A 57,671-nucleotide genomic window follows, 5' to 3' on the forward strand; every position below is an offset into this window, starting at 1 on the left:
GAAAGGAAGTTGCATTCATTTCGCGGAAAATAATTACCATGAGCCGAGGTTTTGTAAAAGAAGATGATCAGGAAGAAGTTCCTTTAGTTCCTCCCAGAGCGGATTTGCCCGCCGGAACCGAAAATTTCGTCACCGAGAACGGAATGAGGGAGCTTTTAGCAGAAAAGGAAAATCTGCTCGCCGAGCAGGAAAAATTAGACGCGTCGCAGGAGAAAGAATACCGAATTGCCGTCAATCATATCAATGCGAAACTACAGCTGCTGAACGAAAGAATCGCATCAGCGAAAATCATCGATCCAAAAAAATTACCGCAGGACGAGGTGCATTTTGGCGCGGTGGTCACTTTTAAAAATTCCGCGAACTATTCCAAACAGACTTTTCAGATCGTTGGTGTTGATGAAGCCAATGTTTCCAAAGGTAAAATATCATCCATTACGCCTTTAGCAAAAGCGTTAATGCACAAAAAAGTTGGCGAAAAAGCAACATTAAAATTAAAGGACAAAGAAAATATTTTCGATATTTTAGAGATAAAATACATTTAGGCGCTGAAATTGCGTTTAGAATTTCGCTTTTTTATTTTTGAAGTAAAGTCTTTTTCAAAACGAAAAAAAACACTCATTTTGAGGCAAATTTTTGAAATCAAAAGCACGGTCACTTTAAAAAAAACATCGTTATATTTGACGCACTTTTGAAAATGAAAAGATATTTCTTTGCTTCTTTTTTCCTGATTTTTTTTACTGAAGTCTTCGCGCAGCAGGACAGCATTTCTATTTCTGCCACAGTTTCCGCAGATCAAAAAGAAATGTACGTGGAGCAAACTTTGGTGTATTATAATACCACTGATGTTCCGCAGGATAAAATAAAACTCCTGAACTGGAGCGCCGCTTATAAAAACCGCGACACGCCGCTGCTGAAACGCACGATGGAAGACCGAAAAAATGACCTTTATTTTGCCCAAAAATCTGAACTGGCGTCTGTAGAAAACCTGAAAATTAACCTGGACGGCAATTCGCTGGAACCGAATTCGCGACAGGAAAATATTTTCATTGCTTTAGACCAAACTTTACAGCCCGGCGAAAGCAAAAAACTGACTTTAAATTATAAAATAAACCTGCCGAATCCGCAGTTTACAGGTTATGGCACACTGTACGACGACACGCATTTCAAATATTTTTTCGTGGTTCCGGACGGTTTCGAAGATGAAAACCAAACGCCGAAATATTACCGCGGCATCGAAGAAAACCAAAGTCCCGGAAATTACTGGAAAGTTCAGTTTAATTTGCCCGCGGAGGTGAATGTAAAAAGCAATCTAACGCAGGAAAACGCCACCACTTTTAGCGGAAACCTGCCTGTAGACCCGGAATTTTTTCTGTCTAAAAGTGCCACAGATTTGCTGATGACCGAAATTGACGGACAGCATATTACGGTTCAGCTGGGTTATACTTTGCCGGAAGATAAAAAAAAGGCGTTGGAATTTTTCCTGCCTTTGCACCTAAAATTCATTAAAAATAAAATCGGTTTTTTGCCGGATAAGCTTTTCATCAGTGAAAAATTTCGCCAGGAGGAAAATTTTGTCGGCATAGATGATATTAATTTTTGGAAATTTAATTTTCAGCTATTCACCGATTACGAGAAAACCGACCTCGCCTATTTCAGTGTAATTTCTAAAGCCGTAATGCTGAATGCAGCAAAATTTGAAAAAAATGATGATCACTGGTTAAGCAACGGTTTGAAAACTTACCTCGAAATCCAGTATTTACACCAATATTATAAGGATAGAAAACTGCTTGGCGACTTGCCGGAAAATGCAAAAATATTGGGCATTAAGCCGTTAAAATTTTTCCACGCTTCGGAACTGAAACTTACTGAAAGATACGGACTTGCGTACCAATATATGGTGACGCAAAATCTGGATCAGAAAATTGGTGAAGAATTTGCGAACCTCAGCAACTTCAATGCGACAGCGATCAGCCATTTCGAAACCGGAAGTCTATTTTCTTTTCTGGCGGAAAAAATGGGTCACGAACACTTTGCTCAGTTTTTACAGAACTATTTGGCAGAAAACAGAGGAAAACACGTGGACAAGCAGGTTTTTCTGGATAAACTTACTTTAGCTTCTGGATATTCTGCGGACTATCTGGATGAATTCATCAAGCATAAAAACCGTGTAAATTTCCGCTTAAAAAGGTACCGTAAAATTGGTGAAGATTTTCAGGTTAAAATTTCGAAAAACACGGTAATGACCATTCCGTTTAAAATAGAAACCGAAGAAAAATCGGGCACCAGCAAGACTTTTTGGTTTGATACTGACGATACAAGGAAAACCGTTCAGTACAATATTCCGCAGTCTAATGCCGAAAAAATCATTATTAACGACGATTATATTTTCCCTGAAAAAAACTTCCGCGACAATTATCTGTACACCAAAGGCGTTTTCGCAAACACCAAGAAAATTAAATTAAAGCTGCTGAAAGACATTCCGAATCCGGAATTCAATGAAATATATATTACTCCGCGCTTGAATTTCAATGCTTATGACAAAGTTTTGTTTGGTTTAAATATAAAAAATACCTCGTTATTTCCGCGAAAATTTGCGTATTCCTTTACACCATATTTCAGCTCCGGCACCGGACAGTTAGCGGGTTCCAGCAGCGTTGGTTATTCCTTTCAGCCCGCGGAATCTTTTTACCGAAGTCTGGATTTGGGAGTTTATGCCTCGCATTTTCACTATGATTACGATTTAACTTACCGGAAATTAGGGGCCTTTGCAAACCTGAATTTTGCGAGAGATCCGCGCGCGGAAATCCGAAGAGATGCCGCGTTTTCTTACACGTATCTCGAAAAAGATTTAGATCCGAATAAATCGAATGACACCGAATATTCTAAATATAATTTATGGAACGTTGGATACGCTTTTTCGGACCGTAGTCTTATTAATGAAAAGTATTTCAGCACCGGTGTGCAGTGGATGGAAGATTTTCAGAAAATCACCACCGAAGTTTCCTACCGGTACGAATATGCAAAAGACAAAAAGATAAGTTTGCGCTTTTTCGGTGGAGTTTTCCTGTCGAACAATACCAAAAACAGCCTTTTTGACTACGGAATTTCGCGTGTTTCCAACTACGCCTTTTCTTACGGTTTGCTCGGGCAAAGTGCTACGACGGGCGTTCTGGCGCAACAACTCATCATCGCGGAAGGCGGTTTTAAATCTTATATCGGCACAACAGCAAACCAGTGGATTACCACGGTAAATTCCGATACACACGTGTGGCGCTGGTTTAATGTTTATGCGGACGCGGGCGTTTATAAAAACAAGTTTGAAAGCGCGAAATTCATTTGGGATTCGGGAATAAAATTAAAGGTTATTCCGGATTTTCTTGAGGTTTATTTCCCAATCCAAAGTTCGCTGGGTTTTGAACCGGCTTTTAAAGATTACGGCAAAAGAATCCGTTTTACGCTCAGCCTGAATATTTCAGCAATCACGAGTTATCTGCGTCGCGGCTGGTTTTAAACAAAAAAAGCGGCTCCGAAGAACCGCATTATTGATTAAAAAATAGTGTTTAGTTTTTAATTGCTTTTCGGCTTACTTTAGCAGTACCGTTATCCACAGTTACAATATACATCCCCTTCTTTAAAGAAGATGTATTGATGGAATCACCGCTGTTTACCCTGTTTGAACTCATCAATCTTCCTTCAACACTATAAATATTTACGGTTGCTTTTTCAGGAAGAATCACAGTTAAAGCGCTACCAAGATTGGTGTTCATTTTAATTTGCTTGTCAAAAGCAGAAATATCAGCAACAGCTAAATCTTTTTTGTTCATTACAGAAAAATCATCAAATAGCGCTAAGGTTGCACCATTGTATGCCCTCACCGCAACATCTAAGCTGGTGGCGTTTGGTCCTGCTACCATTTCGGCTGTATATTTTGTCCATACTGACGCGTTAGCAAGAAAGCCGTTATTGGTTCTAAAAGCGTCGGTATCAGCGTTAGTAGTAGTATAAACAGGTGCCCCACTTGCATCTTTATAAACGCTCCATAATCTGGTATCAGTCCCATCACCTGCCGATTTATACCAAAAAGAAATTACATAGGTTTCACCCGCCGTTACAGGCACATTTTGGAAAAAGCCAGTTGTAGCTGTTGCTCCATTGTAACTTGCAGAATTAGTGCCGCTATGCGCATCTGTTGTATTGATTGCAGGTGCCGTATAGGAAGATGTAGTTCCGGCAGCCCAAGGTGATAAACCAGTTTCAAAACCGGGATTGGACAGAAGTTCCTGAGAAAACACAGTTGCTGTGATAGCAACCACACTTAAAAGAGTAAAGATTTTTTTCATAATAAAAAATTTAAGGTTAAAATTTACAAACCGAATTTAAGAAATTTTCCGGAATTATATTTTCTTTGAACAAAATTTAACGTTCACAGCATCAATAATTTTAATTTTCATAAAACATGCAGAATATTTACAGAATTAGCAAAGCATTATCTTTTTAGTGAGTGCTGAACCGTTTACAATTTTAGCCGCAGTTTTTCGTTATTTTTACACTTTGTTTGCGCACTTTGATTAAAAAATTACTTGCTTTTTCCGCCTTTTTTTTCGCTTTTTACCTGCTGAATGCGCAAATTTTTTCGTGGACCAATCCCAATATTCCGGAGGATTCTTTAAAAAAAGACTCCATTTTGGCGGCAAAAATTAACAAAGATATTTTCTCAAAAGATACTTTAGACTTCATCCGTTTGCCGAGTAAAACCATTGTTGATGAAGGCGTAATCGTAAAAAACGCCAAATCACAAACGCTGGGCGACCTCAATTCGAAAGGATCAATAATCCGAGGAATTACTTTCGGAAATAATCAGGGACAAAGCGTGCAAAGTTCCATGGATCTTCAGATTTCCGGCAGACTTTCACCGGACGTCACAATTTTAGCATCGATTTCTGATCATAATTTGCCGGTTCAGGCAGATGGTTACACGCAAACTTTGGAAGAATTCGACAAAGTTTATATGCAGCTGAACATCAAAGAAAATTCAATTTTACGCGCCGGACATTTAGATTTGGTCGATGATCAGACTTTTTTTGGTCGCTACCAAAGGCGGAGCATGGGTTTGCAGTTCGAAACGTCATTTGGAAAGGAAAATAAAACCTTTGTGGAATCTTCTGCGGGCGTGGCGCGAAGCGAATTTCATCGCGTACGTTTTGAAGGAATTGAAGGAAACCAGGGTCCGTATCGCTTGAACGGCAAAAACGGCGAGCAGTTCATCACCATTATTTCCGGCTCGGAGCAGGTTTTTATTGACGGAATTTCGATGAAGCGAGGTGAAAGTCTGGATTATGTCATCAATTACAACACCGGCGAAATTACGTTTACCAGTTTTCGGCCGATCTTGCGCCAGAATTTTATCACGATTTCCTATAATTACACGAACCGGAATTATACACGTTTTCTGGTTACCGGCGGCGTTCAGCATCAGCGTGAAAAATTGAAAATTGGCTTAAACTGGTTTCTGGAAAATGATAATAAAAATGCGCCCTTAGCTTTAAATTTATCCAAAGAAGATGAAAAAATCCTAGCAAATGCCGGCAATAATCCGGAACTTATGTATGCGCCTTCCGGAACGGTTTCCGAATACGATGTTAATAAAATCCTGTATGCTTTAAGACAGAATTCTACCGGCAATTATTATGAATTTTCTACAGATGAAGCGCAGACTTTATATCAGGTTTCGTTCACCAGTTTTGGCGATAATAACGGTGATTACCGCATAAAGCAAACCACGAATAACGGACGCGTATTTGAATATGTGGGACCGCAAAACGGTAATTACCGCGCGGTTCGGAAGTTGCCGGCGCCACAAAAATCTCAGGTTTTTTCTACCAATGCAGAATTTCTTCTGAACGACGGGAAAGTTGGCGCAGATTTTTCGCTGAGCAATTTTGACGTTAATCTTTTCTCCAGCAAAAATTCGGAAAAAAACCTCGGTTTTGCCGGCAGAATTTTTGGTTTTAAAACTTTCACAAAAAATACATGGAAAGGAACGCCGAGTTTTGAATATCAACACATCAGCTCGCAGTTTCATATTCTGGACCGCATCAATGATGTGGAATTCTCGCGCGATTTCAACTTAGCGCAGGAATTCAACCAGATCACACAAAACAGACTAATTTTCAGTTTTTTAAACCAATGGAAAAACAACTCTTTTCTAAATTACCAACTAAATTATCTAAAGGAAAAAAATTCTTACCAAGGCGTAAAAAATGATTTGGATTTCGGTTTTTTGAAAAAAAACATTAAAACAACAGGTAAAATTTCTTACCTCGACACGAAATCTGTATTTCAGGACACCCAATTTCTACGCGGCGGCGCCGAAACAGAATATCTCGGTAAGAAAGGGAGCTGGACTTTAGGCGCCGGAATGGAGCACAATTTGAAAAAATTTAATCAAACTGAGTTGCTGGATGTTACGAGTTTTCGCTGGAAGGAAATTTTTCTACAAAAGAAAATTGGCGATTCCGCGCGACTGAAACTTTTAAGCAAAATTTACCTTCGCGATAATGATTCGGTGCGTGATAACCGTTTGGAAAACAGCAACCGAATTTTAGGTTTTCTTGCAGAAAGTCAGCTCATTAAAAATGAAAATTCCACACTGACGGCGCTTGTTCATTATCGGAAATTTTTCAATCAGCAAAAAAATTACAATAGCCAAAATAACCAAGATTTTGTGCTTGGAAACCTCACTTATCAGCAGCAATTATTCAATAATGGCATGCGTTTTCAGGCTTTTTACGAACTGGGAAATGGCCAGGAAGCGCAGCGAGAATTTCAGTATATTAAAGTGACCGACGCGCAGGGAATTTACAAATGGACAGATTATAATGGCGATGGAATTCAGCAACTTGATGAGTTTGAAATCGCGGAATATGCTGATTTGGCGCAGTATATCCGCGTTTACACGAACACTGTAAAATATGTTCCATCGAATAAAAATAAATTACAGCTCGCGCTTTTTGTGAATCCGGCGGTGGTTTTTAATTCTGAAAATCAGTTTCTGAAACGCTGGAATTTCAACATTTCATTAAACTCGCAAAACTCTTATCTGAAAAGAGAAAAAGTTGTGGTTTTCAATCCGTTTGAAAATAATGAAAATCAAATTTTGAAAAATCAAAATATTCTGGCGTCGGTGCAGTTTAATCAAACCGAAAAATCGGGCTGGAACGGAAATTACCGTTTTATCGACAATACCAATTTAATCAACGCAAATTTCAGCAATGAAGAGCGCAGCCAGACTTCGCATTTCGCAAATATTGGGCATTTCTTCGGCAAAAATTTGCGGTTAGAATGGGAAAATTCTTTACATCAAATCCAGAATTCGTCCGAACTTTTTTCGACCAGAAATTACCAGCTTCGAAATTTAGAAAGCAGACCGAAAGCAATTTATAAATTTACTGATGCAATTCAGGCTGAAATATCTTCCGCTTTTCGTCAGAAAAAACGGCTTGACGGTCCGGAATTTTTAAAAACTTTAGATTTAACCGGCGGTTTGCAGTGGGAAAGACGAAAAACTTCTGTGCGCGGAAATTTTTCTTTTATCGATAACGAATTCACCGGAAATAATTTTTCAATCGTTGGAAATCAAATGCTCGACGGTTTAAAACCCGGAAAAAACCAGGTTTGGTCGCTATTTTTACAACAGGCAGTGAATTCATTTATTCAGCTGAATGTAAATTATGAAGGACGAAATTCGGGTGAGCGCACCATTCACATCGGTTCCATGCAGGTGAAAGCCAGCTTTTAGATTTGTGAAAAATTCGCCGCTTAATCAGCATAAATTACATATTTAGCCCTGATTTTCTGAAAAGCATCAAGGTCGCTTTTCCAGCTTTCTTTAATTTCCGCCGAGGTTTTTCCGGCGATAATTTGCTTTCTAAGCTGATCTGTTCCGGCAAGTTTATCGAAAAAAAGATTTTTCAGAAAGAAGTCCTGCTGCGGATTTTTGTAGTTTTTATAAGATTCGAGAAGCCAATCCAAATTGATCATCCGCAAATTTGTATTAGTTTCCGAAAGATTTCTGCCGTAGCATAATTTACCGTTCAGAAAAGGATCTTTTGCGCCAGCGGAAGGTTTGGGAGTAAATGTAAAAGGGAAATTTTTGGTCCATGGAGAGCCGAAAATCTGAAAAGGCAAATTGGTGCCGCGACCTACGGAAACTTGCGTGCCTTCGAAAAAGCATAAACTTGGATAAAGATTTATTGCGCGGGAATTCGGCAAATTTGGTGAAGGTTGTGCGGAAATTTCATAGCGCTGCGTTTTATGGTAACGCTGCATCGGGATCAGCGTGTATTTCGCCTGAATGCCTTTTGTTAACCACTTTTCACCGTTTACCATTTTACCATATTCACCAATTGTTAAACCGTAGACCACGGGAATTGGATGCATGCCGACAAAACTTAGCCATTGTGGCTTTAAAACCGGCCCGTCAACATAACCGTCATGCGGATTTGGTCGATCCAGAACCAAAACTTCAACATTATTTTCCGCGGCGGCTTCCATCACCAAAGTTAAAGTTGAAATGTAGGTGTAAAAGCGAACGCCTACGTCCTGAATGTCAAAAATAATGATGTCAAGTCCTTTCACCTGCGCCGCAGTTGGTTTTTTATTGCTCCCGTACAGTGAAATTATCGGAATTCCGGTTTTAACGTCAACGCCATTTTTTACATGTTCTCCAGCATCAGCATCTCCTCGGAAACCGTGTTCGGGCGCAAAAATTGACTGTATTTTGACCGAATTTTTTACCAAAAAATCTACGAGAAAAGTGCCGTCGCTTAAAAGTCCGGTTTGATTGGTGACCAACGCCACGGTTTTATTTTTAAGCAAAGGAAAGTATAATTCGGGCCGGTCGGCGCCGGTTTTAAAGCAGTTTTTATCAATGTTTTGCGCAAAACCCATCTGGCAAAAACCAAAATAAATTAGCATAGTCAGAAGTAAATCTTTAATTTTGGTCTTTAAAATCATTTGCTTGAAATTTCCGTTATATTTCTCTAAAAAAATTGCTTTTTCCAAAGATAACAAAAATAATCTCTCACGGGTTATTGTCTTTATTGGTCGCCTTTCTGTAGCACTTGGCGTGATTGTTTCGCTCATTACCGTGTCAACAGGACTGGGTTCAAAAAAAGCGATTAAAGAAAGGATGGCAGATTTTTCCGGGCATATTTCCATAAAATCCAAGCAGTCTAATAATTCTTATAATTCCTCGGTTTTAAGCACCGAAGGTTTACAGGTCCCGAAAATCAAAGGTTTACCAGATGTCGCCGCAACGCAAAAATATGTAGCAGCGAGTGGAATTTTCCGCAACGAACACAATTTTGCCGGAATTATTTTTAAAGGTGTCGGTAAAGATTTTGACAGTGCGCGGTTTCGTAAATTTCTGGTTGCCGGACATACGCCAAAAATCACCGAAAAAGGTTTTAATAACGGAATTTGTATTTCTGCAAAAATTGCAAACGACCTGCATCTGAATGTAAAAGACAGCATTGTCGCTATTTTTTCAAAAGAAAACCAAAGTCCACTTTACCGGAAATTTGAAGTGGTCGGAATTTATAAAACGGATATCAAGCAAATCGATGATATTTTCGTGATTGGCGGCATTAACCATGCGCGGAAAATTCAAGGAATGACACAGAAGGAAGTTGGTGGAATTGATGTTTTTCTGAAGGACATCAACGACATCGACCAGGACGCACCAAAAATTGACAAACTTGTCGGTTATAAAAACTACACGGTAAAAGCCACTGAAGAATATCCGCAAATCATGGATTTCATTGCGATTTTTGATATGAACATTGCTTTAATCATCATCATTATGCTGATTGTAGTCATCATCAACATCATTATGGTGCTTCTCATTTTAATTATCGAACGCACGAACTCCATCGGAATGCTGAAAACTTTGGGCGCAACGAACGGACAAATACGCACCATTTTCATTAATTACACTTTGCTTATAATGGTTCCTGGACTTTTGATCGGAAATATTATTGGAATTGGCTTTTTGCTGATTCAGAAATATTTCGGCGTAATCACCTTAAATCCGGAAAATTACTATTTAAGCGTGGTTCCGGTGGAACTCAACATTTTTTACATCCTCATGATTTCCGCCGGTATTCTTGTAGTTTCCGGTATTTCACTGGTTTTACCGAGTTATCTCATCAGCAAAATCTCGCCGGTAAAAGCCATTAAATACAATTAAAATTTTAAGTTATATCTTTGCAAACCCTTAATTATAGCTGTTATAATTGCGGAATTAATACGCAAAAAACCATATGAAATACGCAGAAAATATATTAGAAACGATAGGAAATACGCCGCTTGTAAAACTGAATAAAGTGCTTGGTGACGACTTTCCAGCACTTGTTTTAGCAAAAGTGGAAACCTTCAATCCCGGAAATTCTGTTAAAGACAGAATGGCGCTGAAAATGATTGAAGACGCGGAAAAAGACGGCCGCCTAAAACCAGGTGGAACGATCATCGAAGGAACTTCCGGAAATACTGGAATGGGCCTTGCGCTCGCAGCAATCGTAAAAGGTTACAAATGTATTTTTGTAACCAATTCCAAACAGTCCAAAGAAAAAAATGACATTTTAAAAGCCGTTGGTGCCGAAGTTATCGTGTGTCCAACCGATGTTACACCTGAAGATCCACGATCCTATTACAGCGTTTCAAAACGCCTTGGCGAAGAAACTGAAAATGGCTGGTACGTCAACCAATATGATAATTTATCAAACCGCGTGGCGCATTACGAAACTACAGCGCCGGAAATTTGGGAACAAACAGAAGGAAAACTCACGCATTTCGTTGCGGGTGCCGGAACTGGCGGTACGGTAACAGGTTGTGGACAGTTTTTCAAAGAGAAAAATCCGGACATCAAAATCATTGGAATTGATACTTACGGTTCCATTTTGAAAGAATATCACGAAACCGGCGAATTTCACCCGGAAAAAGCGCATTCTTACGTTACAGAGGGAATTGGCGAAGATATTATTCCGCTTAATTATGACATGTCGGTTATCGATCATTTTGAAAAAGTAACCGATAAAGACGGTGCGGTTTTCGCAAGAAAACTGGCCAAAGAAGAAGGTATTTTCTGCGGATATTCCGCGGGTAGCGCAATTGCGGCTTTGTTGCAGATGAAAGACCAGTTTACTAAAGACGATGTAGTGGTGGTTTTACTGCACGATCACGGTTCGCGTTACGTCGGGAAAATCTACAACGACGAATGGATGAAAGGAATGGGTTGGTTATAATATTTGGCGTGCCCTACACAAAAAAAGAGCAAAATTTCATTTTGCTCTTTTTTTTGTTCCGGTCGGTCTTCGGCTCCCAATCTTTGTTCCTTGGCGCGGCGGCTTCGCCGCCGCGCCAAGGAACAAAGGATTTCCGCCTACGCCCTCACGCGTTAATTGCTAAAATTTCGCTCAGTTGTTTCGTTAAATTTTTCCGGGCAAATTGACCAATATTTTGTGTTTTAGCCACAGCATTTCCACTTTGCCACCCGTTAAATTTTTCAAGCAGAAAACTTTTCAAGCGCGCAGTTTCGTCGTAAGTGAAATGTTCACCGGCATTCGTTTCCAGCAGAATTTTTTTCACATCGCTGTCTTTCGGACCGAAGGACAGAATCTGGTTTCCCGTCGCCAGATATTCGAAAATTTTTCCCGGAATTATGCCTTTCGACTGCTCGTCAGGGAAATTGGTAATCAGCAGTAAATCTGAATTCTGCATTTCCTCATTCGCGACGCCGTGCGAGAGATAACCCAAATTTTTAACCAAATTTTTGAGGTTAGAAGACTCAATTTTTTCTAAAATTTTCGCATCAATTCTGCCGACAAAACGCAGCTCAAAATTCTGCTTGAATTCTTCATTTTCGTTTCTCAATTCCTCCAAAACTTTCCACAAGATTTCGGGATTTCGAAGCTGTTCCAAAACTCCAATATAGCTTAAAGTAAATTTGGAATTTTTTGCCTTTTTAACCGATAATTTTTCCTCTAAATCTCGGTCAAAACCATTGGTAATGCAGAAGGCATTCGCACCATTTTTCCGGAAATTTTCCACATCAGAAAAGCTGGTGGCTAAGGTAATATCTGCATTTTGAAAAACCTGTCTTTCCAGATCGCGGTGCTTTTCGTCCGCGCTTTTGCTTAATTTCAAATGTTTGTAATAAGAAATTTCGGTCCAGGGATCGCGAAAATCAGCAAGCCATTTTAAAGCCGGAAATTCTTTCTTCAGTTCCAAACCAATTAAGTGCATGGAATGCGGCGGACCGGTGGTTACAAATGCATCAAAATGATTATCCTGAAGATATTTTTTTAGAAATTTTGCCGACGGTTTCACCCAGAATTTCCGCGCATCCGGAATGAAAAAATTACCGCGAACCCAGATGGAAAGTTTGGATTTCCAAGATTGGTTATTGCCAACATCAAATTGGCCGGCTTTAAACTTTTTGTTGTCTTTCCCGAAAAATTCAGCAATTTGGTACGGCTCCCAGATTTTGATTTTGATGATTTCAAGATCTTTTGAAACTTCGTTTTCCAAAGATTCATCAACAATTGGGTAACTTGGATTTTCCGGAATAAAAACCGTGGGTTTCCAACCGAAATCTGGTAAATATTTCACGAATTTCAACCAACGCTGCACGCCCGGTCCGCCTGCGGGCGGCCAGTAGTAAGTGATGATTAATATTTTTCTTGGTGAATCCATTTATTAAAACGAAAAAAATTGCCGTTAAAACGGCAAATAATTTTAAACTGAAATTTCTTGCTCTTCTACCACAGAATTTTTTGCGGCAGCTTTTTTACGAAACAGCCAATATAAACCGAGTCCGCTTAAAAGCAAAAATATACCAAACGCGATCAGCGACACGATTTTTCCGGCCTCGATAACATCCGGTGCAAAAACCATTTTCACGGTGTGATTTCCCGCCGGAACGTGCACTGCGCGCAGTAAATAATTCGCTTTGATGTACGGAACTTCTTTACCATCAATGCTTATTTTCCAGCCTTTCGGGTAATAAATTTCCGAGAAAACAGCTAATTGAGGTGTTTTTGATTGTGTTTTAAATTCCAGCTCATCCGCCTGATAATTGGTTAATTTTAAAAACGCGGTAGAATCTGCCTGAAGCGGTTTTCCGTTAAAATAAGCTTTGTCAGCACTTGAAACGACAGCAATTTTTTTTGTGTCGATTTCACCAATTTGTGCAATTTCTTCGTTAGGTGAATTCACGAATTTAATATCAGAAACAAACCAAGCATTTCCGTTTGCATCCGGATTCGTAACGACTTCAGGTTTTTCTGTATTGCCGAAAATGAGATATTTCGTGTTCAGCATATTCAGAATTCGCGGAACTTTTACCGTATCCATTTTTCCGAAATATTCATTAATTAAATCGTCGTATCGTCTCAGTTTCACCGCGTGATAACCGCCGACCGAAGATTTGAAGTACGAAGTATTCGTTTCACCAAACGCACCTAAAGTCTGGTTGTAAATGCGGTAATGCGACTGGTCTTTTTCCGCAATTGTTTCCAGCGTTTTGTTGACATTTACATTGTTTAAAAGCGAGACCAAATTAGCATTTTCACCAACTTTCTGCATTAAAATATCGGAGCTTTCAGTTTGGAAAGGATTTTCGGTAAAGGCTTTGTCGATGAAATTATCGTTGTTCAGGTATCTCTTGTTGACGCTCCACAGATCAAAAAAGCTCACCAAACCAATCACGATCAGCGCGACGTTTTGAGAAATTTTGTGCTTTAAGCTCAGAAAAAGTACGGTTGCTGTAATGGCGACAAAAATTAGCGCTTTAATTGCATCTGCAGCGAACATTTTAAAGCGTTCATCAACCAGAAATTCTAAAAGATATGGCGGTAAATAGGTTTTTTCCGTATCGGTATAAAAACCCAAAATTGGTTTTCCGAAAACGAGTAATAGCAAAGTAATTCCTAAAAAAATGCCGCTTACAACAAGCAAAATTTTCTTTTTGTATTCAAAGGTCAGCGAACTTTCGTTTGCAATTTCTGCAGTTTCTTTGGAATTGAAAAAGCGGTATAAACCTACAATTGCAATCAGCGGAAACAGCAGTTCTACTACTACCAAAATTGAACTTGGTGCGCGGAATTTATTATAAAACGGAACGAAATCAATGAAGAAATCTGAAACCGGCATAAAATTGCTGCCCCACGCCAAAAGCACGGTCAAAACCGAGGCGCCCAAAATCCAGTATCGGTATTTTTTCCAGCCGAAGAAAAAACCAAGAACCGCAAGAAAACACACGACGGCGCCTTGATACGCCGGACCGGAAGTTCCAGGCTGTTCGCCCCAATAGGTCAGCGAGCCAAAACCTTTCCCGATCTGATCCATTTCCTGCTGCGAGGTCACATTTTCCTGAATAAGCTGCTGTACTTTTGCCATCATTTCATCAGAACCGGCTTCGTTGCTCGCGCCGCCCATTAATCTTGGGATAAAGAGATTCAGCGTTTCCAGTTTTCCGTAGCTCCACATCAGCATACTTTCCTTGTCCATGCCGGTTTTGTCGTCGGAATGTCGTTCGTTGTTTAAAATTTGTTTTCCGCGCACCGTTTCGGTAATGTATTCGGAATTCGCCATAATTCGCTGCGAATTCATGCCGACACCTAAGACAAAAGCAAGCGCTAAAATCCCGGTTGAAATTCCAAAATGTTTCCAGTCGGTTTTTCCCTGAAAAGCACGGATTAGTTCAGAAATAAACAAAAATGCGAGCGCGATAAAAAGGTAAAAAGTCATTTGCGGGTGATTGGCCGCAATCTGCAAGCCCATAAAAAGCGCGGTCACGATAAATCCGACCACATATTTTTTCCGGATATAAACCAGTAAAATTCCGGCTAAAAGCGGCGCAAAATACGCAACAGTATGGATTTTTCCGTTATGTCCGGCAGCAAGTGCGATATAAAAATAAGTGGATAAACCGAAAAAAGTGGCGCCTAAAAGGGCATATTTCCAGTTTCGTACGGCAACCATTCCCAAAAGAAAAAAGCCAGAAAAAAGAAGGAAAATATAGTTGGCTGGCTTTGGTAAAAAATTCAGAAAATTATCGATATTTTTAATGATATCACCCCGGAACTGCGAGCCCATTTGGTAAGTCGGCATTCCGCCAAACATCGAGTCGCTCCAGTAGGTTTCTTTGCTATTTTGCGCGCGGTAATCCAGCAGTTCTTTCGCGCCGCCTTTGTACTGCACGATGTCGTGCTGAAAAAGCTGCTTGCCTGTAAGCACCGGATTTGCGTAAATCACCGCTAGAAGCACGAACAGCACCAGAGAGCCGAGGATGAAAATTAAATTTCTGTTTTTTACCATTTTAAACTTTATTATTCTGAAAAACCCTTTGACATTTGTCAAAGGATTATTTTGGTTTTTTCTCTTCTACTTCTTCGTAATCTACAGTTTCTGCGTCCCAGGTAATCTTGGAATCCAGCTTTTTCTTTGACTTTTCCTGCCTTTTTTCCTGCGGATTTTGCGGTTTTGGGAATTTAAAAACTGCAGTGAAGAATATCCGTTTTAAAATATTCCAAACAAAAAAAATGACAACCGTAGTCAGAATTAATTCTAAAATAAATTTCATTTAGTCTATACTATTGAATGTGAAAAACGAAAAAATTTGCTGTTTTAGCGGCTTATTTTCCCGGATTAACCACCACTGTTGAGTTTGATACTGATTTCATCGTTTGCGACTGTTTACCATCGGAAAGCGTTTCGGACTGCGAAGTTTTCACGCTGATGTTTTGGTTTTTTACCCAGCCCGTATTTTGGTCAAGCGTAATGGTACCGTTTTGCGAAAGTTCCGATGACATGCTGCGCGTAATTCCCTGCTGCGTCTGTTTATCGGATTTTTTTGGAATTCCGCCAGAAACACCGATTTGCGCGACACCGTTCGCGACATTTTTCAAAACGTAAGTCGTTACCAGCTTAATTTTTCCGTCCGGCGTTGCGTTTTCACTTTCCGTCCATTTTTCACCGATCTTTACGCCTTTTTCCGGGATTAAAACCAGGTTTTTCGCTATTTGATCTTTCAGGCTTTTTTCATTGAAACTTTGTTTAAAGCTGCTCAGGAACGCAGTTTTTGCTTTTGCGTCTTTAATGGTGCTTCCGACCGCTGCAGAAATTTTGTTGTAAATAGCATCAAAACCTGTGATAGAAACCACTTTTCCGGTTTCAGTCATCTTCAGATTCAGCTTGTTGCCAACCAAAGCTTTATTCACTTTCCACATCATTTTCAGCTGCTCATCTTTCGGTTCAGCCTGCTTGGTATCCACGGAAACCGATTTCCCATTTGCGGACTGGGAATTTCGTTTACCAACAAGGTTGATGGAAATATCATAAACTCCGTCTTTAAAATCATTTACGGTGAAAGACATTTCATCTGTCATTTCGCTTGTTCCGCTTTGCGATTTTCCGTCCGGCGCCGTCATGGTCTGCACATCTTTTTGGTAGGTTTTCAGCGGATAAGTCTCGCCTTTTTCCAGTTTAAAAGTTTGCTTGTAGACACCTGCGGTTTCAAAAATTGCCGGAGCAGAATTTGCTGTATTTGATTGCGCAACGGCGGTAGAATCGTTTGCGTTTCCTACCGGAACTTCAACAGTCACGCTTTTTCCGGTTTCAGGATCGATTTTCGTAACTGTTTTGGTTTCTTTTTTACAGGAAAGCAGCGCTATAGAAAGTAGGGCAAGAGCCGTAAATTTTTTCATTAAATAAATTTTCTGTTTTAAATTTTATTCCAAATGCTTTGTTTTTTGCGGAATAAGGCACAAATTTAAGGTAATTATTTCTGATGCTTTCAAAGATTATCAATATTTTAACAGTGTTTGGAATTATTAAAAAAAAGTGCCGGAAAGCACCGAAAAAAATGTTAGTGATTTTCATTTTACAAAAATGCATTTACCAAATTGAAAAAAAAGCCGGTTTTAGCACCGAATTTTTTCAGCGCTTTCATCCAAAAAAAATGTTTTGGTCAGAATTCCGTAAATTTAGCCTTCAAATTTTTACAATAAAATGACAAATCCACTTTTACAACCGTTCGACACTAAATATAATGCTGCACCTTTTGATGAAATTAAGGAAGAACATTTTCTACCGGCTTTTCGAGAATTAATTAAAATTTCTGAAGAGGAAATTAATGAAATAGTTGACAATTCCGACGAAGCAACTTTTGAAAACGTCATTGAAGCTTTGGCTTTTTCCGGACAAAAATTGGATGTTGTTTCGGCCATTTTTTTCAATTTAAATTCTGCGGAAACCAACGATGAAATCCAGAAAATCGCTCAGGAAGTTTCGCCACTTTTAACCGAATTTTCGACTAAAATTTCGCAAAACGAAAAGCTTTTCGAAAAAATAAAAAAGGTTTTCGAAGAAAAAGAAAAATACAATCTGAACGAAGAGCAGCAAATGCTTTTGAACGAAACGTACAAAGGTTTCGTGAGAAGCGGGGCTTTGTTGAACGATGAAGAAAAGGAGAAATTTAAAAATATCAGCATCGAACTTTCGAAAAAATCGCTGCAATTTGGGCAAAATGTTTTGGCGGAAACCAATAATTATTTTAAGCACATCACCGATGAAAAAATGCTTGCCGGTATTCCGGAGCCGATTTTAGCGCAATACCGTGAAGATGCGAAAGAGCGAAATCTCGACGGATTTGTGGTGACTTTGCAATATCCGAGCTTTTTACCGCTGATGACTTACGCCGAAAACCGCGATTTGCGCAGAGAATTGGCGCTGGCAAACGGAAAAAAAAGTTTCCAGAAAAATGAATTCGATAATCAGGATCTGATTAAAGATTTGATTTCTTTAAAACAGGAAAAGGCGAAACTTTTGGGTTACGCAAATTATGCAGATTTTGTTTTGGAAGAACGCATGGCGAAATCGCCGACGCAGGTTCGCTCTTTTCTGAACGAACTTTTAGAAAAAGCAAAACCGTTTGCCGTTAAAGAAATCGAAGAACTTAAAAAACTTGCAAAAGCTGATGGAGTTGAGGAAATGCAAAGTTACGATCACGCTTTTTATGCGGAAAAGCTGAGAAAACAAAAATTCGACATCGATGATGAAGAACTGAAACCATATTTTCAGCTGGAAAAAGTTCAGGACTCAGTTTTCAGTTTGGCGAAGAAACTTTTCGGCTTGGAATTTAAAGAAACCACCGAAATTCAGAAATATCATCCTGAGGTAAAAACTTATGAAATCTTCGAAGGCGAAAATTTCAAAGCACTACTCTACGCCGACTATTTCCCGCGGAAAGGCAAGCGCGCAGGCGCCTGGATGACGAGTTTTAAAAACCAGTTCATTAAAAATGGTGAAAATCACCGTCCGCATATTTCTGTGGTTTGTAATTTTTCAAAACCGAATTCTGAAACGCCGAGTCTGTTAACTTTTCAGGAAGTCACGACACTTTTTCATGAATTCGGACACGCTATGCATGGCGTTTTAGCGAACACCGCTTATCCAAATCTTTCTGGAACTTCGGTAAAATGGGATTTTGTGGAATTGCCTTCGCAGTTTCTGGAAAATTACTGCTATGAGCCGGAATTTTTACAAACTTTTGCAAAACATTATGAAACCGGGGAAGTTTTACCCAACGAAAAAATTCAGAAAATATCAGAATCGAAGAATTTTATGGAAGGTTACCAGACCTTGAGACAGATCGGTTTCGGAATTTTGGATATGAGTTATCACTCCAATCTGGAGAAAATTGGAGACATCAAAACTTTCGAAGTTGAAGAAACAAAAGCGACAAATCTTTACCCAAGTAACCCGGAAACTGCAATGAGCACGAGTTTTTCACATATATTTCAAGGCGGATATTCGGCCGGATACTATTCCTACAAATGGGCAGAGGTTTTGGATGCGGACGCTTTTCAATATTTTAAAGAAAACGGCATTTTTAACCCGGAAATTTCTGCGAAATATAAAATTCTGCTGTCGTCGGGCGGCACAAAAGATCCGATGGAATTGTATAGAGATTTCCGTGGAAGCGAACCGAAGGTCGAAAGTTTACTAAAAAGAGCCTTCGGAGCTTGAAATTTTTAGCAGTTTATTAGTTTAAAAATCAAAATTATGGAAACCAATTTTTATATGCGCAACCTTCAAAAAGTTTTATTTGTTGCGCGCGAATTGCATAAACGAGGATTTGAGAATTTGAGAATTGTTCCGTCTTTGTCTCCTTCCGGACTTTCCTGGCGGTGTTCTTTCATCACCATTGTTAACCGCGAAGAAATGAATGTTTTTGCTTCGTTGTGGTTACAATCGAATTATGAGTACCAAAACAAGGAAATAGAATTAAACATCGAAGAATTAACGGACGATTTCATGAAAAAAGAAAGAAATTTTCTGGAAAATTGTCGCGGTAAAAATGAAGAGTACGTGAAATGGTTCGCAAACATTCTTCAAAAACTGGAACCTGAAGAACTGCCGTATGCTTTTGCTGATTATTTTTCACCAACCAGCTATTGGAAAACTTCTCTGGGAAACCAAATTGACACTATTCCTGGTGAGGAAAAATATTATTTCGGGTATTAAAATTTAAAAATTTTGGTTTTTTACCGCCTTATTTCTTGCTTTTGCCAGGATCGGAATGGAAACCGCGCCTAAAACCAACATCAGCACGAGTTGCATAGTGTGCGAAATAAAAGCGTAAGAAAGCCCGATTTCACCGCCTTCTTCAGGGTTTTTTCCCATCGAAAGAAACAGCGCCATTATACCGAATTTTAAAGCTAAATGAAAAGCGCCAATTCCGCCAGAAGCCGGGACCATCATTCCCAAAGTGCCGACAACGATGATGAAAAAGCCGTCAGCGAAAGTGAAATTCGAAGTTTCTGGCAAAGCGAAGCAAACCAAATAAGCTGCGAGATAATAGCAAACCCAAATTCCGACGGTATATGCTAAAAATTTAGCTTTTTGCTTCATTTTAAATATCGAAGTCAGGCCATGGAAAATTCCTGTGATGAAATCAACAATTTTTTGGTAGATCGCGAATTGTGCTAATTTTTTTCGAAGAAAAATCGCTAAAATTATTAAAACTAAAATTGCAGCACCAAAAACAATTAAAGAAAAATTCCCCTTTGTTTCGGCATTTTTTCCCTTTTCTGCTGTGACGTAGGAGTAGAACGCTAAAATTGCTTTGTATTTAAAAATAAGTGTAAGCCCAAGAAAAACCAGCATGCACATCAAATCGATGACGCGCTCCAAAATGATGGTTCCGAAAGATTTGTCGACTGGCACTTTTTCAACCCCGAAAAGCGCCGTGGAACGCGCTACTTCACCACTTCGAGGAATGGTAAGGTTCATTAAATAACCGAAAGAAATCGTCCAGAATGAATTGGAAGTGGAAATGTTATAACCCATCGGTTCTAATAGCAAATTCCAGCGCACGGCGCGGAACCAGTAAGCTAAAACGCCAAAAATCGCGGCAACGAAAACCCAGAAATAGTTTGCTTTGGCGAAATAACCGGCTATTTTTTCGAATTCCATTCCTTTTAGCGCCCACCACATAAAAAGCGCTGCGATTGCAAGCGAAATGGCAATTGTTAAAAAAGTCTTTAAAAAGGGCGTTTTTTTTGAATTTTCCAAAAGAAAATAATCAGGAATTAAGTAAGGAGATTTGTTTTTTCGTCCGGGAAAATAATTTTCGGCTGAAAAGTTTTGGCTTCTTCGGGCGTCATCTGCGCGTAAGACATGATGATAATAATGTCATCTTTCTGCACGCGGCGCGCTGCCGGGCCATTTAAACAAATTTCACCGGATTTTCTTTTGCCTTTAATCGCATACGTGTCGAAACGTTCACCGTTGTTAACGTTTACAATATAAACGCGCTCTCCGACGATGATTCCGGAAGCATCCATCAAATCCTCATCGATGGTTACGCTGCCGATATAATTAAGGTCGGATTCGGTTACGCGGACGCGGTGAATCTTTGATTTAAAAATTTCAATTAACATGGCGCAAATTTAATTATTTTAAACAAAATAAAGTATATAATAATTTTTAGTTTTAAGTTTTTAGAGAATTTAATAAAATCGCTAATCAGTTTAATTATTTGTTTTTCAATTATTTAGCTTAAGTATTTAAAGACAGAAATTAAAAGCTGATTTTTGATAATTCATAATTATAATCAAAAAGCACCCAATTTCAATTAAATGGCGCCAGCAGTAGCTTTGGCATAATTATAGCACTCGGTAAGGCTCATTAATCAGGGAAAGTGGGTTTTTTAAGTTTATGTTAAAAATCCACTTTTGTTGAATTTTGATTAATTATTTCCAAAAAATTTGCGCAATATGAAAAAAGTTTTATATTTGCTATACAATCAAATTAACCCTAACTAATTTATTATTATGAACAAGTCTGAATTAATCGACGCTATTGCAAAGGACGCAAACATCACGAAAGTTGCAGCTAAAGCAGCTTTGGAATCATTTATCTCTAACGTTTCCAACACTTTAAAGCAAAAAGACGGTAAAGTTTCTTTAGTAGGCTTCGGAACTTTCTCAGTTGCAGAAAGAGCTGCAAGACAAGGTATTAACCCGGCTACTAAAAAACCAATCCAGATTGATGCAAAAAAAGTTGCAAAATTCAAAGCTGGTGCTGATTTAGCTGGTGCAGTTATGGAAGGAATGACTAGCGGAAAAAAGAAAAAATAATCGAAAAGATTAGCAAAAAAAATTTAAGTCCCGATTGCTCGGGACTTTTTTTATGGTGCTAAACGGCTGATTTTCCAGTCGAAATCATCGGTCAAATTATAAATCAACCTGTCGTGCAGGCGGTTTGGGCGTCCTTGCCAAAATTCAATTTCGTACGGTTTCGCGAGATATCCACCCCAGTTTTCGGGACGCGAGACCTCTCTATTTTCAAATTCGGTTTCCAGCGCTTTCAGTTTTGTTTCCAAAAATTCCCGGTTTGGGATCACCTGGCTTTGCGGTGAAACTACAGCGCCAAGTTGGCTGCCTTTCGGACGTGAATGGAAATATCCGTCGCTGAGATTTGGCGGCAATCTTTCTAAATTTGCTTTTATGATAATTTGTCTTTCCAGCGAAGGCCAGAAAAAATGCAGACACGCTTTATGCGTACTTTCAATCGCGTGACCTTTGCGGCTTTCGTAATTGGTATAAAAAATAAAACCTTCCCACGTATAAGCTTTTAACAGAACCATTCTGGTGCGTGGACAACCGTCTGTTTCTACGGTAGAAATCGCCATAGCATTCACTTCAGAAACCTGTGCATCTGCTTCTGCTTCGAGGAACCACGAGCGAAACTGCTCAATCGGACTCTCTTTTATCTGATCTTCCAAAAGTTCCGAACGGTCATAAATTTTTCTTTTATCGTGTAAGTTTTCCATTAAATTTTTATTACTTTTGATCAAAGGTTTTTTATTTGACCTAAAATTTCAGATGAATTATTCTTACAAAGGTAAAATTTTAATTTCCACTCCGGATATTTCGGGCGACATATTTTCCCGTTCTGTGGTCCTGATTATCGAGCACAACGAGCAAGGTGCATTCGGTTTAATTCTCAATAAAAAGAACGAAAATATGACCTCCAGGCTGCTGGATATTTTCGGTTTTCAGGTTTCGGTTTACGATGGCGGTCCGGTAGAAAACGATAAGATCTTTTTCATCTGCAAAGGTGAAAAAGTGACTGATACTTATTCGGAAATCACTGAAGAATTTTATCTCACCGAAGATATTGAGAACGTTGTTGCCGCGATGATTGATCTTCGTCTGCCGATCAACGATGTAAAAGTATTTTCCGGCTACACGGGCTGGGGAATGCAGCAGTTGGATGGTGAAATCCTGAGAAAAGTATGGACTCCAGTGGACGTTTATAACCTCGATTACACCTCACCGAACGACCAGAATCTCTGGAAAAACATCATGCAGAATTTGGGTGGCGAATATCTTTTGTGGGCAAACGCGCCGCAGGATGTTTCTATGAATTAAATTTCCGCCACATTTAACATAATTTTAATATTCGGTACATAGGAATATAAAAAGTTTTTGATTATCTTCGTGTCATTAAAGTCTTAAAGCCCGGTTACTGACCTTCTGAAGGTTGCTGACCGGGTTTGCCAATTTTAAGCGAAGCTTGCCGACCACGCCGAAACCATTTCGCTTAACCTGGTTTTTTCGAAAGTTTTATTACGGATTTTCATTACCGGAAAAATGCCTTTTTCGTCAGAAATAATGATGATCTCTTCCGCTTTCTGCGATTCAAAAGCAATCAGTTCCGCTTCTTCAATTACCGCAAGCTTATTTTGGTGAAGGAAAGTCACAAAACTTTCCATCAAAGGCGAAACAAAAGCACCTTCGCTCTGCTTCGGAATTTTAATGGTATTTCCTGTTAAAAAGAGTAGATTTCCAATCGTGGTGCGCGCAATTCTCTTGTTCGGATTCAGGAAAATAACGTCATCGAGCTCATTATCTGCCGCATAAACTTCAGCATAAATGTTTTCTGGCGAATGCACATGAATTCCGCTTAAAACATTCGTATTTACGCTGATTTCTTTAATCAAATCGATTTCAAAAGCGCGTTGCATTTCCAGAATATTTCGCGGCGAATCCACTTCAAAATAAAAAGAAATTTCGCGCTTAGAGAGCAAACTTTCCTGAGAATTACGGTACACGTGAAAATTAATAACGCCGTCAGAAATTCCTGCTTCAATTACCTTTTCTGCAAACAGATTCTGAAAAAATTCCAAAGTGTAGGAAAGCGGAATCGCCATACGCATTTTCCGCATCGAAGCCATCAGAAAAAAATAGCATTCTTCAGCCAGAACAATTTTCGAACGATGCACAAAAAACGAAACCCGCACCGAATCACCGTACAAAAATGCGCGGTTATTAATTTCCGCCGAATCAGAGTAAAAATATAATTTCAAAATTTTCAGGGTTTTTAGGGTAAAAAAATAATGAACGAAAATTCGTTCATCATGTTATCAGGCGTAAAAAAATTAGGACGCGCCTAATTTCAGTTTAAGATTTTCAATAAGATTTTCCCAGTACAGTCTGTTTTCCTCTTCGTCGCCGGCGTCGCAAAAATCCACGATATTCAGCGCTAAATCTTCGGTGATATCATCGATGACGATGGTCATTTCAAAATAATTTTTGGTGCCCTCATCCTCTTCCCAACGAAAACGCACAAAACTTTCCGGCTTATAACGAATAAGCGTTGCTTTCTCTTCCGGCCCGTTTCCCCAGCTGAAGAAAAAATCGTCTCCTTTTTCCTCCACATCATCTGCAAACCACTCCGAAAGTCCTTCCGCGCTCGCCATATATTCGTATAAAATCTCTGACTGGCAGTGCATTGGAAATTCATATTGCACCTTCGTTTTCGCCATATTACTACCTATTTTTAATGTGTCGCAATATATAAATTAATTTCTTATTACAGCAATTAAAATTTGTTCAAAACCATAAAAAATCAGGAGCAAGCCGGGCTGGTTTTCCTATTAAAAATCGTCCCGCTGTCCGCTATATCCCCGATGTTGGAGATTTTTGTTTTTCGGTATGATATATATCATCAGGGGATGCCGCTTCCATCGGGGCTAAAAACCACTTTTATCGCATCTTTTTCCAGGTTTACAGTGCGATGATGAGATGTTGTGATGATGTGGTGATTGATGATGTGATAATTTGAAAATTCGCCGCTAAAACACCCAATTTTTTTCAATTTGAAAATGAAGCAAAATTTGAAGATTTGGAAATGAGAAAATGTGGAAATGAAAAATTGCCGCTAAAACACCAATTTTTCCCAAAATATAAATCTGCAGAATCCGCAAAATCAGCGGAAGAAAAAATGCTACGAATGCACATTTAAATATTCGCCGCTAAAACACTCAATTTTTTCAGAGTTGGAACTGACTTTGAAAATTTGAAAATGAGAAAGTGAGAAATGAGAAAATGAAAAATTTACCGTTAAAGCAGCTAAAAATTTTAAGCACTTTAAAACCAAAAAATTTGCCGCTAAAACAACGAATTTTTCAAATTACCAAATTATTAAAAATGAAATCGCTATTCAAATTCATTTAAAACTTCCAGAATAATTTCGCAACCCTGCCGGATTTCCTCAAGCGAAATGGTTAACGGTGGCGAAATTCTCAAATATTCATTGCGATACAGTTGCCAGAAAACGATTAAACCTTTTTCCATGCAGCGTTTTGCAACTTCCAAAGTAAAGTCCGGCGCACCGAGATTTACCGCAAGCATCAAACCTTTACCGTTCACATTTTTAACTTTCGGATGCACCAAAAGTTCCCGGAAAAGTTGTTCTTTTTTAGCAACTTCTTTCATCAGATTACTTTCCACCACTTCTTTCAAAGTCGCGTAACTCGCCGCCGAAATTAGCGGATTTCCGCCAAAAGTCGTAATGTGACCCAGTTTTGGCGAATGTGTAAGCGACTGCATAATTTGCGCAGAACTCATAAAAGCGCCCACAGGAACACCGCCGCCCATGCCTTTTCCCATCACCAATATATCCGGCACCATATCGAAATGTTCAAACGCGAACAATTTTCCCGTTCTTCCAAAGCCAGGCTGAATTTCATCCAGAATTAAAAGCGCGCCCACTTCTTCACAGCGCCTTTTCAAATTTTTGAAATAATCGGCGTCAGGCACCAAAAATCCCGCTGCGCCTTGAATGGTTTCCGCTAAAACACAAGCTGTTTTTTCAGTAATTTTTGAAAAATCATTTTGGTTATTAAACTCAATGAAATTCACCAACGGCAAAAGCGGACGAAATTCGCGCTTGTTATATTCGTTCCCGGAAACCGACAGTGCGCCGTGCGTATTTCCGTGGTAAGAATTTTTCATCGAAATGATTTCTTCCCGCCCGGTGTAGCGTTTCGCGAGTTTCAAAGCGCCGTCGATCGCTTCTGCACCGGAATTTACCAAATAAGTAACTTCGAGCGGTTCCGGCGTAGAATCTGCTAAAAGCTTGCAGAGTTTCACGGGCATTTCCTGCGCGTATTCGCCGTAAACCATGACGTGCAGATATTTTTCAGCCTGAGTTTTTATGGCTTCCACAATTTTCGGATGCGAATGGCCCAAAGTATTCGCGGAAACACCCGCGACAAAATCAAGGTATTTTTTGCCGTTTTTGCCGTAAATAAATGATCCCGAAGCTTTTTCAACCTCAAAGCCGGCGGCAAACGGTGTGGTTTGTGCCTGATATTTAAAAAAATCTGTCTGCATTTTAAAGGTAATTTTTAATCTAAACTTTCAACCGCGCCCCGACCTGAGTGGAGCTCTCCGCCGCGGCGGAAGCGGGAACGGAGGGCGGAAAATGTGCGCCCAAATAAAAAAATTATTTCCGGACGCGTTTTGGTTTTTTCGCCTCTTCTTTGGCTTTTTGGGCATCAACTGCTTTCTGGGCAGCGTCGTACAACTCGTTGTTCGATTCGTATTTTATTTCGGGATAGTTGGGCGAGTCCACAAATATGTCGCGCCAGGTCCGCAACCGGTCTTTTGTGTTCCAGTTAAAATCCGGGAAAAACCGCTGTTCGCGGGAAATTAAACTCATCGGAAAAGTGTCCACATTTGCGCCGATATTGCAGGAAATAATCTGCACTTTCCGGTCTTCAAATTCCGCTTCAATCGTACCGCAGGTGGAAAGTGACACGCCAATGCGCTCGACTTCCTTGGTAGTTTCGTTTCGGTCATCCGCATAAGTAATCGCCTGTGCATTGCCGATGACTTTCGCAAGTTTCACCTGATTTTTTTCGTAGTAAACCGTCATTAATTTACCTTTTATCTGGTTGAATTCATCTTTCATATTCAGCGAATCGGCTTTGCTGATCGCGAAAGCGTCGCCAATCACGCGCAAAGAATCGATGTATTCATTTTTGGTGTCGAAATAAGCTTCAATTTTATCTCCGGTAACCTGCTTTTCTCCGCTCCACGCAATCGGGCTGCCGAGCAGATGCATGACGCCGTCGGTTTCATTAAAACTTAAAGAATCCGCGCGCAGCTGAATGTTTGATTTGAACATGCGCGCCTTTCGGTAAGCACGCAAAAAGCTTTTTTTCTCAAGCGGGTTTTGGACATCAGGTTTCTGAAATGCCAAAATCCGGTCAGCTGAAAAGTACATGGAATCCTTTTCCAGAATTTTTACAGCGTAGGGTTTTTCAGTAATCATCGCGGAATCTTTTTTCTCGTAGATTTCGGCGTAACCGCCTTTCATGTAGCGGTTTTCTTTTGGATCGCGAAGTGTTACATTTCCTTTTGCTGTCCCGAAACCTGTAATTTGGTTAAAATACATGTCATCGCCGGTAAGCAATTTTCCGTTATAATGAATGCGGGAATTCTTTTTTAAATAGACTTCCTTGGTATTCATATGATACGTGCCCTTTTCGGTGTAAATGAGATTTCCCGGATTTTTTTTATTTGTAATCGTGGTCGCACCGTTGAATGTGGCGGTGTTCGTATTTTGGTTTTGGATAATATTTACGCCTTCTACAGTATATTCGGGATTGTCGATTTTTACGTTCCCGGTAAAATCAATTAATCGGCTTGTTAGATCATAAGTTGCAGATTTGGTGTACATCACATTGCCATCTTTGGTAATTGTACCGCCGGTATTGAAATAAGCTTTGTTGGAAAGCCGGTCGTAATACAGCGTTTCAGTCTGAATCGTTTGGCCCGGATCGGTGAGCAGAACGTTCTTTCGGGCAATTCCTTTTTGGGTATTTCCGTCATATTCCATTTCACCGGATGTGATCACCGAACCGTCGGCATTTTGCAAACGGACATTTCCTAGCGCTTTTACAAAATTCTGATCCTGATAAAAAATAACCTCATCTGCTGTTAAAACTGAACCCTGATGTACAAACTGAACATTGCCGGAAAAGAAAGGGTTTCCGTTGTATCTGTCGGGTGTTTTCTGAAAAAAGTCGGAGTGAATAAGCTTGACTTTTTCCGGTGCAGCGCTGGTTTGTGGTACATTGAAGAAAGGATCGCGCGCCGCATCCTGCTGAGGCTGAGTTTTAATCTGTGCAAAAAAATGTGCACTTATAAAGAGAAAAAAAACGAAAAGTTTTTTCATTAATCCTTTTTGGTTCCGTAAAAATAAAGTGAATGGGAATCAATGTTTACGCCGAAAGCGTTTTCGATAGACTCTTTGATGCCCTGAATTCGCGGATCGCAAAACTCAATGATTTCCTGAATTTCTTTGTTGGAATCTTTTTTATAGATGACCATGTGATCGTGCTGCATGTTGAAATACGATTTCTCGTAAGACGATGATGTCAGCGTTTTTTCACCAAACTGGTGTTTTCGGATGAGGCCGGCGTCTAAAAATATTTCGATGGTATTGTAAATGGTAGCTTTGGAAACGTGATATTTTTTCTGCATCATGAGCAGGTAGAGATCATCAACATTAAAGTGATGCTCCAGGTTGTAAATTTCCTCCAGAATCGTGTAGCGTTCGGGCGTATTTCTAAATCCTTTTTCCTGCAGATACTGTCGTAAAACCTCTTTTATAGTGGCAATATTGAGCTCTTTATGTTTCGCGTCCATTGATAAAAATATGTACAAATTTACCGATAATTTTATTAACGGTCAGAAATGACTTTTATTGGATTTTCTGATTTTAAGAATCGTAGCGGCGGAAATTTACCTGCTGAATTTTGTTGGTAATAATTTTCTGGTCCAGCAACGGCGCAGATTCTACTACTACATTGTGCGCAGAAATCCCCCAGGCCTTAAAGTCATCGCTGCCAATGTATTTCACAAAATTATAGATATTAAGGGTGATTTTTTCTTTTACGGTAAGCAAAGTATCATTTATATACGTATTGTCGATAATCACATACTTTAAATCCGGTGGCACATTATAAGATCGCAGCGAGGGATGGCTGCTGCGCGAGGGAATACTCCCCTCTTCCATCATATCCTCTAGAACCTGATCGAAATAATCATTGATGCGGCGGTCAATTTTGAAACCAAGCATGAAATTGATACGGTAAATTGTTCCAGGCATGATTTCATCAATGGTATAATTAAAAGTAAAAGGATCTTCCTGGTTTATAATATTCAAAATAAAATAATGATCTGCGCGCTTGGGCTGCTTTCGGATAATGGAATAGATAATTTTCGCCTCTACTTCATCGGAACGTTTTGCACGGCTTAAAAATGCCAGATTCGTGGCATATTTTGGTATTGTTTCGTCGAGTTTCAGTTCTTTGATTACCGGCACATATTTGTCGAGTTTTACAAACTTAATAAATTTACCTTTGATAGAACGTCCGTTATACCAAGCGTACATACAGACCGCGATGAAGCCGCCCAACACCATGGTAAGCCAGCCACCGTCAAAAAATTTAATGACATTGGCATAGAAAAATCCTAATTCAATAAAGAGGTAAACCGCTAAAAATCCTAAGGCAAAAACGCGGGTCGCTTTGTTCCGACGCAGCCAGAAAAAAAGCAGTGTTGTTGTCATCAGCATAGTGATGGTAATTGTTAAACCATACGCAGCTTCCATTGCTTCTGACTTTTGGAAATAAATCACAACGATAAAGCACAAGAACATCAAGCCCCAGTTTACCCGGGGAATATACATCTGACCTTTAATTCCAGAAGGATAATCAATTTGCTGGTTGGGCCAAAAAGTAACTGACATCGCCTCCGAAAACATGGTAAAAGAACCAGTAATTACTGATTGACTTGCAATGATTGCCGCCGCCGTTGCTAGAATAACACCCGGTAAAATTGCCCAAACCGGCATAATCCCAAACATTGGATTAATACCGGACGCAACCGCATCAGGATTAGATAAAAGCCAGGCGCCTTGTCCTAAATAATTAAGTATAAGCATGATTTTTACGAAAATCCAGCTGACACGAATATTTCTTTTACCACAATGTCCTAAATCAGAATATAATGCCTCTGCACCCGTAGTACAGAGAAAAACCGCACCCATGATGACAATAGCGCTCGGAGAATGCGTAATTAAATTATAAGCATAATAAGGATTAAATGCTTTTAAGACCTCAAGATGCTCGGAAATGTGCATGGAACCAAACCCTCCTAAAACCAAAAACCAAAGGACCATCACCGGACCGAAAAATTTGCCGATAGAAGCCGTTCCAAACTGCTGTACAATAAAAACAATTGCCAAAATTACCAGCGTTATTCCGACGACAGGCGTGTGCGGGGAAAATATTTTAAGGCCTTCTACAGCTGACATTACAGTTAATGATGGCGTAATTATACTGTCTGCCACCAAAGTTGAGGCTCCAATTATTGCGACGACGTAAAGCCATTTTTTCTTCAGCTTTTTCACAAGAGAATACAATGCTAAAATTCCACCTTCACCTTTGTTATCAGCTCGCAGGGCGATAATTACATATTTTACAGTAGTTTGCATTGTCAGCGTCCAGATGATACACGAAAGTGCACCTTCAATATATTCATCAAAAGGTAAATTTCCTGTTTCTTTCCGTGCATTTACGATCGCCTTCATTACATAAAGCGGCGAAGTTCCGATGTCGCCAAAAACAATACCGAGTGAAACTAAAACTCCAACGGCGGTCAGCTTTTTGGTATCGAAATGCGATATACTATTTTCAGACATAAACGAGAAAATTTCGTCAAAGGTAAACGATTATCTGCTTTCTTGCAGTACTTAGCAATAAAAAAAACTCCCTTGCAGGAGTTTGAATTTTTTAAGCTTTAATGTAAAGCGCATTTTTGATTTCTTCTTTGACCTTTTCCAGTTTGGGGAACCATTCCGCGAACAGCGGTGCCGAATACGGCGCTGGCGCATCTGGTGTGGTAATTCTTTTGATTGGAGCATCCAGATAATCGAAAGCTTTTTGCTGAACCATATAAGTAAGTTCTGTCGCGATAGAACCTAAAGGCCACGCCTCTTCCAAAACCACCATGCGGTTGGTTTTCTTTACAGATTCCAAAACGGTGTCATAATCAATCGGGCGAACAGTTCGAAGATCGATAACTTCTACAGAAATTCCTTCTTTTGCTAAATCTTCAGCAGCCTGAATCGCCAGTTTCATAATTTTTCCAAAGGAAACCAAAGTCACGTCGGTACCTTCACGCTTGATATCTGCTTTTCCGATTGGGATATAATATTCTTCTTCAGGAATTTCCATTTTATCACCATACATCTGCTCAGATTCCATGAAAATTACAGGATCGTTATCCTGAATTGCTGTTTTTAATAAACCTTTCGCATCATATGGATTAGATGGAACAACCACTTTTAAACCGGGAATATTCGCAAACCAGGATTCCAAAGCCTGAGAGTGCGTTGCGCCCAACTGACCTGCAGAAGCGGTTGGACCGCGGAAAACGATTGGGCAGTTCCACTGGCCACCGGACATCTGACGGATTTTCGCAGCGTTGCTGATAATCTGATCAATACCAACCAAAGAAAAGTTGAAAGTCATGTATTCCACGATTGGCCGGTTTCCGTTCATAGCAGAACCGATGGCGATTCCGGTGAAACCAAGTTCCGCGATTGGTGTATCGATAACTCTTTTCGGCCCGAATTCGTCCAACATTCCTTTAGAGGCTTTATACGCGCCATTGTATTCGGCAACTTCTTCCCCCATCAGATAAATGGTGTCATCTTTTCGCATTTCTTCGCTCATTGCCTGCGCAATAACTTCTCTAAAAGTATATTCCTTCATAATATGTTGAAAAATTAAAGTACAAAAGTAAAGATTTTTCCGCAAAGTTCCTTCATTGCACAAATGATAAAAAGCAACTCTTGCGAATTGCTTTTTTAATTTTATAAATATTTTTTCGGCCTTATTTAGCCATCTTTTTCGGTTTTAAATTTCTCCTGTAAAACCCTTGTTTCCATTTTGGAAAAAAGGTTCAGACAACCCGGAATTTATTTTACCGCGTGCCAGGTTTGTGTTCTGCCGATGAGCGAGAAACCTACATAACCTCTAACATTCAGTTTATCGCCTTGTCTGGAGATATTACATTTGTAAGTTTTTCCGGTTTTCGGGTCGGTAATTGTTCCGCCAGTAAATTCGCCGCCCACTTTTTTCATATCACGAATTACTTCCATGCCTAAAATCGGTTTGTTTTTTCGGTCGTCGCTACAGTCAACACAGTTTGGGTTTGCCGGTTTGATTAAAAGTTGGGTAACTTTTCCGTAATATTTACCGTTGGATTTTTTGGTAATTTCCACGATAGATTTAGCCTGGCCGGTTTCATCATCGATTGTTTTCCATTTTCCTTCGATTTGTGCGTACGAAAGTGTTGCGAAAAATAAGGCTACGAAAGCAAAAATTATTTTTTTCATTTTAAATTTTTTTTAATTGTTGATTGGATAAATGTAAATAAAAAAAGTTAAACACCAAATCTTTTATTATTCATATCATAATTTCTTAGCAGAATCAGCAAATTTTTAAAATTAAACACCCATTTAATTTTATCTTATTTAAGTTTCCGGTTAATCACTCGGTCCATATAATCCTGATACCAGGCTTTGGTCAAAAGAATTCCCTTTTGCATTTCCGTATTTAGAGGTTGCCTGATGAGATTATTTTTCAAAGCTTTATCATCAATAGCATAAATTCCGGTAACTTCTTCACCATTAAAAAGGTAAATATAATTCCCGATAATCATCTGTTCGTTGATGGAATCGGAATTTACAATCAAATAATCTTCTTTTTTCTCCGAAACCAAACTTCGTCCCCAGCTCCGAATTTTTTTGTTGTAGCCCATTAAATCTACCAAAGTCGGATAAATGTCCATTTGCTGAGTTGGCTCGGTAATTTCGCCCTGCAAATTATATTTTGAGTTTGGTGAATAAAACATGATTGGAATCGCAAAACGGTTCATGGCTTTTTCGTATTCCGGATAACCAACCTGGTTTGTATGGTCGGCAACAAAAACAAAAATGGTATTGTTGTACCACGGCATTTTTTCAGCAGTTTCGAAGAATTTTTTTAAAGCAAAATCAGTATAACCAATAGGTTCGTGAATTTCCAGCGGACCTTTTTTAAATTTCCCTACATATTTTGTCGGAACTTTAAACGGATGATGCGAGGAAACCGAAAATAAAGTGGCAAAAAAGGGCGATTTTTTCTGGTTTAAAGTCTGCGCAAAAAACTGAAAAAACGGCTCGTCCCAAATTCCCCAAATGCCATCAAATTCCTGATCATTATTAAATTCCGTTTTTCCGTAATAATGTTTGAAACCCAGAATATTTCCGAAACCTAAAAATCCCATCGAACCGTTTGGTGCCCCATGAAAAAAAGAAGTATCATAACCCATTTCGTTCGCGACAGAAACCAAGGATTGAATTTTTTGGTTGGAATACGGCGAGCTTGTAAAAGCATCTTTCAAGCTCGGAATTCCCGCCAATACGGAACTCATACCGTGAATAGACTGCCGGCCGTTTGCAAAAGCATTCGTCGCAATTAAACTTTGCGTCGCTAAACTGTCAAAAAAAGGCGTGTACGACTCGAAATTTTTAATTCCGGAATTTTTGTTAAAAGCACCGGAATATTCTTTACCAAAACTTTCTAAAATGAAAATCACCACGTTGGGTTTTGGTTCCACGTTTTCGCGAGGGTAATATTTATAAGGTTTAATATTTTCTCCGATGAATTTTTCATCAACAAAATGAACTTCTTTGAAATTATTCGTCGTCAGCGTACGGAAAAAAGAAAAAACGCTGTTCAGCACCACATTTGCATGCACGGGTTTGGTGACGTGCCTGTTTGCATCAACCAGATTAATCGGCCGCGTGGAATGTCTAAAATCACCACGGATGCCACCAACGACAAGCAACGCCGCTACACAAAGCGTAAGAATTGAAAACAGAAAGTACGGAACCAGTTTTTTCGGCCTTATTTCGGCAATTTTTACTCTTTTATAAAGATAAATCCAAAATGCCGTCAAAACAACAAACCAAATAATTACAAACGGATGTTCAGCGAACGAAGTCAGAAAAATCTCGCCGACGTTATTTTCGTTTTGTGCCACTTTAAAAGCTGCACTGGTGAGCCGCGCCTGCGAAAATTTGTAATAAATAAAATCACCGAAATTTAAGCTGTACGCAATTCCGTTGGTGATGAAATAAAGGTAAAAAAGAAATTTTTGGTAAGGTTTCCGGCTATTTATAAGAATCGGAATTAAACTTAAAAGGATAAAAAGCGAATTCACGTACAAAATCGCAGTAGTATCAAACGAAAAACCGCGGTATGCGATATTCAGATATTCTGAAAAACTGTCAACAGGAATCAGATTTTTATTGAAAAACCAAAACAGCAGACGCGCAATCTGGTAAAATACAAAAGCCAAAAAACTTCGGTATAAAAGGGCTAAAATTTCCTGTTTTCTAATTTCTTTCATTAATTATCTGAAAAATATGATGCAAATTTACATTATTTTCGCATCTTAACGTCATGTGCGAAAGCGCCGGAAAGCACAGAAAAAATCAATAAAATCCTTAATTTTGCAGCTATGAGTTTTATAAAAAACAATTTTGCCAACATGCTGACTTTGGGAAATCTCATGTCCGGGAGCATTGGCGTCATTCACCTGATTACCGGAAATTACAAAATAACGGCGCTTTGCATTATCATTTCTTTAGTTCTGGATTTTTTTGATGGACTTGTTGCGCGCGCTTTGAAAGCCAATTCGCCGCTCGGTGTTCAGCTGGATTCGCTTGCGGACATGGTTAGTTTTGGTGTGCTGCCTGGCGTTACAATGTTTAAAGCTCTGGAACCGTTTGGGAACCAGTTTTTAGGTTTTGATTTACCGTTTAACATTCAATATATCGGGCTTTTTATCACTTTATTTTCCTGTTTGCGCCTGGCGATTTTCAATCTGGATGATGAGCAAACCTATTTTTTTAAAGGTTTAAATACGCCATCAAATACCATTTTAATTTTCGGGCTTTATTATGCTTTTGTAGAAAACGGCGCTTTCCGAATATTTTTCGAAAGTCCGCTTTTGCTAATTATGATTACACTGATTTCGTCGCTGATTTTGGTGAGTCCCGTGAAAATGATCGCGATGAAATTTAAATCGATGCAGCTGAAAGACAATTACCCAAAAATTGCCCTTTTAGCCGGCGGAATTTTAATTCTTCTTTTATTTAAAATCCCGGGAATTCCGCTGGTCATTTTATATTATATTTTGATTTCGGTTGTTTTTCAGAGGCAGTTAAAGTAATCAGTTGTCAGTTGTCAGTTGTCAGTAATCAGGTTTTAAGTGACATATTATCAAATTTTCAAATTGGCTCATTTTCAAATTATCTCATCATCACATCAACACATGACATAAATGAATTTAAAACTCCATAAACCACTTTGCGTTTTCGATTTGGAAACCACCGGAGTTCAGGTTTCACGCGACCGCATCGTGGAAATTTCTATTTTAAAAGTTTATCCTGACGCATCTCGCGAATCCCGAACCTGGCGTGTAAATCCGGAAATGTTTATTCCGAAAGAATCTACAGAAGTTCACGGCATTACCGATGACGACGTGAAAGATTCACCAAAATTCCGTGAAATAGCCGGTAAAATTATCGACATGATTTCCGGCTGCGATTTGGGTGGTTTTAATTCAAACCGTTTTGATGTACCGCTTTTGGCTGAAGAACTTTTGCGCGCAGGTGTGGATTTCGATTTAACTAAATTTAAGCTCGTCGATGCACAAACCATTTTCCACAAAATGGAACCGCGGAATCTTACGGCGGCTTACCAGTTTTATTGCCGAAAAAGCCTCGAAAATGCACATTCTGCGGAAGCCGACGTTTTGGCAACTTTTGAAGTTCTTGATGCGCAGATTGGTCATTATCCGGATTTACCAAAAGATATTGCGGGTTTAAGCGAATTTTCTTCGCATCATAAATTTGCAGATTTAGCCGGTTTTATCGCCTTTGATAAAGACGAAAAGGAAATTTTCACTTTCGGAAAATATAAAGGTCAGCGTGTGAAAGACGTTTTCCAAAAAGATTTGGGCTATTACGGCTGGATTCAGAATGCAGATTTTCCGCTCTACACGAAAAAAGTTCTGACCGGAATTCAGCTGAGAAGTAAATTTTAGCCCTTAAAACCATAAAAAAAAGCAAAATGAAAATCATTTGTATCGGAAGAAATTACGCAGCGCACGCGCAGGAATTGGGCAACGAAATTCCGGAAAGTCCCGTGATTTTTATGAAACCCGACACCGCAGTTCTTAAAGGAAACGATTTTTATATTCCGGAATTTTCCAACGATGTCCATTACGAACTCGAAGTGGTTTTGAAAATTTCGAAAGGCGGAAAATATATTCAGGAAGAAAATGCCGGAAAATATTATGATGAAATCGGTTTGGGAATTGATTTTACGGCGCGCGGTCTTCAGTCGGAATTAAAATCGAAAGGCTTGCCTTGGGAGCTGGCAAAAGGTTTTGATGGCAGTGCTGTTTTATCGGAGTTTTTTCCGAAAAAAGATTTCGACCTGAAAAACCTGAACTTTTCGCTGTTGAAAAATAAAGAGGAAGTGCAGAACGGAAATACTTCGCTGATGATATTTTCACCTGAAAAAATCATCGCTTTTGTGTCGAAATTTTTCACCTTGCGCGTGGGAGATTTAATATTTACCGGCACACCGAAAGGCGTTGGTAAAGTTTCGGAAAATGATGAGCTGCAGGCATTCCTGGAAGATCAAAAGGTTTTTGACCTAAGAATTCAATAAAAATTCGGGGTTAAAATAGCATAAATTTTTGTAACTTTAAGCTACTAATAAAAAAATCATGATAAACATTATTTTACCAGTAGATTTTTCTGATGCAACCGACAAATTGGTGGAGGGTGCCATGAAATTTGCACGTGAGTTAAATGGGAGAATATGCCTAATTCACGTGGCGCCAGCAGACATCGGTTTTGCCATCGGAGACATGGGATTTCAGTATTTTCCCGAAGTGGAACAAAACGAAATTAAACAGGAACTGCTACAGCTGAACACTTTAGAGCAGCGCATAATTGCTCAGGGAATTGATTGTGAACATTTGCTGAAACAGGGCGTTTCTGGCGACACCATTTTGGAGTACGCAAAAGATAAAGCAGCTGCGTATATCGTCATGGGTTCGCACGGCAGAAGCAATATGTATGATGTTTTCGTGGGAAGTTTAACCAAGGAACTTACGCGAAGATCTCATATTCCGGTTTTGGTTATTCCAATTCATTAATAGAAATCGACAAAAAATAAAAATCCCGAAATTAAAAAATTTCGGGATTTTCATCGTTAAAAAACGGGTATCAATTATTAATTCTCTTTATTGTAAATTCTTGGGTCGTAATATGGATAATGACCTTCTGTAGGAGAAAAATATTCTTTGTCTTTGTTTCCGCCCAATACTTTAATCAGGACGTAGCACCAGTAAGTAAAAATGGCAACCGCAGCGAAAAACAAAATCCAGTTAAGGATATTTCCCGCGAATTCAAAAAGACCGAAAGACCATTTGAAAAACCTGCTTATTAACAGAAATATAGACGTCATTATTTTCCTTTTTTAAATTAACTTTGCACAAATTTATAAAAAATGTTTCGATTACTTTCAAAAGAAAGCAATATTTTTTCGGTACCGGTTTATATTGGTGTCCTGCTTTTGATTGTAATCAGCTTTAACATTTTAAACTTCAATACTTTAGACGTAATTTCAGCAACGGTTACCTTCGCGGGCGTGGCGCTGGGTTATTTCTGTTTTAACGCGATTGGGCTTACTTATCAAAGCCATTTGCCGCTGTTTTTGTATACTTTTTTCGTTTTTGCTTTATATCCGGGAGATTTGGATATCGGAATTGCTGTTTCGCTGTTTACCAACTCCATTATTTTATTAATGCTTACCGCTGATGACCTTTCGGTGCGTAATAATTCTTACATTTTAGTAGGCTCTATATTGGCAATCAATTTCATTTTTCTGCCGACAACCTGGCCGATGTCTATTTTTGTGATTTTTCACATTATTGGAACATCTGGTCAGATTGGTTTGCATATTTTCCGCCTGTTTTTCGGTTTTCTGCTGATTGCAATCGGCTATTTTTCGGTGGCTTATTTTTTAAATTTAAATGGTTGGAACCCGGCTTATTTTCCGTTTACCGGATTTTCGCCCACCCGAAATTTCGATCATTTATTATGGTTGAGTCCGGTTGCAGTATTTATAATCCATTCAGTTGCTGACCATTTCCGTCATTTCAATAAAAAAAGCCCTACAAGCCGCTTTAAATATACGTTTTTACTGGTTTTTTCGGTAGCGCAGTTCATCACCATTTTTATGTACATGGGTAAAACGTACGAATATCTTTTGCTGCTGGCTTTACCCGCCTCAATTATTCTGAGCAGAATGCTGAGATTTTCCAAAAAATACTGGATGCAGGAAGCCGGACTTTGGACCGTCATTTTTTCGCTTCTGCTCTTTAAACTTTCCTCTTATTTTAATTTCTTTTAACATGATTCAAATTGACGATAAATTAATTTCTGAAGATATTTTTTCTGAAGAATTTGTGTGTAATTTAAGCAAATGCAAAGGCGCCTGCTGCGTAGAAGGCGACATCGGTGCTCCTTTAAACAAGGAAGAAACCGTGATTTTAGACCGGATTTTCGAGCAGGTAAAACCTTACTTGCGAAAAGAAGGCGTAGAAGCTATCGAAGCGCAGGGAACCTGGGTAATCGATCCTAATGACGGCGATTATGTAACACCTATGGTTGAAGGCCGCGAATGTGCCTATGTTATTTTTGATGACAAAGGCATTACAAAATGCGGCATTGAGAAAGCCTACGAAGACGGCGCCGTGGATTGGCAAAAACCAATTTCCTGTCACCTCTACCCGATTCGCGTCGACGAATACCGAACTTTTACTGCGTTAAACTACCATAAATGGGATATTTGCAGTGATGCGTGCACCTTGGGCCGCGAGCTTCAAGTTCCGATTTACAAATTCGTGAAAACACCGCTCATCCGGAAATATGGGGAAGAGTTTTACGAAACACTTTGCGAAGCGGCCGATGAATGGAAAAAAGAATACGGTTCCTAAAAAATTTCTATCTTTAAAAGAAAAATGTCGGAGCACTTTGAACTTTTAGATGTTTACAAAGCTTTCTTTGCCTTGATCGCAGGACTCATTCTGGGTTTTGAGCGCGAAATGAAAGACAAATCTGCGGGTTTAAAGACGATCACCATTATTTGCCTCGGTTCAGCCCTTTTTTCCATACTTTCCTATAAGCTTGCGGGCACGGGAGATCCAACGCGGATTGCTTCTTATATCGTAAGTGGAATCGGATTTTTGGGCGCCGGCGTAATTTTCAAAGAAGGTTTTAACGTTTATGGACTTACAACTGCTGGCGTTATCTGGATTGCCGCGGCGGTCGGAATGTCGATCGGGTTTGGGGAAATTTATATTGCTTTTACCTTTTTAATTTCTGCGCTGATTGTCATCTATGTTGCAAAACTATTAACCAATCGGTTTTTAGCGCATCATCACAATAAAATTTTAAAATTTAAAATTGCGACCAATCGAATTTTAGAAAAAAAAGAAATTATCGAAGACATTGATAAAATTTCGAAAGTGGGATATCAAATCGCACTCGAAAAAAAAGAGGATTATTTGGTCGTGAGTATGGAACTTCATATTACGACACAGCAACTGGAAAAGCTGGAGATGTATCTGATCAAAAATAAAAATATCGACTCATTCAGCTATTAATTTTCATTTTACAAAAAAAAGCCGTCCCGATAAATCGGGACGGCTTTTTTAATATTTAAAATCGAAGATTACTTCTTCACTTCTTCCAAAAACTCATCGTGAGAAATCACGGTTTCAACTTTCGAAGCTTTTTCCATAATTACATCTTTAAGTTTCGCCATTCCAACTTCCGCGGAAATCTGACGAACCTGCTCCTGATCTTTCAACATTTCTATTGCATATTTCTGTACTTCTTCATCCGGCAAATGGTGAATTCCGTAAATCGCCAACTGGTTACGCACCAGCTGTTCTGCCTGTGCTAAAACATCAGCATACTCCAGTTTAATATCGTTGTCAGCCATTAATTTTCCTTCTAAAATCTGGTATTTTAACTGATTTTTTTCAGCTTCCAGGATTTCTTTTGCCTGCTCTTCAGTTTTTACGTTTTCATTGCTGAAAACCAACCATTTCACCAAAAACTCTTCCGGAAGTTTCACTTCTTCTTTTTCGGTAATCTGCGCTAAAATTTGGTTTACGAAATGTACGTCTGCATTTTGCTGGAAATATTCGTCCAACTCAGTTTTCACTTTTTCTTTCAATTCTTCCTCAGAGCTGATGGTTCCTTCGCCATAAACTTTATCGAACAATTCCTGGTTCAGTTCAGCCAACTTCAAACCGAAGAAATCTTTTACTTTAACTTCAATTTGGTCGTGGTGTAAATGCTCAACTTCTTCTTTAGAAAAACCAAGTTCTTTTGCCAATTCTTCATTGCTTTCCAAATCTGCTTTAGAAACCTTTACAGAACCGTCCATTTTCAAATCTTTCACCAACTGGAACGCTTCTTTTTTAGTCGCATCAATGGTGATATTTTTTGGTGGATGATTATGTGCGCCTTCTGCATCTTCTTCAACAACCTGGCTGATTTCCAAAGAAACCGTAGTATCATCACCAATTTCTTCCTGTGGAATCTGCTCAGCGAAACGTTTCTGCATGTTTTCAATGCTTTGTCCGATTTCTTTTTCAGAAGCTTCCACTTTGTAATGTGGCGCTTCGTATTTCGCTAAATCTACGGTAAATTCCGGCTCATAACCAACTTCAAACTGTACCGAAAGCTGCTCTGCGTTCGGGTTTAAATCGTCCACTGGCTGTGGCACGGGCTGGCCGACCAATCTTAATTTATTGTCATTTACGTAGTTGTTCAGCGCCTCAGAAACCTGCTTGTTGATTTCTTCGAAAGCAATTCCGGCTTCATATTGTTTTCTCACCATGCTCAATGGCACTTTCCCTTTTCGGAATCCAGGAACCTGCGCATTTTTCGCATAGTTGATCAATTGTTTCTCAACTTTATCTTTGTAGTCTGACTTATCTAAAGTAACTGTAAGTAACGCACTTACTTCGTCATGGTTGGTCGCTGTAACGTTCATTGTAATTTATTGAAATTTAGGTTGCAAAAATAGTAATTTTTTTTTGATTATTTTTAAGGGACGTGAAAGTAGCACACCGAAAAATTTCCGGCTAAAACGGCTATTTTTCAGAAATTGTAAAAGTTGCCATTGCATCGGTTTCACCGCCTACTGCGCTACCGAAAACGGTTCCGTTTTTTTCTTCGCTAACTGTAGTCGCATCGTGAATAACCGTCAGCACCAATTGCGGATTAGTTCCGGTCGCAGCATCGACTACGTTCCACTTTGTTTTTAAACCAACGCGTTTACCGTCGCTACGCACAGAATTTTCTTCGTCAATTCTGGTTAAATCCACCTCAGAATTCTGGAAGTTAAAAAGCAGAAAATGTTCGTCTTTCGCTTCAATAATGCTTTGCGTTTCATCTTCGTTTCCGTTTAAAAATATCGTGCTAACAGTGTAGATTTTTCCGTTTTCTAAATTAATGACGGGATTCGCCTGCGAATTCACGGTGTAATTATACGTTGTCGTAATTCCGGTCGCGTCGTCTTTCACGTTCAAAATGATATTCGAAATATCTTCCTGCGACAGCACGTCTTCATCTTCATCCGCGCGGCTGCAGCTGAAATATATGCCGCTAAAAAGGCAAAAAATCAGAAATTTTCTAAGTATTATTAGTCGTTTCATGTCGAAGTTTTAAAAGTTATATTTAATGTGGAAAATGACATTTCTGCCCATTTCGTACGAGAAATAGCGCATTCTATTCAGATAATCTTTGTAATTCAGGTTAAACAAATTGGTGACATTTACACCTGCTGAAAAGTTTTTGCTGAAGTCAAAACCGGTTTGTAAACCCCACAAAGTGTAGGTTGACGGCGGCGTGGACAGGTCTAAAGTTTTTTCCACCTGCTCGCCATTTTCGAAAATATTGATAGTTGGGTTAAAAACCGGAAATCTTTTCTGCTGAAGATAAGTTTGCTGCTGTACTTTAAAGTAGATATTGCGCCACTTTTCATTATTAAATTCCAGACTGTTTGCAAAATTCGTCGGAACCATAAGAATTAATGGCTTGTCATTCGTTTTATCCTGACCATTTACGTAGGAAAAATTACCGCGGTATTGCAGGAAATTATTGAATTTCACTTCCGCATCTACGTCAAAGCCGAAAATTTCCGCATTAATTTGCTGATAAGACCACACAGGAAAAACGCCGCGAATCGTATTTTGAATTCTGGTCGGAACTTCGGTGATGAAATTTTTGGTCAGAAATAAATAGGGATTTACATTCAAACTGAAATTCTCAAAAATAGGTGGTTTTAGCTCGAAATTTATATTGAACTGATGACCGTCTTCGTTTTTCATTCCGAGATTTCCAACCTCGATAATCGCTGCAGAATGATGCAGACCATCAGCAAAAAGTTCCGCGATATTCGGTGTTCTGCCCACTTTTGCATAATTCAGTTTTACACCAAAATGCTGCGAAGGCGTAAATTGCAAACCAGCGTTGAAAGACAGATTTTTGTACACCAAATCAGGTTTAGTAAAAACCCGGTTTCCTTCGGTTTTCACGTAAAACTTGGAAAAGTCCGCCGCGTACAAACTTTCCCAAACGTTCAGGTCATACCATTTTTTAACATTGAATTTAGTGACATCGTAACGCAAACTGGCTTCCGCATTAAATTCGGGTGAAAACCTATATTTTAACACCGAATAAATTCCGCCCGCATATTGGTTATAATTCGGCACCAAACGGCGCGCTTGTGTTTCCGGAGTTGAATAATTAAACTGATATTTCAGATCGATTCCGGTTTCTAAACTCCAGTTTTCCCGCTCGATTAAATCATTAATGTTAAATTGGTTTGTGAACAGTTCCAAATCCAGCGACGGAATTTGCGCCAGTTCGCCGCGCCGCACATCATATTCTTTCCGGTGATTGTACTGAAAATTATAATCAACCGAAATTTTTCCGAGCTGATCAAACCTTTTAAAAGCAGAAATTTTCGCGATATGATGTTGCACATCCTGTTTCGGATTTTCAATTTTATAAGAAAATTCCCGCTGATAAATCGGTATTTTTGTTGTTATGGCTTTGTAAAAATCTTCGAGATTGCCGAGATCAGAACCGCGGTAAATGCCAATTTCCTGATTCGTGGTGCTGTAATCGAAAGAAATTCCCTGCAAATAAGTGTTATTTTGCACCGTAAAACCAAAAGAATTATTCTGCAAACCGGTGTTTTGCAGGTAATAATCCGGCGCTTTCAGATCGCCAAGTTTTTTAAAACCACCAGCCGTTTTTATTGCCCAACCGTTTTTCCAGGTTTTCAAAATGTTTATTGCAAGTCCAAGTCCGCGCCCGTTTGAAATTCCGGAGAGATTTACACTGCCCTGAAGCGTATCTTTTCTTTTTAAAATTGCAGGCTCCAGGACAACAACACCGCCGATCGCATCACTGCCATACTTCAGCGCAGCTGCGCCTTTAATCACGTCTACGTGGTCAAACTGGTTCACATCGATGTTCGGCGCATGTTCTACGCCCCACTCCTGCTCCGCCATTTTCACACCGTTGTTGATAATCGGCACGCGGCTGCCGTAAAGCCCGTGAATAATGGGTTTCGCAACATTATTTCCGGATTTTAAAGCGCCGACACCGGAAATTCCAGAGAGAATATTTCCTAAATTTTCGGTGGAATTTCTTTCGATTTCGCTGCGGCCCAATGTTTTCACGATGATTGTACTGGCGTTTTTGTTCGCCGCGTGCAGCGTTATGGTTTCAATGTCCGCGATGTGATGTTCAAGCTGAACGGTGACCTCCAAATCCTTGTTTACCGAAATTTCTTTGCTAAAAGAATTACAGTCCGGATGCGTGGCGAGCAAAGTGTAATTGCCTTTTTTAACGGCTTTAAAGGCAAAATTTCCGTTTTCGTCGGAAAGTTGTGTGGATTTTCCGAGCGTAATTTCAGCGCCTTTTAACGGAACTTTGTCGTGAAAATCAATCACTTTTCCTTTGATGTTAAAAGTATTCTGCGCGTTTATGAACAGCAATCCAAAAAAGATTGCTATGATATTTAAAGTAAATTTCATTTAAAATAGAGGTAAAAAAAATAAACAGTACAATGACTTAAAAAACTGGAATTCAGTTATTTAAATATTGCTTAAAAAAATAGAATTAAATGAAATTTGCCGGCGGACCGCGCAGCTGAAAATCGTAGAAAGTAAACTGAAATGCTTTCTTTTCGGTTTCGAAAGTTTCGGGATGAAAAATTTCAGAAAAAGAAAAAGTGAGAAAAAACTGCTCCGGAACGGCATATTTTCCGTCGTGCAAAATGTGACACGAGAGACAGTCGGTATATTCAGCAGTTTTTGAATTGGCGGAAAAAGTTTTTTCGGAGTTTTTAAAATGGAAATCTTTGTAGATTTCGCCGCTGCCGTGATTGTGAAAATTTTGGGAAAACAAGGCAACAAAAAGATAGACGACCGCAAACAGCAGCGCTAAAAATTTGTGATGTTCTCGTTTTTTCATCATCCGGCAAAAATACAAAAATTTAAACATGAAAAAAATGCTGTTTTAGCGCCGAATTTTTTTGAAAAATAATCCGCTGAAGACTTCATTAATTCTGATAAAAATCTTGCCATTTAAGCCTGAGAAATTCCTTTAGATTTTGTAAATTTGTGCTGAAATTTTTATATATGATAGACACTGCGGTGAAAAAAATTGTAGTCCTTACGTCAGGAGGTGATTCTCCCGGTATGAATGCGGCGCTCCGCGCGGTTGTAAGAACAGCAAGTCACTACAAGATAGAATGTTACGGCGTACGAGAAGGCTATAACGGTTTAATTAACAACGATTTTACCAAAATGGGTCCCCGTTCTGTTAAAAATATTATTACCGAAGGCGGTACCATTTTAAAGTCGGCGCGTTCACTGGAGTTTAAAACCGCAGCCGGCAGAAAAAAAGCCTTCGAAAATTGCCAGAAACATGGCATCGACGGTTTGGTCTGCATCGGTGGTGACGGAACTTTCAAAGGTGCACAGATTTTCTGCGAAGAATATGGCATTCAGGTGATCGGTGTTCCGGGAACGATCGACAACGATATTTTCGGGACGGATAATACCATCGGTTACGACACAGCGCTAAATACGGCAATGGAAGCCATTGACAAAATTCGGGACACCGCAACGTCACACAACAGAATATTTTTTGTAGAAGTGATGGGCCGCGATGCCGGATTTATCGCACTAAACAGCGGTTTAGCGACGGGCGCAATCGGGATTTTAATTCCGGAAAAAAAGGACAGCATCGAGGAACTTTTTGCAACTTTCGAAAGAGCTGAAGTTGCCGGAAAAGCTTCAAGTATCGTAGTTGTTGCGGAAGGTGAAAAACTGGGCAGCATCTATGATATCGCAAAAGCTACAAAAGCCGGTTTCCCCGATTATGATATCCGCGTAGCGGTTTTAGGACATATTCAGCGTGGTGGTTCGCCAAGTTGTGCGGACCGCGTTTTAGCAAGCAGATTGGGTTACGGCGCGGTAGTCGGTCTGATGCAGGGAAAAACCAACGTGATGGTGGGAATGCAGTCCAACAAAATGGTGTACACGCCAATAGACGAAGCAGTACAAAAACACAATGACCTCGACCAGGATTTGCTGAAAATTTCGGAAATTCTGGCCATTTAATATAAATAAATATAAATCTTAAAAAAGAAATTATGTCAACAATCAAAGTAGGAATCAACGGATTCGGTAGAATTGGTCGTCTTGTTTTCAGAGCAATGGCCGAAAGAGAAAACATCGAAGTTGTAGGAATCAACGACCTTATCAATGCCGAATATATGGCGTATATGCTAAAGTATGATTCTGTACATGGTGAATTTAAAGGTGATATTTCTGTTGAAGGAAATGACCTTATCGTAAACGGAAAAAAAATCAGAGTAACTGCAGAGCGCGATCCCAACAACTTGAAATGGAACGAAGTAGGTGCAGAATACATCGTGGAATCTACAGGTTTATTCCTTTCTAAAGATTTGGCTCAGGCTCACATCAACGCTGGCGCGAAAAAAGTAATCCTTTCCGCTCCGTCTAAAGATGATACGCCAATGTTTGTAATGGGCGTAAATCACAAAGATTTGACTGATGACATTAAAATCTTCTCAAACGCTTCTTGTACCACCAACTGTTTGGCACCAATTGCGAAAGTAATGCACGACAACTTCGGTATTGTAGAAGGTTTGATGACAACTGTACACGCAACCACTGCAACACAGAAAACTGTTGACGGACCGTCAATGAAAGACTGGAGAGGCGGACGTTCAGCTTTGAACAACATTATTCCATCTTCGACAGGTGCTGCAAAAGCGGTAGGGAAAGTAATCCCGGCTTTGAACGGAAAATTAACAGGAATGTCTTTCAGAGTTCCTACAGCTGACGTTTCTGTTGTTGATTTAACGGTAAGATTAGAAAAACCAACTTCTTATGAAGAAATTTGCCAGGCAATGAAAGCTGCTTCAGAAGGTGAATTAAAAGGAATTTTAGGTTATACCGAAGATGCAGTAGTTTCTCAGGATTTCGTTGGTGAAAAAAGAACTTCTGTATTTGACAAAGATGCAGGAATCATGCTTTCTCCACAGTTTGTGAAAGTGGTTTCATGGTATGACAATGAAATGGGATATTCCAACAAATTAGCTGATTTATTGGTGCATTCTGCTTCTTTATAGTCAGAAGTATTCAATTCAAAATAAATAAAAACCTCTCGAAAACGAGAGGTTTTTTTGGCTGTTTTATGAAGGTTTTTTTGAGTTTTGTCTAAAATTAAAAACCGAAAATTTGCTGATTTAGCAGCTAAAATTTTGGTTTTAGATTCGAAAAAGTAAAACTGAAAATTAGGCAAAAAGCACTTTATTTAAAAATGGAAAAATTTGCCGTTTAAGCAGCGATAATTTTGGTTTTAGATTTCGAAAAAATTAAACTGAAACGCAGGTAAAAAATATTTTAAACCAAAACCGAAAAAAACGGTCTTTTAGCAGCCAAAAAAAACGGTCCGCAAATTTGCGGACCTTTTAATTTAATGTTAAAGATGGATTACTTCACAAGCATTTTTGTCACTGCAACACCTTTTTCAGATTTTAACTGAATCAGATACATTCCGGTCTGTAAACCGCTTACAGAAATGGTTTCATCGCCATTATCTTTGGAAAGTTTAACGGTTTTAACCAAAGCTCCGGCAAGATCGTAGATAGCAACTTTAGCGTTTTTAGCATTGGTATAGCGGATCGTCGCTACGCCGTTGGTTACCGGGTTTTGCATCAATGTCACAGAAACTGCATTTTTGTTCTGTCCAACTTCCGAAGTTGCCAATGAAGCTTTCGCGTCACCGAAAATTCTGAAACCTCCCGGTTCAATGGTAATTGGTGCTGTAGTACTGTTCACAGTAAACGTTGAATCATCCATTAAGTTCACCCAGGTTCCGGTTGAAGAGAAATTAGGAACGATATTTTGGCTTGTTAAAGTGAAATTAGCAAGTACAACTACGTTTTTTAACGCCTCCGAAGTCGTGGTATTTCTGATGAAAATTCTTGGCATTAAATTACCGGATTCTACCGTAAAATCTTTGGTATCGAAAACTTCATTCGATAATCTTAAAGATAAAATTTTTGCCCACGTATCATACACAGATTTTCGCTCTGCATTGGTATCATAAGCCAAACCAAACGCCGAAGGTTTGTTGGAAAGTTTACAATCACCCGGAATGCCATCTTCATAATCAAAATTTGTGCTACCGTCAGGGCAGGTAAAAATACTTTTGTCATACCCTAATTCCGCAAACTGCCAGATCATTTTCGGTCCGGGAACGGTTAAAAATACCGCTGCATAGGCTTTTTGTCTCTGCAAAGCTGTAGATAAATCTTTTACGTTATAACCTGCGGTTGAATTTCCGTATCCCAGATTTTTGAACATGATTCGTTCTTCGTCATGACTTTCGCCGTAGCTGATCGCTCTTCTTTCTGTAAAGCCGTGCAATTCAAAATCAACTCTGTTAAAGTTGCTGTTCGGCGCGTAACCCATGGTATTTTCGTTGTAAGGCACGGTTTCTTTGTCCCACATCATAATGCCTTTACCTTCATTTATACGGTAGTTCGCCCATTGTCTTTCTTCAGCATCTGTTCCCAAATGCTCGAAAATGATATAAGAAGAATTGTCAATCGCCCACTGTTTGTCCGCGTAGTACTTTAAAACATCAACCCTGTCCTGCTGGTACGCATTGGTACAGTTTTGATCGTTTTCGGAACAGTTTTGAGTGAAACCTTTGGTTAAATCCCAACGGAAACCATCGATTTTATACTCTTTAATCCATTGTTCCAACACTCTTTCTACATAATATTTTGTAGAAGAAGACGTATGGTTAAAATCGTTGAAAACATTATAAGCATGCTTCGGAGTTTGGTTGAAATATGGATTGTTTGCCGCGGGATCACCGAAACCGTCACCATCGGGATCAACCGCCCACAATCTTTCAATCGGGCTTCTGCCTGTGGCGTGATTTAAAGCGATATCTAAAATTACCGCAATACCGTTTTGGTGGCATAAATCGATAAATTCCTTGAATTTTTCCGGGGTTCCGTAGGCTTTATCTAAAGCATAATGGAAACCGGTATTATAACCCCAGGATTCATTTCCATCAAATTCCATAACCGGCATCAGCTCAATCGCGTTGATATTTAATGACTTTAAATAACTGATTTTGTTAATTAAAGACTGCCAGGTTTTTTCTACCGTAAAATCGCGAACCAGCATTTCATAAACAATTAAGTTTTCTTTTGCCGGTTTATCGAAGTTAGTGATGGTCCAGTTATATTTTGGTTTTGCGGTTTGAATCACCGAAACTTCAAAATTTTGTCCTGTGGGATAAGCTGGAAGATTTGGGTAAACCGATGCGCTGATGTACGGATCATCATATGGTGAAAGCACCAACGGTGAATATGGATCAGCGACTTTAATTCCATCCGCGGTGCGGTATTGGAAGGTATAAATTTGCTGGGGTGTAAGACCTGTAATTTCTATCCAAAATAAATCCGGATTTGTAGTGTCGCGCTTCATTAAATAAGTGCTGGAAACCGCCCAATTGTTAAAACTACCGATCACGTGAACCGATGATTTATATGGCGCGTATAAAGCGAGCCCGACCTTGGTCCCATCTGCAGGATCGTAGGTAATACCCTGTCTCATATAGCTTGGGATCGGTGCAGATTGTACTGCTGCGGCAAGCGCTACTGAAAAAGTTTTACTTACTGCAGTACCATCTGATGCGTTGGTTGCAATAACTTCAATATTGGCATCTGAAGTCACTGTGTAGGCGTAATTCAGCGAAGTTGAAGCTGCGGAACTGGTATAAACCGTAGTGCCGTTTGCTTTTACAACATAGTTAGCTGCCATACTTGACGTCCCGGTAATGTTTAAAACACTTCCCGAAGCTATAATGTTTGAACTGCCTGCAGCGGGATTTGTCAGGTTAAATTGGAATTTACCCACATTCACGAGAAAATCCTGCGACTGGTTACTACCCGAAAAAGTTTTAACCAAATAGCCAATTTTCGTCAGCGGATTTGTTCTGTTTCCGTAGTACGACTTCACGGTGTTCATCGTGAAGGTATAGGTTCCAATATTTCCGGCACTTGACACGTATGTAAGTTTGTTTGCCGAGTTAGGCGTTGCCCAGGCACCATTGGTTGGCGCATCTACATTGACACCTGCGGTATCAATGGACCATGCCCACAAATAAAGTTCATGAGTCGTAGCTACACCGTACGCAGCTTCATCAACTTTAAAAGTGATGGTTATCGCTTCCGTTTCATTAAACGTTGCGGGACTGATGATGGAAGTTACCGGAATGGTGGCTGCCAGAGCGAAGTAAGGCAAAAACACCGCCAATAACAGCGTATAAATGTATTTCATATAAATAGGTTTTTAAAATGTAAAAGTACTAAAAGTTCAGTTCCGAAATGATAAATTTTTATGTTTCTGAAATGAATTTCAGATACTTAATTAAAATATTCAGGAATCCTTAGAAATATCGGGCTTATAATCAATAAAATTATTACTTTCAGAAATCGCAGAAGCATTTTCCAGCATGAAGTTTTTACCAGCCAAAATCTCTGTCAACAGCGTGCGCATCTGTTCAGCTGCGACTTCCGGCAAATGCGATTTTTTTGCCGCCTCAATGACCTGTTTTTTGCCGTTTTGCTGAATCTTCGCCAAATCTTCTTTGCTGAAAAGATTGAAAAACTGCTCCTCGATATTGTAATATTTATAATCAGTTTCGGTAGAAAGAATTTGCGGCGGCGGAAAATTCAGCAATTTCACTTTCCGGTTCACCTCATCAACTTCCCACTGAAATTTTTCGAAATCATAACCGACCAGAATTTTCGCTTCGATGATAACCAGCGCTTTCTTTTTCGACGGAATAAAATTGAAAATTTTCTTTGATTCTTCGTAGTTGTAAATTTCATTAAAATGACCTTCCGCGGAAACGACTTTAAAAACTTTGCGCATGCTTTCCGCAATCGTGTGCGAACTTTCGGTAATCACCGGCGCCGAAGAACCCATTTTTTTCGAAGCTAAAAAAGCAATTACGCCGCCCAAAACCAAACCCAGAACCAACATCAAAAGCGTCATCACCGAATTGATGGAAGAACTTTGCGTCATTTGGAAAAGCAGATACGCGATAAAGAGCACCGCGGCGATTCCCAACGCCCAGAAAACGAATTTGTATTTTTTTAAGTTCATCATTTTGAATTTACGTAAAGGTAAGAATTTTCAAAAATGAATTAAAACAGAAAAATTTGCCGTTTTAGCGGTAAATTTTATTTTTTTAGCACAAACTGCGGCGGCAAAATCAGCTCTTCAAACCTGCCTTTCACCTCCAGTTTTTTGAAATAGAGATTTCGCGCCATGATTTTCAGCATGAGATCTTTATCGAAAAATTTCCAGAAAGAATCGTCGTGCACTTTTGTAGGTTTCCTGACTTCGGTAAAAGTCGTCACCCAAGAATCCGGATTGTGGTAAAACTCAATAATTCCGCAGTGTGGCGGGATATTTTTGTGCTCGATCATTCCCTGTGGTAACAAAAAACTGAACTGGTTACACGGGTAATCTCCACAAGAAATTTTATCGTGTTTCAAAAATTTTTCTTTGGTCTGATGGTTTTGATACTTCTTTTTAAAATCATTTTTAAAGTCGCCTTTTGAAAATTTAATTTCCAGCTCGTGGCTGAAACCTTCTTCATTAATGACTAAAATATCGGCTTCCCAGTCGGAATGAAAATGATTGGTAAGCACCAAATCTTTCTCAAAATCGCAAAATTTCGAAATATAATTATAGGTAAGTTCTTCTACTTTTAACATGTTGGTTGAAAATTAAGACACGAGCAAACTGCAGCCGCGAATATCGGAATGATCAATTCTGCCCAAAACCTGAAATTTTCCGGAATCAATTCCATTCAAAGCTTCAGAATCACTTACAATTTTGCCTAAATCTTGAGTCGCAATAAAAGCACACGAATGTCGGTTTGCCAAATCGATGATATTGATGGCACCGGTTCTGCCACTTTCAACGTAAGAAAACGGATCTTCCGTATTTCGGATGAGAATGCGCATCCAGTTCGGACTTTCGTAAATATTTTCGCCCAAAGAATACGCTTGCGAGAGCAGTTCTGTCATCGAATATTCGGAAAAAATATTTTCAGTTTTAAAGCCTTGATGAAATATTTTAAGCAATTCATCTTTCGTCATTTCTTCTTTTCGGCCTTTCATTCCGCCAGTTTCAATGATGATAATTTCTTCCGAAGTTTCGATTTTTTGGCTGCTATTTTGGCAAAATTCCAGAAAATCCAGAAGCGCAAAAGCGACGCCGAACAGAATTACTTTTGTATTGGTCCTGAAATTTTTTTTTAACAAATTGTACAGATCCTGATGATTGTAGAGAAAATAACCGTTTTCCGGTTTCCCGGATTTTTTCATCAGAAAATCTACCATATAAATTAAGGACGAATTTTGTTTTTCCAGGTAACTTGGCAACAATCCGAGAAAAATATAATCTTCGGGCTTTCCAATAAACTGCTCGAAACTTTTCACGATGCTTTCCTGATACAGTTTTTCATCCGCAATCCAATGTTTGGAAAGGTTCATTTGCGTTGTTCCGGAACTTTGAAAAAATAATTCGGACGTTTTATTTTGATCCAATAGTGTGTGATTTTTAAACATCTCGATCGGCAGAAAAGGAACTTTTTCAACTGTTGTAATATGCGTTGGATCGATATTTAAAAAGTCCACAAATTTTCTGTAAACTTCAATATTTTGATATTGGTAGTTAAAAGTTTCCAGACATTTCTGCTGGAAATCAATTTCTGTTTTTAGGTTGAAAATATCGTTCATGATTCGTTTCGCAAAAGTCCCAAAAGAAAAGCGGAATTCAAAATAAATTTCGAATTCCGCTTAAAATAATTTTATAAAAAGAAAACTTAGTTCCCTCTGTAAGTTGAGTAACCATACGCGGAAAGCGTGATTGGCACGTGATAATGGTCTTTGTTGGTAATTTCAAAAACTACTTCTACCCAAGGATAAAAACTTTCTGTGTTCATTGATTTGAAATAAGGACTTGTGAAGTAAGTCAATTTATAAATTCCTAAGTTAGAATTTTCGCTGCTTAAGAAATCTCCAACTCTTCCGTTTTTATCTGTAACTTTTTTATCAACCACCGTCCACATTTTTGTTTGGTTGCTGTATTTTTCCAGTTGAATGGTAACTCCCGGAGCAGGCATTCCCTTAGAAACATCTAAAATGTGACTGGAAAGTTGATAGGTTTTTTCGGTTTTTTGCCCGAATGCAGTTGTTGAGATCATCGCAAAAATAAATGCGAAAATAAAATTTTTCATAAAATAAATTAATTTGTTAATACGGTAACGCTACCGTTTTTTGAATTTGAAATTCTTACGCAAAGATAAGGTCTTTACAATTTAATGCTCGAAGGTTTTCAGTTCAAAATCGTTTGCAAATTCACCATACGTAAAGTAAGAAATCCAGTCGCCAAGATTGATGTATTTCGCTTTTCCGTTTTCCAAATCCAAAACCATCGGCAAGTGGCGGTGACCATAAATAAAATAGTCGATCTTTTCAATTTTCAATTTTTCCTTTGAATAAAGGATCAGAAATTCTTTATCTTCACCCAAAAATGCTTTGTCTTCTTCACCTGAAATCATCTTGTTTTTCGTGGAAAAATAAATGGCGATTTTCATCGCGATGTCCGGATGCAACCATTTAAAAGCCCACTGCGCCAAAGGATTCGTAAAAAGTTTTTTCATTCTTTTATAACCTTTGTCGCCCGGCCCGAGGCCGTCACCGTGCGCAAGCAGAAAATTTTTGCCGTTGATTTCAAAATACTGTTTTTCGAAAAAAACTTTGCAGCCAATTTCTTCTTCAAAATAATTTTTCATCCACAAATCGTGGTTTCCAACGAACATAAAAAGTTCAATTCCGGAATCTTTCATCTCGGCCAATTTCCCTAAAACCCGCACATAACCTTTCGGTATCACGTGATTCCATTCATGCCAAAAATCGAATAAATCGCCCATCAAAAACAAAACCTGTGCATCGGCTTTAATTTCGTCTAACCAACGGATAAATTTTTCTTCTCGCACCTTGCTTTCTTTCGGCGTTGGCGCGCCAAAATGTTGGTCGGAAGCGAAGTAAACTTTTTTATTTTGCTGTAGATATATTTCCATCTATTTGGGCTAATTTTCACGATTTGCAAATTAGCAAAATTAAACCTGATCTTCCGCAAACCATTCGCCGTAAGAATTTTCGGTTTCGTGAAGTTTAAGATAGGCAAGCGAAACATTTTTTGGCAGGTGAAACTGTACTTTTTTCGCAATGTCGTACAGCATATTTTCGCACGTCGGCTGATAATCGCAGTAAATCACTTTATGACCTTGCTTTTCCAAATCTTCACCCAAATTTTTATGTGGTGACAGGCCGTTCAGCAAAACCGCATGATCCCAAACCGAAAGAATTTCCGACTTTACAATTTTCTTGATGTCGCCAAAATCCACCACCATTCCGTTTTTTGGATTTTCCAGATCGTCGATCGGATTTCCCTTTACCGTCACGAAAAGTTTGTAAGAGTGGCCGTGCATATTCTTGCATTTGCCGTCGTAATTATAAAGAACGTGTGCCGTTTCGAAAGTGAAAATCTTGGTGATTCGTATCATTTTACAAAGATAAAGAAAGTTAAGGCTTTGCAGCACTTCAGTTTGAATTCAAATTAAATTCAGCCAAAAACCAAAAAAACTAGCGTTTTAGCGGCAAAAAAATTCCCGCTTAAAAGCAGGAATTTTTTCAAATTATAATATGTAGTTATGTGTTTTAATCAATGAAACTGCTCCGCTTCTGTAGAACCTGCAAGCGCCGTGGTTGAAGAATTACCGTCAGTTACCACGGTTTGCACTTCATCAAAGTAAGAAGTTCCGACGAAATTCTGGTGTTTCACCGCGCGGAAACCTTCTTTCTGAAGCGCAAATTCTCTTTCCTGAAGCTCGCTGTAACCGGCCATCCCGCGTTTTTTGTAGGCTAAAGCCAATTCGAACATTGAAGTATTTAAAGCATGGAAACCTGCCAAAGTGATAAACTGGAATTTGTAACCCATTGCTGCCAGTTCTTCGCGGAATGTTTCCATTTCCGGCACGGAAAGTTTTGCCGCCCAGTTGAACGATGGCGAACAATTATACGCCAGCATTTTTCCCGGAAATTTAGCATGAATTCCTTCCGCAAATCTTCTCGCATAATCCAGGTCCGGATTTGAAGTTTCCATCCAGATCAAGTCCGCGTACGGCGCATACGCCAGACCTCTATCGATGCCTTGTTCTACTCCATTTTTTACTTCATAAAATCCTTCGGAAGTTCTTTTTCCGGTCACAAACTTTCTGTCGCGCTCGTCAATATCGGAAGTCAGCAAATCTGCAGCATCCGCGTCAGTTCGGGCAACCAAAACAGTTGGAACACTGCAAACGTCGGCTGCCAAACGCGCTGCAATAAGTTTATTCACAGCTTCCTGAGTAGGAACCAAAACTTTACCGCCCAAATGACCACATTTTTTCGCTGAAGACAATTGATCTTCAAAATGAACTCCAGCGGCGCCCGCTTCAATCATCTGTTTCATGAGTTCAAAAGCATTTAGATTTCCGCCAAAACCAGCTTCAGCATCAGCAACTATGGGAACTAAATAATCTTTGCAGTTCGCTTCGTCAATATCATTCACGGACTGAATTTGGTCCGCGCGCAATAAAGCGTTATTGATTCTTTTCACCACCGAGGGCACTGAATTCGCCGGATACAAACTTTGATCAGGATACATTTCTCCGCTCAAATTCGCATCGGCAGCCACCTGCCAGCCGGAAAGATAAATCGCTTCCAGACCGGCATCAACTTCCTGAACCGCCTGATTTCCGGTTAAAGCTCCCAGTCCGGCCACAAAATCCTGGCTGGTTAGTTTTTCCCACAATTTTTCCGACATCAGTTTTGCGATGGTGTAGTCGAGTTTGTAGGTCCCTCGAAGTTTCAGCACTTTTTCCGCGGAATACGGTCTTTTAATTCCGGTCCATCTTGGGCTTTCAAGCCATTCTTTTTCCAGCTGCTGGATTTGTTCCTGATTTTTCATATCGATTTGTTTTTGGTTTTTTTGGTGTTATTTGGGCAAATTTTTTATAAATACTGATAAGCTTTCAGCGTTAGAAATTCCTCGAATGCCTCATTAAAAATTAAATCATCAAATAGTTCAGTTGCTAAGTCAAATTTTCCGTTTTTGAAACGAGCTTCACCGACGTAATTTTTAATTTTTAAAAGTTCTTCTTCTTGCCAACTCATAATAAGTTCAACGTTTAAAATTCTTTCATCTTCAAGCTGCGCTTGATTTTTCAGCCATTGCCAAATTTGCGTACGCGAAATTTCCGCAGTCGCGGCATCTTCCATTAAATTATACAAAGCCGCCGCACCAACACCCATGAGCCATGATTCGATGTAAAGGATGCCAACGTTAATATTTTTTCTGACACCGTTTTCGGTAATCGTTCCTTTCGGAATTTCAAGCATGTCCGCTTCAGAAATTTCGTAATCTTCGAACTTTTTATCGATTTGATTTGGCGTCGGCATAAATTCATCGAAGATTTTTTTCGCCACTGAAACCAATCCTGGATGAGCTACCCAAGTTCCGTCGTGCCCGTTTTTCACCTCGCGTTCTTTATCTGCACGAACCTTAGAATATGCAATTTCATTTTCTTCCTCGTTATTTTTCACCGGAATTTGTGCTGCCATTCCACCCATCGCGTGAACATTTCGCTTGTGACAAACCTGAATCACTCTTTTCGAATAAGCGCTCATAAAGGGCGAAGTCATCGTGACCTGATCGCGGTCGGGCACCAAAAATTCGGGAAGATTCCGGAACTTTTTGATGTAAGAAAAAATATAGTCCCAGCGACCGCAGTTCAGTCCGGCGCTGTGTTCTTTTAATTCAAATAAAATTTCGTCAAGCTGAAAAGCCGCCGTAATGGTTTCAATTAAAACTGTAGCTTTAATCGTTCCCTGCGTAATTTCGAGGTAATTCTGAGAAAATTCAAAAACCTCATTCCACCATCGGGCTTCTAAATAATGCTCAAGTTTGGGCAAATAAAAATAGGGACCACTGCCATTTTCGATTAATTTTTCAGCATTTCGGAAAAAGAAAATTCCAAAATCAATGAGTGACGCTGAAGCTTTTTCGCCATTAAACTCAATGTTTTTTTCAATCAAATGTAAACCGCGCGGCCGGACTATTAGCGTTGCTAAATTTTCACCCAACTCATATTTTTTACCGTTTTTGTTTTCAAAGGAAATCGTTCTGCGAACTGCATCGTAAAGATTTTGCTGACCTTCCATGCAATTCTTCCAGTTTGGCGAATTGCTGTCCTCGAAATCTGCCATAAAAGTTGAAGCGCCGGAATTTAAAGCATTAATCACCATTTTTCGGTCAACCGGACCGGTAATTTCCACGCGGCGGTCCAATAAATCTGCCGGCAAAGGATTACAAATCCAATCTCCGTTTCGGAGGGCTTCGGTTTCCGATAAAAAATGCGGCAATTGATGATGGTCAAATTCCACCTGCTTCATTTTTCGGGAATGCAAAAATGCTCTTCTTTTGGCATCAAATTTCTGATGAAGTTCCGTCAAAAAACGCTCTAATTGCGGCGAAAAAATATCACTATATTTTTCGTTTGCTAGAATCTTAAGTGCTGTTATCGTTTCCATTACGTTTGCATTTTTCTGATTTGGTATTACAAACTTAATAAAAATTTCTTCACAAACAGCGAACGTTCGCTAATTTATTTTTAAAAAAAATGTGCAAATAGCGGCAAATTTTTTCTCTACCTTTGTGTTCATCGGTTTTCACAATCTATTTAGAAATATTATAAATTAATGATTCGCGACAGTGCATTTATAAAAACGGTTTTCGGCTTGAAAATGAAACAGTTCCGCCAACGGAGCA

Annotated in this window: 51 protein-coding genes (1 of these 51 cut by a window edge); 19 read left to right on the top strand and 32 right to left on the bottom strand. The window is 39.3% G+C overall.

The features are described 5' to 3' along the window. Positions 1-38: 38 nt before the first annotated feature. Positions 39-542 (top strand): GreA/GreB family elongation factor, encoded by a 504-nt coding sequence (locus OA84_RS09940; protein WP_039345457.1) that lies wholly within the window; start codon positions 39-41, stop codon positions 540-542. Positions 543-694: 152 nt separating this feature from the next. Then, complete coding sequence (locus tag OA84_RS09945) at positions 695-3,511, top strand: aminopeptidase (protein WP_052252172.1); 2,817 nt, start codon at positions 695-697, stop codon at positions 3,509-3,511. A 49-nt stretch (positions 3,512-3,560) separates the two neighbouring features. On the opposite strand, the gene OA84_RS09950 is transcribed toward OA84_RS09945, so the two are convergent. Next, positions 3,561-4,340, bottom strand: a complete 780-nt coding sequence (locus tag OA84_RS09950) for a T9SS type A sorting domain-containing protein (RefSeq protein WP_039345460.1) — start codon at positions 4,338-4,340, stop codon at positions 3,561-3,563. Positions 4,341-4,612: 272 nt separating this feature from the next. Between OA84_RS09950 and OA84_RS09955 the strand changes: the two genes are divergently transcribed. Continuing rightward, a complete protein-coding gene (locus tag OA84_RS09955) occupies positions 4,613-7,798 on the top strand; it encodes a hypothetical protein (protein ID WP_039346054.1) in 3,186 nt (1,061 codons plus the stop codon). A 20-nt stretch (positions 7,799-7,818) separates the two neighbouring features. Here OA84_RS09955 and OA84_RS09960 read toward each other — a convergent pair whose 3' ends face one another. Then, positions 7,819-9,015 carry an exo-beta-N-acetylmuramidase NamZ family protein gene (locus tag OA84_RS09960; protein ID WP_039346060.1) on the bottom strand — a complete coding sequence of 399 codons (1,197 nt, stop codon included), beginning with the start codon at positions 9,013-9,015 and terminating at the stop codon, positions 7,819-7,821. A 4-nt stretch (positions 9,016-9,019) separates the two neighbouring features. Here OA84_RS09960 and OA84_RS09965 point away from each other — a divergent pair, with 4 nt between their 5' ends. Further along, a complete protein-coding gene (locus OA84_RS09965) occupies positions 9,020-10,249 on the top strand; it encodes an ABC transporter permease (protein WP_039345464.1) in 1,230 nt (409 codons plus the stop codon). A 73-nt stretch (positions 10,250-10,322) separates the two neighbouring features. Next, complete coding sequence (locus tag OA84_RS09970) at positions 10,323-11,303, top strand: PLP-dependent cysteine synthase family protein (RefSeq protein ID WP_039345469.1); 981 nt, start codon at positions 10,323-10,325, stop codon at positions 11,301-11,303. Positions 11,304-11,448: 145 nt separating this feature from the next. On the opposite strand, the gene OA84_RS09975 is transcribed toward OA84_RS09970, so the two are convergent. From OA84_RS09975 to OA84_RS09990, 4 genes are read right to left on the bottom strand one after another with little or no spacing between them, the layout of a single operon-like run. Then, complete coding sequence (locus tag OA84_RS09975; protein ID WP_039345471.1) at positions 11,449-12,753, bottom strand: glycosyltransferase family protein; 1,305 nt, start codon at positions 12,751-12,753, stop codon at positions 11,449-11,451. Between the two features lie 42 nt (positions 12,754-12,795). Then, positions 12,796-15,378, bottom strand: coding sequence for a YfhO family protein (locus tag OA84_RS09980; RefSeq protein WP_039345474.1), 2,583 nt, complete (start codon positions 15,376-15,378; stop codon positions 12,796-12,798). Between the two features lie 46 nt (positions 15,379-15,424). Further along, positions 15,425-15,643 (bottom strand): hypothetical protein, encoded by a 219-nt coding sequence (locus tag OA84_RS09985; RefSeq protein ID WP_039345477.1) that lies wholly within the window; start codon positions 15,641-15,643, stop codon positions 15,425-15,427. Positions 15,644-15,695: 52 nt separating this feature from the next. Continuing rightward, on the bottom strand, positions 15,696-16,766 hold the full coding sequence (locus tag OA84_RS09990) for a DUF6263 family protein (protein WP_039345479.1): 1,071 nt from the start codon (positions 16,764-16,766) through the stop codon (positions 15,696-15,698). A 304-nt stretch (positions 16,767-17,070) separates the two neighbouring features. On the opposite strand from OA84_RS09990, the gene OA84_RS10000 reads away from it, so the two are divergent. Then, positions 17,071-19,089 (top strand): M3 family metallopeptidase, encoded by a 2,019-nt coding sequence (locus OA84_RS10000; RefSeq protein WP_039345484.1) that lies wholly within the window; start codon positions 17,071-17,073, stop codon positions 19,087-19,089. Positions 19,090-19,125: 36 nt separating this feature from the next. Beyond that, positions 19,126-19,587, top strand: coding sequence for a hypothetical protein (locus OA84_RS10005; protein WP_039345487.1), 462 nt, complete (start codon positions 19,126-19,128; stop codon positions 19,585-19,587). A 3-nt stretch (positions 19,588-19,590) separates the two neighbouring features. Here the strand turns inward: OA84_RS10005 and OA84_RS10010 are convergent, their stop codons facing one another. Together OA84_RS10010 and panD are read right to left on the bottom strand one after the other, a co-directional pair. Then, positions 19,591-20,637: a lysylphosphatidylglycerol synthase transmembrane domain-containing protein gene (locus OA84_RS10010; RefSeq protein WP_039345489.1), complete on the bottom strand. Its 1,047-nt coding sequence runs from the start codon at positions 20,635-20,637 to the stop codon at positions 19,591-19,593. 17 nt (positions 20,638-20,654) lie between these two features. After that, positions 20,655-21,005 carry an aspartate 1-decarboxylase gene (gene panD / locus OA84_RS10015; RefSeq protein WP_039345493.1) on the bottom strand — a complete coding sequence of 117 codons (351 nt, stop codon included), beginning with the start codon at positions 21,003-21,005 and terminating at the stop codon, positions 20,655-20,657. 393 nt (positions 21,006-21,398) lie between these two features. Here panD and OA84_RS10020 point away from each other — a divergent pair, with 393 nt between their 5' ends. Then, complete coding sequence (locus tag OA84_RS10020) at positions 21,399-21,704, top strand: HU family DNA-binding protein (protein WP_039345494.1); 306 nt, start codon at positions 21,399-21,401, stop codon at positions 21,702-21,704. A gap of 50 nt (positions 21,705-21,754) precedes the next feature. Here the strand turns inward: OA84_RS10020 and pdxH are convergent, their stop codons facing one another. After that, a complete protein-coding gene (pdxH, locus tag OA84_RS10025; RefSeq protein ID WP_039346062.1) occupies positions 21,755-22,399 on the bottom strand; it encodes a pyridoxamine 5'-phosphate oxidase in 645 nt (214 codons plus the stop codon). A gap of 52 nt (positions 22,400-22,451) precedes the next feature. Here pdxH and OA84_RS10030 point away from each other — a divergent pair, with 52 nt between their 5' ends. Next, positions 22,452-23,000 carry a YqgE/AlgH family protein gene (locus OA84_RS10030; RefSeq protein ID WP_039346064.1) on the top strand — a complete coding sequence of 183 codons (549 nt, stop codon included), beginning with the start codon at positions 22,452-22,454 and terminating at the stop codon, positions 22,998-23,000. A 134-nt stretch (positions 23,001-23,134) separates the two neighbouring features. On the opposite strand, the gene OA84_RS10035 is transcribed toward OA84_RS10030, so the two are convergent. From OA84_RS10035 to OA84_RS10075, 9 genes are all read right to left on the bottom strand, one after another. Next, entirely contained in the window at positions 23,135-23,938 is an 804-nt protein-coding gene (locus OA84_RS10035; RefSeq protein WP_052252173.1) for an aminotransferase class IV, read from the bottom strand. A 72-nt stretch (positions 23,939-24,010) separates the two neighbouring features. After that, positions 24,011-24,397: an START-like domain-containing protein gene (locus tag OA84_RS10040; protein ID WP_039345497.1), complete on the bottom strand. Its 387-nt coding sequence runs from the start codon at positions 24,395-24,397 to the stop codon at positions 24,011-24,013. A gap of 673 nt (positions 24,398-25,070) precedes the next feature. Next, on the bottom strand, positions 25,071-26,249 hold the full coding sequence (locus OA84_RS10045) for an aspartate aminotransferase family protein (protein ID WP_039345500.1): 1,179 nt from the start codon (positions 26,247-26,249) through the stop codon (positions 25,071-25,073). Positions 26,250-26,361: 112 nt separating this feature from the next. After that, a complete protein-coding gene (locus tag OA84_RS10050; RefSeq protein ID WP_039345503.1) occupies positions 26,362-28,098 on the bottom strand; it encodes an OstA-like protein in 1,737 nt (578 codons plus the stop codon). Next, positions 28,098-28,571, bottom strand: coding sequence for a Fur family transcriptional regulator (locus tag OA84_RS10055; RefSeq protein ID WP_039345505.1), 474 nt, complete (start codon positions 28,569-28,571; stop codon positions 28,098-28,100). The genes OA84_RS10050 and OA84_RS10055 overlap by 1 nt, the downstream gene beginning before the upstream one ends. 73 nt (positions 28,572-28,644) lie before the next feature. Continuing rightward, positions 28,645-30,630 (bottom strand): KUP/HAK/KT family potassium transporter, encoded by a 1,986-nt coding sequence (locus tag OA84_RS10060; RefSeq protein WP_039345509.1) that lies wholly within the window; start codon positions 30,628-30,630, stop codon positions 28,645-28,647. Positions 30,631-30,721: 91 nt separating this feature from the next. Then, positions 30,722-31,705, bottom strand: a complete 984-nt coding sequence (locus OA84_RS10065) for a pyruvate dehydrogenase complex E1 component subunit beta (protein WP_039345512.1) — start codon at positions 31,703-31,705, stop codon at positions 30,722-30,724. 206 nt (positions 31,706-31,911) lie between these two features. Then, the gene (locus OA84_RS10070) at positions 31,912-32,331 is read right to left on the bottom strand and encodes a DUF2147 domain-containing protein (protein WP_039345513.1); all 420 of its coding nucleotides are present in this window, start codon (positions 32,329-32,331) and stop codon (positions 31,912-31,914) included. Between the two features lie 134 nt (positions 32,332-32,465). Continuing rightward, positions 32,466-34,391, bottom strand: a complete 1,926-nt coding sequence (locus OA84_RS10075; protein ID WP_039345518.1) for an LTA synthase family protein — start codon at positions 34,389-34,391, stop codon at positions 32,466-32,468. 111 nt (positions 34,392-34,502) lie between these two features. On the opposite strand from OA84_RS10075, the gene OA84_RS10080 reads away from it, so the two are divergent. The 4 genes from OA84_RS10080 (at position 34,503) to OA84_RS10095 (ending at position 37,217) form a co-directional block, all read left to right on the top strand. Then, complete coding sequence (locus OA84_RS10080) at positions 34,503-35,216, top strand: CDP-alcohol phosphatidyltransferase family protein (protein ID WP_039345520.1); 714 nt, start codon at positions 34,503-34,505, stop codon at positions 35,214-35,216. A gap of 111 nt (positions 35,217-35,327) precedes the next feature. Next, positions 35,328-36,092 (top strand): 3'-5' exonuclease, encoded by a 765-nt coding sequence (locus tag OA84_RS10085; protein WP_039345522.1) that lies wholly within the window; start codon positions 35,328-35,330, stop codon positions 36,090-36,092. Positions 36,093-36,118: 26 nt separating this feature from the next. Continuing rightward, a complete protein-coding gene (locus OA84_RS10090) occupies positions 36,119-36,724 on the top strand; it encodes a fumarylacetoacetate hydrolase family protein (RefSeq protein WP_039345524.1) in 606 nt (201 codons plus the stop codon). Between the two features lie 58 nt (positions 36,725-36,782). After that, complete coding sequence (locus OA84_RS10095) at positions 36,783-37,217, top strand: universal stress protein (RefSeq protein ID WP_039345528.1); 435 nt, start codon at positions 36,783-36,785, stop codon at positions 37,215-37,217. Between the two features lie 77 nt (positions 37,218-37,294). Here OA84_RS10095 and OA84_RS10100 read toward each other — a convergent pair whose 3' ends face one another. Then, on the bottom strand, positions 37,295-37,528 hold the full coding sequence (locus OA84_RS10100) for a hypothetical protein (protein WP_039345531.1): 234 nt from the start codon (positions 37,526-37,528) through the stop codon (positions 37,295-37,297). Positions 37,529-37,570: 42 nt separating this feature from the next. Between OA84_RS10100 and OA84_RS10105 the strand changes: the two genes are divergently transcribed. The 3 genes from OA84_RS10105 to OA84_RS10115 are packed head-to-tail and all read left to right on the top strand — an operon-like array spanning position 37,571 to position 39,731. Next, a complete protein-coding gene (locus OA84_RS10105) occupies positions 37,571-38,476 on the top strand; it encodes a DUF6427 family protein (protein WP_039345533.1) in 906 nt (301 codons plus the stop codon). A gap of 1 nt (position 38,477) precedes the next feature. Then, positions 38,478-39,062 (top strand): DUF3109 family protein, encoded by a 585-nt coding sequence (locus OA84_RS10110; protein WP_039345536.1) that lies wholly within the window; start codon positions 38,478-38,480, stop codon positions 39,060-39,062. 24 nt (positions 39,063-39,086) lie between these two features. Continuing rightward, positions 39,087-39,731, top strand: coding sequence for an MgtC/SapB family protein (locus OA84_RS10115; protein ID WP_052252174.1), 645 nt, complete (start codon positions 39,087-39,089; stop codon positions 39,729-39,731). 68 nt (positions 39,732-39,799) lie between these two features. Here OA84_RS10115 and OA84_RS10120 read toward each other — a convergent pair whose 3' ends face one another. The 4 genes from OA84_RS10120 to OA84_RS10135 all read right to left on the bottom strand — a co-directional run bounded on the left by OA84_RS10120 (position 39,800) and on the right by OA84_RS10135 (position 44,634). Then, a complete protein-coding gene (locus tag OA84_RS10120; protein WP_039345538.1) occupies positions 39,800-41,134 on the bottom strand; it encodes a trigger factor in 1,335 nt (444 codons plus the stop codon). 100 nt (positions 41,135-41,234) lie between these two features. After that, a complete protein-coding gene (locus OA84_RS10125) occupies positions 41,235-41,798 on the bottom strand; it encodes a hypothetical protein (protein ID WP_039345541.1) in 564 nt (187 codons plus the stop codon). A 9-nt stretch (positions 41,799-41,807) separates the two neighbouring features. Continuing rightward, positions 41,808-44,192, bottom strand: coding sequence for a TonB-dependent receptor (locus OA84_RS10130; RefSeq protein WP_052252175.1), 2,385 nt, complete (start codon positions 44,190-44,192; stop codon positions 41,808-41,810). A gap of 85 nt (positions 44,193-44,277) precedes the next feature. Continuing rightward, positions 44,278-44,634 (bottom strand): hypothetical protein, encoded by a 357-nt coding sequence (locus tag OA84_RS10135; protein WP_039345546.1) that lies wholly within the window; start codon positions 44,632-44,634, stop codon positions 44,278-44,280. 164 nt (positions 44,635-44,798) lie between these two features. Here OA84_RS10135 and pfkA point away from each other — a divergent pair, with 164 nt between their 5' ends. Together pfkA and gap are read left to right on the top strand one after the other, a co-directional pair. Continuing rightward, positions 44,799-45,785 (top strand): 6-phosphofructokinase, encoded by a 987-nt coding sequence (gene pfkA, locus OA84_RS10140; protein WP_039345549.1) that lies wholly within the window; start codon positions 44,799-44,801, stop codon positions 45,783-45,785. A 32-nt stretch (positions 45,786-45,817) separates the two neighbouring features. Then, positions 45,818-46,822, top strand: a complete 1,005-nt coding sequence (gene gap / locus OA84_RS10145; RefSeq protein WP_039345552.1) for a type I glyceraldehyde-3-phosphate dehydrogenase — start codon at positions 45,818-45,820, stop codon at positions 46,820-46,822. Between the two features lie 364 nt (positions 46,823-47,186). Here gap and OA84_RS10150 read toward each other — a convergent pair whose 3' ends face one another. From OA84_RS10150 to aceB, 9 genes are all read right to left on the bottom strand, one after another. Continuing rightward, positions 47,187-50,057, bottom strand: coding sequence for an alpha-amylase family glycosyl hydrolase (locus OA84_RS10150; RefSeq protein ID WP_039345554.1), 2,871 nt, complete (start codon positions 50,055-50,057; stop codon positions 47,187-47,189). Between the two features lie 99 nt (positions 50,058-50,156). Then, the gene (locus tag OA84_RS10155; protein WP_039345556.1) at positions 50,157-50,891 is read right to left on the bottom strand and encodes a DUF4230 domain-containing protein; all 735 of its coding nucleotides are present in this window, start codon (positions 50,889-50,891) and stop codon (positions 50,157-50,159) included. 74 nt (positions 50,892-50,965) lie between these two features. Further along, a complete protein-coding gene (locus OA84_RS10160; protein WP_039345559.1) occupies positions 50,966-51,505 on the bottom strand; it encodes a hypothetical protein in 540 nt (179 codons plus the stop codon). 12 nt (positions 51,506-51,517) lie between these two features. Next, positions 51,518-52,534, bottom strand: a complete 1,017-nt coding sequence (locus OA84_RS10165) for a LuxE/PaaK family acyltransferase (RefSeq protein WP_039345564.1) — start codon at positions 52,532-52,534, stop codon at positions 51,518-51,520. Positions 52,535-52,620: 86 nt separating this feature from the next. Next, positions 52,621-53,034, bottom strand: coding sequence for a hydroxyisourate hydrolase (gene uraH, locus OA84_RS10170; RefSeq protein WP_039345567.1), 414 nt, complete (start codon positions 53,032-53,034; stop codon positions 52,621-52,623). Between the two features lie 81 nt (positions 53,035-53,115). After that, positions 53,116-53,880, bottom strand: coding sequence for a UDP-2,3-diacylglucosamine diphosphatase (locus OA84_RS10175; protein ID WP_039345571.1), 765 nt, complete (start codon positions 53,878-53,880; stop codon positions 53,116-53,118). A gap of 39 nt (positions 53,881-53,919) precedes the next feature. Continuing rightward, positions 53,920-54,366 (bottom strand): 6-pyruvoyl trahydropterin synthase family protein, encoded by a 447-nt coding sequence (locus OA84_RS10180; protein WP_039345574.1) that lies wholly within the window; start codon positions 54,364-54,366, stop codon positions 53,920-53,922. A gap of 158 nt (positions 54,367-54,524) precedes the next feature. Beyond that, a complete protein-coding gene (gene aceA, locus OA84_RS10185) occupies positions 54,525-55,811 on the bottom strand; it encodes an isocitrate lyase (RefSeq protein ID WP_039345576.1) in 1,287 nt (428 codons plus the stop codon). Between the two features lie 44 nt (positions 55,812-55,855). Beyond that, a complete protein-coding gene (gene aceB / locus OA84_RS10190; RefSeq protein ID WP_039345579.1) occupies positions 55,856-57,433 on the bottom strand; it encodes a malate synthase A in 1,578 nt (525 codons plus the stop codon). Positions 57,434-57,601: 168 nt separating this feature from the next. Between aceB and OA84_RS10195 the strand changes: the two genes are divergently transcribed. Then, positions 57,602-57,671 carry the start of a helix-turn-helix domain-containing protein gene (locus tag OA84_RS10195; protein WP_039345582.1) on the top strand. Its footprint extends 1,400 nt past the window's final position, so only the first 70 of its 1,470 coding nucleotides appear in the window; its start codon is at positions 57,602-57,604; the stop codon falls past the right edge of the window.

Origin of the sequence: Kaistella solincola, assembly GCF_000812875.1 — a bacterium.
Taxonomy (GTDB): Bacteria; Bacteroidota; Bacteroidia; order Flavobacteriales; family Weeksellaceae; genus Kaistella; species Kaistella solincola.

Excerpts from the sequence above, each read along its gene's own strand:
- OA84_RS09940 (WP_039345457.1), top strand. The coding sequence starts at position 39 with ATGAGCCGAGGTTTTGTAAAAGAAGATGATCAGGAAGAAGTTCCTTTA.
- OA84_RS09945 (WP_052252172.1), top strand. The coding sequence starts at position 695 with ATGAAAAGATATTTCTTTGCTTCTTTTTTCCTGATTTTTTTTACTGAA.
- OA84_RS09950 (WP_039345460.1), bottom strand. The coding sequence starts at position 4,340 with ATGAAAAAAATCTTTACTCTTTTAAGTGTGGTTGCTATCACAGCAACT.
- OA84_RS09960 (WP_039346060.1), bottom strand. The coding sequence starts at position 9,015 with ATGATTTTAAAGACCAAAATTAAAGATTTACTTCTGACTATGCTAATT.
- OA84_RS09970 (WP_039345469.1), top strand. The coding sequence starts at position 10,323 with ATGAAATACGCAGAAAATATATTAGAAACGATAGGAAATACGCCGCTT.
- OA84_RS09975 (WP_039345471.1), bottom strand. The coding sequence starts at position 12,753 with ATGGATTCACCAAGAAAAATATTAATCATCACTTACTACTGGCCGCCC.
- OA84_RS09980 (WP_039345474.1), bottom strand. The coding sequence starts at position 15,378 with ATGGTAAAAAACAGAAATTTAATTTTCATCCTCGGCTCTCTGGTGCTG.
- OA84_RS09985 (WP_039345477.1), bottom strand. The coding sequence starts at position 15,643 with ATGAAATTTATTTTAGAATTAATTCTGACTACGGTTGTCATTTTTTTT.
- OA84_RS09990 (WP_039345479.1), bottom strand. The coding sequence starts at position 16,766 with ATGAAAAAATTTACGGCTCTTGCCCTACTTTCTATAGCGCTGCTTTCC.
- OA84_RS10000 (WP_039345484.1), top strand. The coding sequence starts at position 17,071 with ATGACAAATCCACTTTTACAACCGTTCGACACTAAATATAATGCTGCA.
- OA84_RS10005 (WP_039345487.1), top strand. The coding sequence starts at position 19,126 with ATGGAAACCAATTTTTATATGCGCAACCTTCAAAAAGTTTTATTTGTT.
- panD (WP_039345493.1), bottom strand. The coding sequence starts at position 21,005 with ATGTTAATTGAAATTTTTAAATCAAAGATTCACCGCGTCCGCGTAACC.
- OA84_RS10020 (WP_039345494.1), top strand. The coding sequence starts at position 21,399 with ATGAACAAGTCTGAATTAATCGACGCTATTGCAAAGGACGCAAACATC.
- pdxH (WP_039346062.1), bottom strand. The coding sequence starts at position 22,399 with ATGGAAAACTTACACGATAAAAGAAAAATTTATGACCGTTCGGAACTT.
- OA84_RS10030 (WP_039346064.1), top strand. The coding sequence starts at position 22,452 with ATGAATTATTCTTACAAAGGTAAAATTTTAATTTCCACTCCGGATATT.
- OA84_RS10040 (WP_039345497.1), bottom strand. The coding sequence starts at position 24,397 with ATGGCGAAAACGAAGGTGCAATATGAATTTCCAATGCACTGCCAGTCA.
- OA84_RS10045 (WP_039345500.1), bottom strand. The coding sequence starts at position 26,249 with ATGCAGACAGATTTTTTTAAATATCAGGCACAAACCACACCGTTTGCC.
- OA84_RS10050 (WP_039345503.1), bottom strand. The coding sequence starts at position 28,098 with ATGAAAAAACTTTTCGTTTTTTTTCTCTTTATAAGTGCACATTTTTTT.
- OA84_RS10055 (WP_039345505.1), bottom strand. The coding sequence starts at position 28,571 with ATGGACGCGAAACATAAAGAGCTCAATATTGCCACTATAAAAGAGGTT.
- OA84_RS10060 (WP_039345509.1), bottom strand. The coding sequence starts at position 30,630 with ATGTCTGAAAATAGTATATCGCATTTCGATACCAAAAAGCTGACCGCC.
- OA84_RS10065 (WP_039345512.1), bottom strand. The coding sequence starts at position 31,705 with ATGAAGGAATATACTTTTAGAGAAGTTATTGCGCAGGCAATGAGCGAA.
- OA84_RS10070 (WP_039345513.1), bottom strand. The coding sequence starts at position 32,331 with ATGAAAAAAATAATTTTTGCTTTCGTAGCCTTATTTTTCGCAACACTT.
- OA84_RS10075 (WP_039345518.1), bottom strand. The coding sequence starts at position 34,391 with ATGAAAGAAATTAGAAAACAGGAAATTTTAGCCCTTTTATACCGAAGT.
- OA84_RS10080 (WP_039345520.1), top strand. The coding sequence starts at position 34,503 with ATGAGTTTTATAAAAAACAATTTTGCCAACATGCTGACTTTGGGAAAT.
- OA84_RS10085 (WP_039345522.1), top strand. The coding sequence starts at position 35,328 with ATGAATTTAAAACTCCATAAACCACTTTGCGTTTTCGATTTGGAAACC.
- OA84_RS10090 (WP_039345524.1), top strand. The coding sequence starts at position 36,119 with ATGAAAATCATTTGTATCGGAAGAAATTACGCAGCGCACGCGCAGGAA.
- OA84_RS10095 (WP_039345528.1), top strand. The coding sequence starts at position 36,783 with ATGATAAACATTATTTTACCAGTAGATTTTTCTGATGCAACCGACAAA.
- OA84_RS10100 (WP_039345531.1), bottom strand. The coding sequence starts at position 37,528 with ATGACGTCTATATTTCTGTTAATAAGCAGGTTTTTCAAATGGTCTTTC.
- OA84_RS10105 (WP_039345533.1), top strand. The coding sequence starts at position 37,571 with ATGTTTCGATTACTTTCAAAAGAAAGCAATATTTTTTCGGTACCGGTT.
- OA84_RS10110 (WP_039345536.1), top strand. The coding sequence starts at position 38,478 with ATGATTCAAATTGACGATAAATTAATTTCTGAAGATATTTTTTCTGAA.
- OA84_RS10115 (WP_052252174.1), top strand. The coding sequence starts at position 39,087 with ATGTCGGAGCACTTTGAACTTTTAGATGTTTACAAAGCTTTCTTTGCC.
- OA84_RS10120 (WP_039345538.1), bottom strand. The coding sequence starts at position 41,134 with ATGAACGTTACAGCGACCAACCATGACGAAGTAAGTGCGTTACTTACA.
- OA84_RS10125 (WP_039345541.1), bottom strand. The coding sequence starts at position 41,798 with ATGAAACGACTAATAATACTTAGAAAATTTCTGATTTTTTGCCTTTTT.
- OA84_RS10130 (WP_052252175.1), bottom strand. The coding sequence starts at position 44,192 with ATGAAATTTACTTTAAATATCATAGCAATCTTTTTTGGATTGCTGTTC.
- OA84_RS10135 (WP_039345546.1), bottom strand. The coding sequence starts at position 44,634 with ATGATGAAAAAACGAGAACATCACAAATTTTTAGCGCTGCTGTTTGCG.
- pfkA (WP_039345549.1), top strand. The coding sequence starts at position 44,799 with ATGATAGACACTGCGGTGAAAAAAATTGTAGTCCTTACGTCAGGAGGT.
- gap (WP_039345552.1), top strand. The coding sequence starts at position 45,818 with ATGTCAACAATCAAAGTAGGAATCAACGGATTCGGTAGAATTGGTCGT.
- OA84_RS10150 (WP_039345554.1), bottom strand. The coding sequence starts at position 50,057 with ATGAAATACATTTATACGCTGTTATTGGCGGTGTTTTTGCCTTACTTC.
- OA84_RS10155 (WP_039345556.1), bottom strand. The coding sequence starts at position 50,891 with ATGATGAACTTAAAAAAATACAAATTCGTTTTCTGGGCGTTGGGAATC.
- OA84_RS10160 (WP_039345559.1), bottom strand. The coding sequence starts at position 51,505 with ATGTTAAAAGTAGAAGAACTTACCTATAATTATATTTCGAAATTTTGC.
- OA84_RS10165 (WP_039345564.1), bottom strand. The coding sequence starts at position 52,534 with ATGAACGATATTTTCAACCTAAAAACAGAAATTGATTTCCAGCAGAAA.
- uraH (WP_039345567.1), bottom strand. The coding sequence starts at position 53,034 with ATGAAAAATTTTATTTTCGCATTTATTTTTGCGATGATCTCAACAACT.
- OA84_RS10175 (WP_039345571.1), bottom strand. The coding sequence starts at position 53,880 with ATGGAAATATATCTACAGCAAAATAAAAAAGTTTACTTCGCTTCCGAC.
- OA84_RS10180 (WP_039345574.1), bottom strand. The coding sequence starts at position 54,366 with ATGATACGAATCACCAAGATTTTCACTTTCGAAACGGCACACGTTCTT.
- aceA (WP_039345576.1), bottom strand. The coding sequence starts at position 55,811 with ATGAAAAATCAGGAACAAATCCAGCAGCTGGAAAAAGAATGGCTTGAA.
- aceB (WP_039345579.1), bottom strand. The coding sequence starts at position 57,433 with ATGGAAACGATAACAGCACTTAAGATTCTAGCAAACGAAAAATATAGT.